The sequence below is a fragment of the Mycolicibacter longobardus genome (assembly GCF_002102265.1).
GTDB classification, from domain to species: Bacteria; Actinomycetota; Actinomycetes; order Mycobacteriales; family Mycobacteriaceae; genus Mycobacterium; species Mycobacterium longobardum.
Window position 1 is genome coordinate 1 of record NZ_LQPG01000035.1, and the last position, 54,091, is coordinate 54,091.

The 54,091-nt window shown below is 65.1% G+C and carries 71 protein-coding genes and 1 pseudogene (1 of these 72 cut by a window edge); 13 read left to right on the top strand and 59 right to left on the bottom strand.

Features of this window, described 5'->3' with window-relative positions:
- Window positions 1-1,344: 1,344 nt before the first annotated feature.
- A complete protein-coding gene (locus AWC16_RS25650; protein WP_165759255.1) occupies window positions 1,345-4,557 on the top strand; it encodes a PE family protein in 3,213 nt (1,070 codons plus the stop codon).
- 203 nt (window positions 4,558-4,760) lie between these two features.
- Here AWC16_RS25650 and AWC16_RS17810 read toward each other — a convergent pair whose 3' ends face one another.
- The 11 genes from AWC16_RS17810 to AWC16_RS17865 all read right to left on the bottom strand — a co-directional run bounded on the left by AWC16_RS17810 (window position 4,761) and on the right by AWC16_RS17865 (window position 13,124).
- Window positions 4,761-5,786 carry a hypothetical protein gene (locus AWC16_RS17810; RefSeq protein WP_085266079.1) on the bottom strand — a complete coding sequence of 342 codons (1,026 nt, stop codon included), beginning with the start codon at window positions 5,784-5,786 and terminating at the stop codon, window positions 4,761-4,763.
- Between the two features lie 286 nt (window positions 5,787-6,072).
- On the bottom strand, window positions 6,073-6,270 hold the full coding sequence (locus tag AWC16_RS17815) for a hypothetical protein (RefSeq protein WP_085266080.1): 198 nt from the start codon (window positions 6,268-6,270) through the stop codon (window positions 6,073-6,075).
- Between the two features lie 39 nt (window positions 6,271-6,309).
- Complete coding sequence (locus tag AWC16_RS17820; RefSeq protein ID WP_112683171.1) at window positions 6,310-6,606, bottom strand: hypothetical protein; 297 nt, start codon at window positions 6,604-6,606, stop codon at window positions 6,310-6,312.
- A 1,744-nt stretch (window positions 6,607-8,350) separates the two neighbouring features.
- Window positions 8,351-9,724 (bottom strand): hypothetical protein, encoded by a 1,374-nt coding sequence (locus tag AWC16_RS17830; protein ID WP_234812332.1) that lies wholly within the window; start codon window positions 9,722-9,724, stop codon window positions 8,351-8,353.
- A gap of 484 nt (window positions 9,725-10,208) precedes the next feature.
- Window positions 10,209-10,634 carry a hypothetical protein gene (locus AWC16_RS17835; protein ID WP_085266084.1) on the bottom strand — a complete coding sequence of 142 codons (426 nt, stop codon included), beginning with the start codon at window positions 10,632-10,634 and terminating at the stop codon, window positions 10,209-10,211.
- Window positions 10,635-10,988: 354 nt separating this feature from the next.
- Entirely contained in the window at window positions 10,989-11,246 is a 258-nt protein-coding gene (locus AWC16_RS17840) for a hypothetical protein (protein WP_085266085.1), read from the bottom strand.
- Window positions 11,247-11,305: 59 nt separating this feature from the next.
- Window positions 11,306-11,473: a hypothetical protein gene (locus AWC16_RS24460; protein WP_165759256.1), complete on the bottom strand. Its 168-nt coding sequence runs from the start codon at window positions 11,471-11,473 to the stop codon at window positions 11,306-11,308.
- 58 nt (window positions 11,474-11,531) lie between these two features.
- Entirely contained in the window at window positions 11,532-11,852 is a 321-nt protein-coding gene (locus AWC16_RS17850) for a hypothetical protein (protein WP_133055964.1), read from the bottom strand.
- Between the two features lie 80 nt (window positions 11,853-11,932).
- On the bottom strand, window positions 11,933-12,289 hold the full coding sequence (locus AWC16_RS17855) for a hypothetical protein (RefSeq protein ID WP_085266088.1): 357 nt from the start codon (window positions 12,287-12,289) through the stop codon (window positions 11,933-11,935).
- Between the two features lie 172 nt (window positions 12,290-12,461).
- Window positions 12,462-12,833, bottom strand: coding sequence for a hypothetical protein (locus tag AWC16_RS17860; protein WP_085266089.1), 372 nt, complete (start codon window positions 12,831-12,833; stop codon window positions 12,462-12,464).
- 84 nt (window positions 12,834-12,917) lie between these two features.
- Window positions 12,918-13,124 (bottom strand): hypothetical protein, encoded by a 207-nt coding sequence (locus AWC16_RS17865; protein WP_085266090.1) that lies wholly within the window; start codon window positions 13,122-13,124, stop codon window positions 12,918-12,920.
- Between the two features lie 573 nt (window positions 13,125-13,697).
- On the opposite strand from AWC16_RS17865, the gene AWC16_RS25655 reads away from it, so the two are divergent.
- The gene (locus tag AWC16_RS25655) at window positions 13,698-15,593 is read left to right on the top strand and encodes a serine/threonine-protein kinase (RefSeq protein WP_085266092.1); all 1,896 of its coding nucleotides are present in this window, start codon (window positions 13,698-13,700) and stop codon (window positions 15,591-15,593) included.
- Between the two features lie 203 nt (window positions 15,594-15,796).
- Window positions 15,797-17,713: a serine/threonine-protein kinase gene (locus AWC16_RS25660; RefSeq protein WP_085266093.1), complete on the top strand. Its 1,917-nt coding sequence runs from the start codon at window positions 15,797-15,799 to the stop codon at window positions 17,711-17,713.
- A 128-nt stretch (window positions 17,714-17,841) separates the two neighbouring features.
- Here AWC16_RS25660 and AWC16_RS17885 read toward each other — a convergent pair whose 3' ends face one another.
- The 18 genes from AWC16_RS17885 to AWC16_RS17975 form a co-directional block, all read right to left on the bottom strand.
- A complete protein-coding gene (locus AWC16_RS17885; RefSeq protein WP_165759257.1) occupies window positions 17,842-18,219 on the bottom strand; it encodes a hypothetical protein in 378 nt (125 codons plus the stop codon).
- The gene (locus tag AWC16_RS17890) at window positions 18,216-18,503 is read right to left on the bottom strand and encodes a hypothetical protein (protein WP_085266095.1); all 288 of its coding nucleotides are present in this window, start codon (window positions 18,501-18,503) and stop codon (window positions 18,216-18,218) included. The genes AWC16_RS17885 and AWC16_RS17890 overlap by 4 nt, the downstream gene beginning before the upstream one ends.
- The gene (locus tag AWC16_RS24465; protein ID WP_165759258.1) at window positions 18,500-18,646 is read right to left on the bottom strand and encodes a hypothetical protein; all 147 of its coding nucleotides are present in this window, start codon (window positions 18,644-18,646) and stop codon (window positions 18,500-18,502) included. Before AWC16_RS24465 ends, AWC16_RS17890 begins: the two co-directional genes overlap by 4 nt.
- A gap of 67 nt (window positions 18,647-18,713) precedes the next feature.
- Window positions 18,714-19,112 (bottom strand): hypothetical protein, encoded by a 399-nt coding sequence (locus AWC16_RS17900; protein ID WP_085266097.1) that lies wholly within the window; start codon window positions 19,110-19,112, stop codon window positions 18,714-18,716.
- Between the two features lie 84 nt (window positions 19,113-19,196).
- A complete protein-coding gene (locus tag AWC16_RS17905; protein ID WP_085266098.1) occupies window positions 19,197-19,559 on the bottom strand; it encodes a hypothetical protein in 363 nt (120 codons plus the stop codon).
- A 597-nt stretch (window positions 19,560-20,156) separates the two neighbouring features.
- Window positions 20,157-20,408, bottom strand: a complete 252-nt coding sequence (locus AWC16_RS17910; RefSeq protein ID WP_085266099.1) for a hypothetical protein — start codon at window positions 20,406-20,408, stop codon at window positions 20,157-20,159.
- 74 nt (window positions 20,409-20,482) lie between these two features.
- On the bottom strand, window positions 20,483-20,770 hold the full coding sequence (locus AWC16_RS17915) for a hypothetical protein (RefSeq protein ID WP_085266100.1): 288 nt from the start codon (window positions 20,768-20,770) through the stop codon (window positions 20,483-20,485).
- A gap of 316 nt (window positions 20,771-21,086) precedes the next feature.
- Window positions 21,087-21,518 (bottom strand): hypothetical protein, encoded by a 432-nt coding sequence (locus AWC16_RS17920; RefSeq protein ID WP_085266101.1) that lies wholly within the window; start codon window positions 21,516-21,518, stop codon window positions 21,087-21,089.
- Window positions 21,519-21,702: 184 nt separating this feature from the next.
- Window positions 21,703-22,401: a DUF6884 domain-containing protein gene (locus AWC16_RS17925; protein WP_085266102.1), complete on the bottom strand. Its 699-nt coding sequence runs from the start codon at window positions 22,399-22,401 to the stop codon at window positions 21,703-21,705.
- 163 nt (window positions 22,402-22,564) lie between these two features.
- Window positions 22,565-22,789: a hypothetical protein gene (locus tag AWC16_RS17930; RefSeq protein ID WP_085266103.1), complete on the bottom strand. Its 225-nt coding sequence runs from the start codon at window positions 22,787-22,789 to the stop codon at window positions 22,565-22,567.
- A complete protein-coding gene (locus AWC16_RS17935; RefSeq protein WP_085266104.1) occupies window positions 22,789-23,052 on the bottom strand; it encodes a hypothetical protein in 264 nt (87 codons plus the stop codon). The genes AWC16_RS17930 and AWC16_RS17935 overlap by 1 nt, the downstream gene beginning before the upstream one ends.
- Window positions 23,049-23,243 carry a hypothetical protein gene (locus AWC16_RS17940; protein ID WP_085266105.1) on the bottom strand — a complete coding sequence of 65 codons (195 nt, stop codon included), beginning with the start codon at window positions 23,241-23,243 and terminating at the stop codon, window positions 23,049-23,051. The genes AWC16_RS17935 and AWC16_RS17940 overlap by 4 nt, the downstream gene beginning before the upstream one ends.
- A gap of 82 nt (window positions 23,244-23,325) precedes the next feature.
- Window positions 23,326-23,544, bottom strand: a complete 219-nt coding sequence (locus tag AWC16_RS17945; protein WP_085266106.1) for a hypothetical protein — start codon at window positions 23,542-23,544, stop codon at window positions 23,326-23,328.
- 83 nt (window positions 23,545-23,627) lie between these two features.
- On the bottom strand, window positions 23,628-23,756 hold the full coding sequence (locus AWC16_RS25665; protein ID WP_272937819.1) for a hypothetical protein: 129 nt from the start codon (window positions 23,754-23,756) through the stop codon (window positions 23,628-23,630).
- A 472-nt stretch (window positions 23,757-24,228) separates the two neighbouring features.
- Window positions 24,229-24,609 (bottom strand): hypothetical protein, encoded by a 381-nt coding sequence (locus tag AWC16_RS17960; protein ID WP_112683169.1) that lies wholly within the window; start codon window positions 24,607-24,609, stop codon window positions 24,229-24,231.
- 146 nt (window positions 24,610-24,755) lie between these two features.
- Window positions 24,756-24,965, bottom strand: coding sequence for a hypothetical protein (locus AWC16_RS17965; protein WP_085266110.1), 210 nt, complete (start codon window positions 24,963-24,965; stop codon window positions 24,756-24,758).
- Between the two features lie 448 nt (window positions 24,966-25,413).
- Window positions 25,414-25,629: a hypothetical protein gene (locus AWC16_RS23985; RefSeq protein ID WP_133055965.1), complete on the bottom strand. Its 216-nt coding sequence runs from the start codon at window positions 25,627-25,629 to the stop codon at window positions 25,414-25,416.
- Window positions 25,626-25,910, bottom strand: coding sequence for a hypothetical protein (locus AWC16_RS17975; protein WP_085266112.1), 285 nt, complete (start codon window positions 25,908-25,910; stop codon window positions 25,626-25,628). The genes AWC16_RS23985 and AWC16_RS17975 overlap by 4 nt, the downstream gene beginning before the upstream one ends.
- Before the next feature lie 255 nt (window positions 25,911-26,165).
- On the opposite strand from AWC16_RS17975, the gene AWC16_RS17980 reads away from it, so the two are divergent.
- The 4 genes from AWC16_RS17980 (at window position 26,166) to AWC16_RS23990 (ending at window position 29,120) form a co-directional block, all read left to right on the top strand.
- A complete protein-coding gene (locus AWC16_RS17980) occupies window positions 26,166-26,396 on the top strand; it encodes a hypothetical protein (RefSeq protein ID WP_133055966.1) in 231 nt (76 codons plus the stop codon).
- A gap of 59 nt (window positions 26,397-26,455) precedes the next feature.
- On the top strand, window positions 26,456-26,683 hold the full coding sequence (locus AWC16_RS17985) for a hypothetical protein (RefSeq protein ID WP_085266114.1): 228 nt from the start codon (window positions 26,456-26,458) through the stop codon (window positions 26,681-26,683).
- A 193-nt stretch (window positions 26,684-26,876) separates the two neighbouring features.
- Window positions 26,877-28,589 carry a serine/threonine-protein kinase PknH/PknJ gene (locus AWC16_RS17990; RefSeq protein WP_109561489.1) on the top strand — a complete coding sequence of 571 codons (1,713 nt, stop codon included), beginning with the start codon at window positions 26,877-26,879 and terminating at the stop codon, window positions 28,587-28,589.
- 51 nt (window positions 28,590-28,640) lie between these two features.
- A complete protein-coding gene (locus AWC16_RS23990) occupies window positions 28,641-29,120 on the top strand; it encodes a nuclear transport factor 2 family protein (RefSeq protein WP_133055967.1) in 480 nt (159 codons plus the stop codon).
- A gap of 115 nt (window positions 29,121-29,235) precedes the next feature.
- Here AWC16_RS23990 and dprA read toward each other — a convergent pair.
- Window positions 29,236-30,138 (bottom strand): annotated as a pseudogene (gene dprA, locus AWC16_RS18000) (DNA-processing protein DprA); the annotation flags it as partial.
- Window positions 30,139-30,526: 388 nt separating this feature from the next.
- Here dprA and AWC16_RS18005 point away from each other — a divergent pair.
- The gene (locus AWC16_RS18005; RefSeq protein WP_085266117.1) at window positions 30,527-30,802 is read left to right on the top strand and encodes a hypothetical protein; all 276 of its coding nucleotides are present in this window, start codon (window positions 30,527-30,529) and stop codon (window positions 30,800-30,802) included.
- A 96-nt stretch (window positions 30,803-30,898) separates the two neighbouring features.
- Here the strand turns inward: AWC16_RS18005 and AWC16_RS18010 are convergent, their stop codons facing one another.
- The 11 genes from AWC16_RS18010 to AWC16_RS18065 all read right to left on the bottom strand — a co-directional run bounded on the left by AWC16_RS18010 (window position 30,899) and on the right by AWC16_RS18065 (window position 37,253).
- The gene (locus tag AWC16_RS18010) at window positions 30,899-31,222 is read right to left on the bottom strand and encodes a hypothetical protein (RefSeq protein WP_085266118.1); all 324 of its coding nucleotides are present in this window, start codon (window positions 31,220-31,222) and stop codon (window positions 30,899-30,901) included.
- A gap of 396 nt (window positions 31,223-31,618) precedes the next feature.
- Window positions 31,619-32,872, bottom strand: a complete 1,254-nt coding sequence (locus AWC16_RS18015; RefSeq protein ID WP_085266119.1) for an RNA-guided endonuclease InsQ/TnpB family protein — start codon at window positions 32,870-32,872, stop codon at window positions 31,619-31,621.
- 7 nt (window positions 32,873-32,879) lie between these two features.
- Entirely contained in the window at window positions 32,880-33,278 is a 399-nt protein-coding gene (gene tnpA / locus AWC16_RS18020; protein WP_085266199.1) for an IS200/IS605 family transposase, read from the bottom strand.
- A 91-nt stretch (window positions 33,279-33,369) separates the two neighbouring features.
- A complete protein-coding gene (locus AWC16_RS18025) occupies window positions 33,370-33,768 on the bottom strand; it encodes a hypothetical protein (RefSeq protein ID WP_085266120.1) in 399 nt (132 codons plus the stop codon).
- Between the two features lie 124 nt (window positions 33,769-33,892).
- On the bottom strand, window positions 33,893-34,180 hold the full coding sequence (locus AWC16_RS18030) for a helix-turn-helix domain-containing protein (protein WP_133055968.1): 288 nt from the start codon (window positions 34,178-34,180) through the stop codon (window positions 33,893-33,895).
- Window positions 34,181-34,383: 203 nt separating this feature from the next.
- Window positions 34,384-34,593: a hypothetical protein gene (locus AWC16_RS18035; RefSeq protein ID WP_085266122.1), complete on the bottom strand. Its 210-nt coding sequence runs from the start codon at window positions 34,591-34,593 to the stop codon at window positions 34,384-34,386.
- Complete coding sequence (locus tag AWC16_RS18040) at window positions 34,590-34,787, bottom strand: hypothetical protein (protein ID WP_085266123.1); 198 nt, start codon at window positions 34,785-34,787, stop codon at window positions 34,590-34,592. Before AWC16_RS18040 ends, AWC16_RS18035 begins: the two co-directional genes overlap by 4 nt.
- A 457-nt stretch (window positions 34,788-35,244) precedes the next feature.
- Window positions 35,245-36,069 carry a DNA adenine methylase gene (locus tag AWC16_RS18050; protein WP_234812333.1) on the bottom strand — a complete coding sequence of 275 codons (825 nt, stop codon included), beginning with the start codon at window positions 36,067-36,069 and terminating at the stop codon, window positions 35,245-35,247.
- 40 nt (window positions 36,070-36,109) lie between these two features.
- Window positions 36,110-36,337 (bottom strand): hypothetical protein, encoded by a 228-nt coding sequence (locus AWC16_RS18055; RefSeq protein WP_085266125.1) that lies wholly within the window; start codon window positions 36,335-36,337, stop codon window positions 36,110-36,112.
- A gap of 11 nt (window positions 36,338-36,348) precedes the next feature.
- Window positions 36,349-36,591 (bottom strand): hypothetical protein, encoded by a 243-nt coding sequence (locus AWC16_RS18060; protein ID WP_085266126.1) that lies wholly within the window; start codon window positions 36,589-36,591, stop codon window positions 36,349-36,351.
- A gap of 92 nt (window positions 36,592-36,683) precedes the next feature.
- A complete protein-coding gene (locus tag AWC16_RS18065; protein ID WP_085266127.1) occupies window positions 36,684-37,253 on the bottom strand; it encodes a hypothetical protein in 570 nt (189 codons plus the stop codon).
- A gap of 260 nt (window positions 37,254-37,513) precedes the next feature.
- On the opposite strand from AWC16_RS18065, the gene AWC16_RS18070 reads away from it, so the two are divergent.
- Window positions 37,514-38,452 (top strand): hypothetical protein, encoded by a 939-nt coding sequence (locus AWC16_RS18070; RefSeq protein WP_085266128.1) that lies wholly within the window; start codon window positions 37,514-37,516, stop codon window positions 38,450-38,452.
- On the opposite strand, the gene AWC16_RS18075 is transcribed toward AWC16_RS18070, so the two are convergent.
- The 9 genes from AWC16_RS18075 to AWC16_RS18105 all read right to left on the bottom strand — a co-directional run bounded on the left by AWC16_RS18075 (window position 38,425) and on the right by AWC16_RS18105 (window position 43,716).
- Complete coding sequence (locus AWC16_RS18075) at window positions 38,425-38,997, bottom strand: hypothetical protein (RefSeq protein WP_133055970.1); 573 nt, start codon at window positions 38,995-38,997, stop codon at window positions 38,425-38,427. The two genes, AWC16_RS18070 and AWC16_RS18075, sit on opposite strands and share 28 nt — an antisense overlap.
- A 2-nt stretch (window positions 38,998-38,999) precedes the next feature.
- Window positions 39,000-39,320, bottom strand: coding sequence for a hypothetical protein (locus AWC16_RS23995; RefSeq protein ID WP_133055971.1), 321 nt, complete (start codon window positions 39,318-39,320; stop codon window positions 39,000-39,002).
- Complete coding sequence (locus tag AWC16_RS18080) at window positions 39,320-39,559, bottom strand: hypothetical protein (RefSeq protein WP_085266130.1); 240 nt, start codon at window positions 39,557-39,559, stop codon at window positions 39,320-39,322. Before AWC16_RS18080 ends, AWC16_RS23995 begins: the two co-directional genes overlap by 1 nt.
- 66 nt (window positions 39,560-39,625) lie before the next feature.
- Window positions 39,626-39,805 (bottom strand): hypothetical protein, encoded by a 180-nt coding sequence (locus tag AWC16_RS24000; RefSeq protein WP_112683167.1) that lies wholly within the window; start codon window positions 39,803-39,805, stop codon window positions 39,626-39,628.
- Window positions 39,802-40,077: a hypothetical protein gene (locus AWC16_RS18085; RefSeq protein ID WP_085266131.1), complete on the bottom strand. Its 276-nt coding sequence runs from the start codon at window positions 40,075-40,077 to the stop codon at window positions 39,802-39,804. The genes AWC16_RS24000 and AWC16_RS18085 overlap by 4 nt, the downstream gene beginning before the upstream one ends.
- Before the next feature lie 48 nt (window positions 40,078-40,125).
- Entirely contained in the window at window positions 40,126-40,410 is a 285-nt protein-coding gene (locus AWC16_RS18090; RefSeq protein ID WP_085266132.1) for a hypothetical protein, read from the bottom strand.
- The gene (locus tag AWC16_RS18095; RefSeq protein WP_133055972.1) at window positions 40,407-42,188 is read right to left on the bottom strand and encodes a type IV secretory system conjugative DNA transfer family protein; all 1,782 of its coding nucleotides are present in this window, start codon (window positions 42,186-42,188) and stop codon (window positions 40,407-40,409) included. Before AWC16_RS18095 ends, AWC16_RS18090 begins: the two co-directional genes overlap by 4 nt.
- A 49-nt stretch (window positions 42,189-42,237) precedes the next feature.
- On the bottom strand, window positions 42,238-42,735 hold the full coding sequence (locus AWC16_RS18100; protein ID WP_133055973.1) for a hypothetical protein: 498 nt from the start codon (window positions 42,733-42,735) through the stop codon (window positions 42,238-42,240).
- Window positions 42,736-43,044: 309 nt separating this feature from the next.
- Window positions 43,045-43,716 carry a trypsin-like serine protease gene (locus AWC16_RS18105; protein WP_085266135.1) on the bottom strand — a complete coding sequence of 224 codons (672 nt, stop codon included), beginning with the start codon at window positions 43,714-43,716 and terminating at the stop codon, window positions 43,045-43,047.
- A 449-nt stretch (window positions 43,717-44,165) separates the two neighbouring features.
- Here AWC16_RS18105 and AWC16_RS18115 point away from each other — a divergent pair, with 449 nt between their 5' ends.
- The 3 genes from AWC16_RS18115 (at window position 44,166) to AWC16_RS18125 (ending at window position 45,641) form a co-directional block, all read left to right on the top strand.
- Window positions 44,166-44,762, top strand: a complete 597-nt coding sequence (locus AWC16_RS18115; RefSeq protein ID WP_085266137.1) for an ArsR family transcriptional regulator — start codon at window positions 44,166-44,168, stop codon at window positions 44,760-44,762.
- Complete coding sequence (locus AWC16_RS18120) at window positions 44,759-45,220, top strand: hypothetical protein (RefSeq protein ID WP_085266138.1); 462 nt, start codon at window positions 44,759-44,761, stop codon at window positions 45,218-45,220. The genes AWC16_RS18115 and AWC16_RS18120 overlap by 4 nt, the downstream gene beginning before the upstream one ends.
- Window positions 45,221-45,332: 112 nt before the next feature.
- Window positions 45,333-45,641, top strand: a complete 309-nt coding sequence (locus AWC16_RS18125; protein ID WP_085266139.1) for a PB1 domain-containing protein — start codon at window positions 45,333-45,335, stop codon at window positions 45,639-45,641.
- Window positions 45,642-45,691: 50 nt separating this feature from the next.
- Here the strand turns inward: AWC16_RS18125 and AWC16_RS18130 are convergent, their stop codons facing one another.
- The 7 genes from AWC16_RS18130 to AWC16_RS18160 form a co-directional block, all read right to left on the bottom strand.
- The gene (locus tag AWC16_RS18130) at window positions 45,692-46,324 is read right to left on the bottom strand and encodes a hypothetical protein (RefSeq protein ID WP_133055974.1); all 633 of its coding nucleotides are present in this window, start codon (window positions 46,322-46,324) and stop codon (window positions 45,692-45,694) included.
- An 11-nt stretch (window positions 46,325-46,335) separates the two neighbouring features.
- Entirely contained in the window at window positions 46,336-47,334 is a 999-nt protein-coding gene (locus AWC16_RS18135; protein WP_085266141.1) for a C40 family peptidase, read from the bottom strand.
- A 41-nt stretch (window positions 47,335-47,375) separates the two neighbouring features.
- Window positions 47,376-47,720: a hypothetical protein gene (locus AWC16_RS18140; RefSeq protein ID WP_085266142.1), complete on the bottom strand. Its 345-nt coding sequence runs from the start codon at window positions 47,718-47,720 to the stop codon at window positions 47,376-47,378.
- 50 nt (window positions 47,721-47,770) lie between these two features.
- A complete protein-coding gene (locus AWC16_RS25300) occupies window positions 47,771-48,094 on the bottom strand; it encodes a hypothetical protein (protein ID WP_085266143.1) in 324 nt (107 codons plus the stop codon).
- 88 nt (window positions 48,095-48,182) lie between these two features.
- A complete protein-coding gene (locus tag AWC16_RS18150; protein ID WP_085266144.1) occupies window positions 48,183-49,439 on the bottom strand; it encodes a PPE domain-containing protein in 1,257 nt (418 codons plus the stop codon).
- Window positions 49,440-49,578: 139 nt separating this feature from the next.
- Window positions 49,579-49,884 carry a hypothetical protein gene (locus AWC16_RS18155; protein ID WP_085266145.1) on the bottom strand — a complete coding sequence of 102 codons (306 nt, stop codon included), beginning with the start codon at window positions 49,882-49,884 and terminating at the stop codon, window positions 49,579-49,581.
- Window positions 49,885-49,988: 104 nt separating this feature from the next.
- Window positions 49,989-50,930, bottom strand: a complete 942-nt coding sequence (locus AWC16_RS18160) for an ESX secretion-associated protein EspG (protein ID WP_234812334.1) — start codon at window positions 50,928-50,930, stop codon at window positions 49,989-49,991.
- Between the two features lie 189 nt (window positions 50,931-51,119).
- Between AWC16_RS18160 and AWC16_RS18165 the strand changes: the two genes are divergently transcribed.
- Window positions 51,120-51,755 (top strand): hypothetical protein, encoded by a 636-nt coding sequence (locus AWC16_RS18165; protein WP_133055975.1) that lies wholly within the window; start codon window positions 51,120-51,122, stop codon window positions 51,753-51,755.
- Window positions 51,756-51,858: 103 nt separating this feature from the next.
- On the opposite strand, the gene AWC16_RS18170 is transcribed toward AWC16_RS18165, so the two are convergent.
- On the bottom strand, window positions 51,859-53,472 hold the full coding sequence (locus AWC16_RS18170) for a type VII secretion protein EccE (RefSeq protein WP_085266147.1): 1,614 nt from the start codon (window positions 53,470-53,472) through the stop codon (window positions 51,859-51,861).
- Window positions 53,469-54,091, bottom strand: the 3' end of a protein-coding gene (mycP, locus tag AWC16_RS18175) for a type VII secretion-associated serine protease mycosin (RefSeq protein WP_085266148.1). It continues 769 nt past the right edge of the window; 623 of the gene's 1,392 nt are visible here — the last part of the coding sequence; its start codon lies off the right edge, out of view; its stop codon occupies window positions 53,469-53,471. The genes AWC16_RS18170 and mycP overlap by 4 nt, the downstream gene beginning before the upstream one ends.

Below are 54,091 nucleotides of genomic sequence, written 5' to 3' on the forward strand. Positions count from 1 at the left end.
TACAAACCGGAGAACACCTGCCGCACAACACAACCCCTCGCCCGACACCACCCACACTACAAACACCCACCGACAACACACCCCCTCATACAATCCACACGACGAAGCGGGCGCAGTACCAAGATGAACCCCCTCGGAGCCAGCCAGCCAAATCAGGCGATAAGGCGGCCGTACCGATAGCCGCCCCTGCCACCAGCTCGTCCAGTTCTCCGGTTCTAGCCCCCACCGCCGGCGTCCTCCTGCCGCCCCACTCCCTCAGCGACAGGAAAGCAACGCGCAGACGGCGTACAGGCACGATCTCCCAAAATCCGCGCGGTGATCGTGTCGCAGCGCCGGCCGACCGTCGTGGGCGTGGCATCGTTCAGCTACGAATACCAGCCGAGACGCGGCTGAGCCCGTATGTGCGGCCCGACGCTGCGATGCGAGGAAGAGGGGCAAAAACAGATGGCCTACAAAGCATTTCCAACATCTGGCAGCCAAGAATCCATCTTCATCGTCGGGCACGTCGAATCGTTTCCGAGGCATCCAGAGCCTGGAACCCGGGTTGCCCCCTTCCCTGGTGAGGTAGCGCCGCCAGATCACCCCGAACTGCTCTACGCCCTGGTGTCGGTGCGGTGGGCGCAGCAATGGACGTCCGTGGACATCGACACCGGTGAAAGCAGCACCGAATACAGGCGTGGCGGGACGCTAGGAACACCGGCAGGTACCACCTGGTACTTGGCGCCCGTCGCCTTCGACGGGAGCGCATACCAGCTAGCAGGCCGCACGGCCCGGGGATTCCGCGACGTACAGCTGCCCGCGATCCCAGGGCTGGACCCTCCCGCAGTCGTCCCGATCCACGACCACCCGCTGTAACCGGACGATTAGGCCACCAACAACACCACGCCGGCCCCGCGGAGATGGCACGCCCCAGGTGCCGCTGCGCCTCGCCAATCACCGTTAGCGTGGCCCTCAGCTCATCGAACGAGCAGAGAGTTCCGTCGCGAACACAGCCAGCAGACCTGCCGCCAGCAGACGCGCACCCCGAGCTGCGGCTCGGTATCGAGCGCCGCCTCGAGGGCGATGCCGGCCACGGGCCGCCGGTTCCCTACCGGACATGTGAACTAGCGTTCCGAAAACTCGGCGACTTACCCGATTAGGGAACCGTCAGGTACGTTTAATAAACTTGTGAGCCGAGGTTGAGAGTCTTCTTGATCCGTCTCCCAATCATTCGCAGGCCAGTGGCCTAGTTGGAAGTCCCAAGTTGAGGAGCGCATCTGCATGACCGGTCGCCGTAACGCCGAACAACGTCGTTCGTCCCGTCGGTACGGGGGCCCGGGCCGGGCCCTTGGGGCAGGAAGCGCAGTGAGTGTCTTCCTGGCGTTCGGGATGACGCCACTGACCGCGCCCGCGGCGATGGCCGATGTCGACGACGTGATCATCGATACGGCGGCGTCGTTGTTTGAGTCCTCGACTTGGGCCGACCCCGACGCGCTCAACGAGGCTTGGGATGCCCTGATCCTGCAGTACAACTGGAACGCACTGCTTCTGAACCTCGACGATCCCACCTTCGGGGCGGCCTTGTTCAACGAGTACTTCTACACTCCGCTGCACGTTTCCCTCGATACTTGGCTCGACAGCTCCGACGGCCAAGCGTTCGCTCATTTTGTCAACGCGGTGTCGGGGCAATATCTGATCGGCGACGGCGCTGACGGAACTATCGATGATCCCAATGGGGGAAATGCCGGACTGTTGTTCGGTGACGGCGGCAGCGGATATGGCTACTACGGCAGCGGCGGCAACGCCGGGTGGCTCTTCGGCGACGGCGGCAACGCTGGCTCGGCCGCCGCGGGCGGCACCCATGCACCGGTCACCACATTCGCGGCCGAAGATTCCGGTCCGATCAACGGTGCGCCCGGTGTTGGCGGCAACGCCGCATTCCTGTTCGGCAATGGCGGCAACGGCACCGACGGTGGTAACGGCCAATTCGGCGGTAACGGCGGAGCTGGTGGCGCAGGTGGTAGCGGTGGCTACTTCTTCGGAAACGGCGGTAATGGCGGCGACGGCGGCGCGGGCGGTGACGGCACCGCACTGCACCTCGACGGCGGCATGGGAGGCGCTGGAGGTGCTGGTGGCACCGGTGGACTTTGGTTTAGCAGCGGCGGCACCGGTGGAGCCGGAGGACGAGGTGGTGCCGGATTCATCGGCGATACCGGTGCTGCGGGCGCAGACGGCGGTGTTGGTGGCAACGGTGGCGCTGGCGGCACCGGAGGCGCCGGTGGGCAAGGCGGGACATTCTTCGGTAGCGGTGGCTCAGGCGGCCAAGGAGGAATCGGTGGCGCCGGCGGGACAGGCGGCACCGGCGGCGTAGGCGCGGTCGGAACCTTCGCCGGTAACGGGAATGGAAATGGCGGCAACGCTGGCGACGGTGGTGTCGGCGGCGTCGGTGGCCGAGGCGGGGCCGGTGGCGACGCTGGTCAAGGCGGTCTCTTCGGAAGCGCGGGCAGCAACGGCAACGGTGGTGCGGGCGGCTTAGGTGGAAATGCCGGAGTCGGTGGAACCGGTGGCGCGGGTGCTGCTGGCGTGGCCGGGCACCTGGCCGGCGGCAACGGCGGGAACGGCGGCGAGGGAGGTAATGCCGGTACTGGTGGTGCCGGCGGTAGCTCCGGTGGTAGCTCCGGTGGTGGCGTCTTCGCGGCGGCGGGTGCCAATGGTTCAGCAGGCCAGGGCGGCAACGGCGGTAACGGTGGGAAGGGTTATGACGCCTCCAGCGATGTAACTGCTGCGGCCGGTACCGCCGGTGGCGATGGTGGTGTTGGCGGTAACGCCGGTCGCGGTGGTCTCGAAGTTGGTGGCGGCGGAGCCGCTGACGGAACCGCGGGGATTGGCGGCGACGGCGGCCACGGCGCTGACGGTGCAGCCGGGGATAACGGCACGGCAGCCGATCCCGATGGTGGTGCTGGTAAGGCCGGCGGCACTGGTGGCGACGGCGGCTTAGGTGGCCTGCAGGCCGATGGTGTTACCCGTGCTGCCCAAGGTAATGGCGGCAATGGTGGTAACGGTGGCCAGGGGGGTGCCGGGTATATGGGTCTGAGTGGAGCGGCCCCCGGTGCCGACGGTCAAAACGGCGGTAATGGTGGTGCTGGCGGGAACGGTGGCGTCGGCGGCAATGGCGCTGCCGCGGGCGCCGGTGGCACCGGAGGAGTCGGAGGTTCCGGCGGCGACGGCGGCAGTGGGACCAGCGGTGCTCGCGGCACAAATGCGGCGGCTGATAGTGGCGACAACGGCGGAAACGGCGGAAACGGTGGTGCCGGTGGCAACGGCGGCGCTGGTGGCAAAGGCGGCAATGGTGGAGCCGGTGGCGTGGCAGACGATGGCGGTGTCGGAAGACATGGGGATGGTGGCCGAGGCGGAGACGGCGGCAGTGCCGGCAACGCCGGAGATGGTGGCGACGGAGGTTTTGGTGCGGGCGGCATCCAGAACCCGACTGCGGGCAGCGGCGGAAACGGCGGAAACGGCGGCACTCGGGGTGTCGCAGGCAGTGGCGGTGAAGGCGGATTAGGCGAGAGTGGTGCTGCATCAAATGGGCACACAGGGACTGCGGGCAGCGGCGGAAACGGCGGAAACGGCGGAAACGGCGGCGCTGGACGCGATTACGTAGTCAATAGCATTCCTCGCCCGGAGGCGCAGGTTGGAGGAACAGGCGGGAATGGTGGAACCGGCAATGGCGATGGCAGCAGGGGTGGCATAGGCGGAAACGGCGGCGACGGTGGGGATGGGTTTGGCTGGGGTGCAAACCCAGGGGCAGATGGCGGACGCGGCGGCGACGGCGGCAACGGGGTTGACGGTGCTGATGCAAACCACGGCGGCCGAGGAGGATTTGGTGGCGCTCAAGGTGGAGCGGGGGGCGACGGGGGTGACGGCGGGGCCAGCGACGGCGGTATCGGAGGCCAAGGTGGACATGGCGGCGCTGGCGAAGTCCGGACTGGTTTCCGTAGCGGCCCCGGTGGCGGTGGAGGCGCCGGCTCAGGCGGCACCGGTGGTAACGGAGGAGACGGCGGCGAGGCGACGGAAAACGGACTTGCTGGCTCTATAGAGCACGCCGGTGCCGGCGGTTACGGTGGCGCAGCCAACGGCGGCAATGGCGGCAATGGCGGAAACGGTGGAGATACCGGCAACAGGGTGGCATACAACTCGGTCGGCAACGGTGGAGATGGCGGAAACGGCGGGGACGGCAACGGCGGCAACGGCGGCGCAGGTGGTGATGGAGGCGCCGGCGGGAGCGGTTTCAGCTCTCACGGTGGTCGTGGTGGCGACGGTGGGAGTGGCGACGTTGACCGCACTGGCGGCGCCGGCGGGAATGGGGGCAACGGAGGCGGAGGCGGCAACGGCGGCCGCGGCGGCGCCGGCGGAAACGGCGGGCAAGTCGGCGCCAATGGGGACGGCTCGGGAGGCGACGGTGGAAACGGCGGGGACGGGGTCAATGGCCAGCTTGGCGGTCGAGGGGGGGCCGGTACGAATGGCGCTTTAGATGGCACCCCTGGCGCTTCAGGTACTCCCGGGGAGGATCGCGGTTAACCCGGTTGTGCCGAAAGACCCAGAATAATGGCCCCTGGGTCACTCATCGGGAACGCTCGGGTTCAGACCACTGATCAGAGCCCTCGGCTCTAGCTCGATGCCGTGAGAAGGTCGAGATTGGCGGGCCGGACAGCATCCCTGTTCGAACTCGCATTGCAAGAATCGCCGCGCCATGCTCACGTCCCGACAGGCAAGACGCTAAATCACCGCGGCGCTCTCATCACCGGAATGACCGGTTGCGGTGGCGGTCCGCTGGCTGCTTCACCGTTGAGTATGGAAAATTGCCCGCCGCAACCGTTCGGTATGTAGTACGTGACCGTCGGGTTCGTGTAGGACAAGGTTGCGATCTGCTGCGGTGTGATCGGCTGCCAGGGGCCAATTTTGGGTGGGATCGCTAGCCCACTGAGGCCACCTGTCGTCACCCCACCCAACTTGCCTTGGGCTTGGTCGGGCCCGGTTTGCGCCCAGGCGTCTCCACCAAGATTAACCGAGGTGAACTTCTGCGATTCGTAGGTATACGCGACCCACTGCTGCAACTGCGGGGCGCCACCATCGGTTGTCACAGTGCGGGTGTAACTGGTTGCATCGGTTCCCGAAACGCGAAAATGGTAATTCTCGGACACCGAGACATACGGTGCGGTGTCGTCGGTAAGCCACGTGCGCCCCGGCGTGTAGAAGCCGGTGGGTCCCGCCGGCCTCGCTGCCGCCCCGTCGAGTGAGTGATGCTCGACCGTGGGAGGCGGTGGGGTGTCGCCCGTGTACGGCGGGGGCGTGTAGTTCGTCCAGTACCCGAATCTCTCATCGCCGATGAACGGGTTATCCGGGTCAATCATTGGTCTCGGGCCAGGGCTTTCCGGCAACGGCCCGCCAGTCACATAGTCCACGGCCATGACGGTCGGGTCCTTGCCTGACGTCCGCGCATCCGAGCCGCCTTGTCCGGCCTTCCGGTCGAGATCTGTACCGATCCCCCCGACCCTGTCCCCGTTCCTCTTGTCCTGCTCACCGAGCGCTTGCGCAGCAACGCCCGCCTTGTCCGATGTCCTCGCTGCATCGTTGATCAGTTCCCGACTGGTCGCCACTTGCCCCTCGACGGCAGCAGCAACCCGCGAGTCAATTCCCACCCCGACTGACGTGGAGGCTTGGGTCTTCGCGCTATCGAACTCACCGCCGATAGACCGCATCCGCCCCACCGCCTCGGCCGGCGTCAGCCTGATCTGTGGATTCGGCACCCCAGCCCCCTTCCTGTACCGAATCTCCGCAGCTCACAGTCCTAAACTACGGGCGATCAACTGTACCGCGATCTACCTCGATCTGGCCGGGCTCCACCACAAACACCCCGACAGCGGACCCCCCTTCAACACCAAACCGGTACCTCGGGGCAGCCCGCTACCCCCTCATATTCTTCTTGATGCCCGGCCTGGCGATTAGCCGCCGGCAGCCCGTTCCAGCCCCTGCAGGGGTCACTAGAGGCCGCGCGAGCGGCGCGGTAACTGCAGCCCCAGGCATGCCCGGATGTCACCAGTCGGTAGACCAGACGTGCTCGCGGGAGATGAGTTCCCATTCGTCATCGCTGTTGTCCCGCGTGTAGATCTCAGCGTAGGTGTCGCCTCCCCCGACGAACTCCTCCAGCACAAACTTGGAGTCCTCCAAAGTGGCGTGCGTCGCCACCCCTCCGTTGCGCGCAACGGTGCGGTATTCAGTCTTCTGTTCCATTCCCCTTGCCCCCAGTCTGGCTGGTGCTTCTGAGCTGAATCAGACTTGCCGCGCGAGACTGATGGCCTTGGCCAATTCCCTCTCACACTGTTCGATGTCATCGGGTCGGCCGTCTAGATAAAGGCTTTCCTCCAACGCTCCCCGGTAGATGATCGCAGCAACCGCGGGCGTGGCCTGCACGATGTCGTGCGCCCGCGATTCGAGCCAATCATTCCAGCTATAACCAGCACCCGGATCGATGCTGAACTCGGTGAACGACACCTCTACCCCGTCGACGAATAGCCGCATACTGCATTCGTAGTCAGGATGCCGGTCGTGGAACATTTCGACTTGCACGCCGCGTCTCCCCTTCGATGATTCTTCGCTACTTAAGCTGACACCATTAGCGCAGCCCTCCGGAGCTGCGACACGTCAACGCCCTGGGTTCTAACCCTGTGCTGTTCGGGTCAGCAGCCGCGGTGGCGCGCCTCCTACCGGACTGGCCTTAACCCGCACACTCCGCACCTCTCAACGGCGACCGGCACCCCCATACTCTTCATACGGTGCGACCACATGCCACCCTGATCAGCGGCGGCGGCCGCCCGGGCCGGAGGTGCTTGGCCTGGCAGTACCCGCAGCTGGGTCCACAGCAGCTCGTACCCGGCAGTTCCGGCCTCCGCTGGCCGCTAAGCGGCTAAGCCTCTTGCGGTGCCCGAGATCGGACAATCACCGGCCAGCGCTCAGCACCTGGCCGCCGAGGCAAACCCGGCCCCGCGCAACGAATCTGGGACGGGGCCCGGATCCGTGCCGTTTGCTGTTCGTCCGCCTGGGCATCCTCGACAATCCGCGTGATCTTGGTCGTGAACACGGATCGTGCGAGCCCCAGGCCCCCGGATCAGCTCATTTCACCGATCCCGGCATGTCACCCAGGCTCATTACTTTGCAGGCTCATGACGAAGACCCAACTAGGCCCACGGCCTCCAGAATGCAACCTGCCAGTTCCACTCCGTCATGCCTGCGCAACGGTTCGACGAGCTCACAGATCAGTGGAATACCACCCACATTGACGAACGTGCCGGCGGAGGTCGTAACTCTGCGGGCTAACTCCAGCCCCGCTAGCGGGCCCACGTTGGCTGCCGGCCTCGTCGATGTGCACAGCCTCAACAGTCTGGCGAGGTAGTCGTCATGCCAGGCGCTGAATGCTGCCAGGACTGACCCATTGATGATCGTGGCGGCGTGAGGGGCGGCTAGCTGGCAGAGCCGATCGCTGATTTGCAGATCCACTAGCCGGCGCTCCCGGACAGTCGCGGCGACCTGGGAGTGCCGCAGCATCGATCCGTTGCTTACTTCAAAACCCCTGTAGTCGAAGCGGCCCACAGCACCGTGCAACGCTTCAACTTGGGCCTCAAGACTCGCTGACTCCTCCGCGGCGGACGTCCGTAGAAGGATCTGCCCTAGCCGTCGACTAATCACGGACCTTCGGAACACGATCTTGTGTCGCGCCGCGTGGGCGAGAACTTCAGAATCAGTCGGGTCATACTTACAGCTGTTGTTGCATCGCCGGCACATCGCCCTGACGTTCCCCTGCCGGTGCCTGCCGCCCCAACGGCCCGGTATCGGGTAGCGATCGAGCGTGACATCTTCGAACCGAAGCCCCGATCCACACCCACGGCAGGCCACCATGCGGCCATCTCCAGCGGTGTCAATCACCCATTGGCGCAGGTTGGCATTCTTGCCGCGCCGCGACGCGACCTGTTCGTTCACCCCCACACCCCCGTGAGCCACGTTCGTTAGGTCTCAAGTCTGGCCGGAAGGCAACTGACATCTGCGCTGCGAAACCCGCGCCCGCGAGTTTCGTGAGCCCCTCGTTTTCATCCACCCGCAGCCATGTGCCACCGGGCACCGGCTGCCCCCTCGAACACCCGGCGGGAGGCAACAGGCAACGTCCACGCAGTGGCGACCTGGCCGTCGTGCGGCCGACAGACCACCCGGCGACGTCGCGGCGGCGGCCTCCAGGCGTCCACGCTGGGCTACGCACAGCCGAGGGCCACCAACGGGCACCAGTAACCAGTAACCCAAACAGGCTCTCGTGACTTACCGATCAGCCCTCGGCGTCGGGTTCGGCCATCAACGCACCGAGTTCGGCGGCCGAGATCGACAGGGGTGCAGCGTGGGTGCGGATCAGTTGTGACAGCTTGGACGGCACGGCGGCAGCGGACCGATCTGCGAGGTCGACCCCGGCGCTGTGATACAGCCGGGCCACGGTCACGGCCAGCTCGTCTGGCCCAGTCCCGCGGTAGCCCGCGTTGTAGTAGCCACCGAACGCGGTAACCGGCATGGGCCAAACGGTCCCACGGCTGTCGCGGAAGAACGCGCTACGGCAGTCCGCGGCCAGCTCGAACTCGACCAGCCGCCCAGCCTCGGGCAGCTGGCTGCCGACCGTGACGTGGTACACGCCATCGACGGTCTCAACGATCCAGCAGTGGACGTTCTCAGGGTCCCGCCACCAGGTGCGCGGCTGCTCGTCGTCGTTGTCGACCAAGTCCGACTCGGCGAAACTCGCACCCAGCGTCTGCGGGTCATCGCAACACATCAGACGGTCGATCCATTCGCCAGCCAGCTTCCCGCTGTCGCGGGTAACTCGGATCGTCTCACTGACGACGGACTCGATCTCTCCTCGGCGGCGTAGCAACCGCTGCGCGGGCACTCTGGCTGCTCGGCTCGGCACCTTCAGGTTGAGCAGGCCCAGCACGTCGTACAGCGTGGGGGGAGCTGGGGTCTCTGGGATCAGGTAGTCGGGCCGCGCAGCCAGTATCAGGCCGGGACGCTCCGTGTCGCCCGGTACGTCGACGCCGGTCACCGAAGGCCGGTAGATCTCGCCTTCAATGCGCCGGTTTAGCCGATCTACGATGCCGCGGCACTGGTTGGCGTTCGCCGAGCCGGCCCCGTCGAGTAGCCCATGTAGTACCGCGGCGTCGTACCAGTCGGGGGCATATGGCCGGATGGCCTGCAGGGCCGCGCCGGGGCGCCACGCCGCCACCGCGTCAGGTCGGCGCAGTTCCGGCGGCCACCATGGCAAGTCCTGACGTAACAGCGCAGCCAGCTGGAACCAGCCCCGCCTCTCGGCCGTGACCTCCTCGGCGCCGTCCTGCCAATGCCGTTCTGCCACAGCCAATTCCGGCTGGAATCTGTACCCGTCCTCCCCTGGCGGTGTCGGCAGGTAGCACACTTCCGGCGTCACGACGGCAACCGCACTGACCTCCGGCGCTCGCGCCAGCAGCCGCCGGGCGCATGTCATCGTGTCGCTGGTGTGCAGCGCCGCGTAGACCACCGCGACGGTGCCGCGGTCGTCTGTCGGCTGCCAGAGATGAACGGCGCACTCTATGGGGCGGCCGCGCACCTGTACCAAGGCGCTTTCCGCGGCGACGAACTTGGCCGGCGATAGACCGTGTCCGTCGTGGAAAATACGCGGCACGATGCTGTGCAGGCTGGGGCGCGCCGCCCTGATCCACAGGTATGCCTGAGCTAGCGCCCACCGAGCACCGAGCGCACTGGCCGCCGGCTCAGGGAACGTCTTATCTCGCGAACGGTACTGCCGTACGGCAGCAGCAGAGACGCCCAGGAGAGCGCCGAAGGCCTCACTCCCCAGGCTCGGTTCCCACCAGCCTGCGACCGTGCGCCAATACTGGTCGTCGCTGTCGGGCAGTGGGTGCTTCGCAGCTTGAGATTGCCCCATCCAGCCACCCTAGCCCCATGACCCCCATCCTGTCACGCTTTCGCGTGACAGTTACTTGTCCACCTTGTCTATTGTCACGTTACGGCGCGGCCGGGTGAATTTACGGGGCCTCATCTATCGGTGAACAGCCGCGCGGCGCATCGCGTGGCCGGTGCCCAGCAGGCCCCTGTCACTTACTGATTCCATGCCCCGGACCCGTCCTACAGCGGGAGCCCGCACTCCATCAGAAGGGGGCATTCGCTGCGGTCGCCCACATCAACACTTGCGCCGTGACAGCCACGCCTCGGTGGGCTGACATCAGATCGTGGTGGAAGATCCAGGTGTCGACCGTCGCCGTTTTGCCCGTCGGGGAAAGGGATTCGGCGGGGATCGCGGTGTACAGGCTTCCACTGAAGCTCATGTCGCCCGTGTTGCTCCAGTACCAGCTTCCGCCACGGGACGTTTGAATGCTGGCGGCTGCGCCGTCAGCCCCTGGCCATACATGGCTGATGCGCAGCTGTTCACCGGTAGGAAACTCAACAACGTCGCCGCAGAGGGGATTGAACCCATCGTGCTCGGCGGCCAGGGTGTCGCGATTCCGTTGCCGCTCGGCGAGCAAGGCGAGATCTTTCTCATCGGCGGGTCCGTGGTATTCCCCGTAGAGGTTCAATTAACTCTCCAATCGTCGAGTGTGGCGAGGCCTGCGACCAGACGCCAAATGCGGTCGGCGCAGTGTGTTGAGTGCCCCCACGATGCCGCCGTTTCGGCCCCACGCATTAGATGCCTTACCGGCAGCGCCTACTCGCACCTGTCGTCCCAGTTCGCTTCCTAGCCGGACTGATTCAATTTCAATAGAGTTCAGTCTTGCCGACGTCAGCCACGCATTCGCGCGGCGACACTCGGCCGGCTAGACCTCCACTTCCAGGCCGTCTCGCGTCCCTGCTGACACCATGGCATGTGAATCCCACTGCACGTTTCGCAGTTGGCCGCTACCTGATTGCCGCGACCTGGCCCCGCCTCGCAATTAGGCTGCGAACACCTCGCTGTGAGTGAAGGAACCGTCGATGGCCGTCACCGTGACATACGTCTGATCCCCGGGGGCGGTTAGTCCGGAGAACATCTGCGCGGCAACTTGAGCCGCGGTTTGCGGGTCAGCCCAGATACCGCCAAACTGGGCGTTGCTGCGCAGTTCAAAGATTGGAGTGTCGACCAGGGTCCTGTCCCAGCCGTCTCGGCAGCCGACGACCCGTACCTGAACTCGCCAGTCGTAGCTATCGGCCATTCTTCCCACCTAAACCCTTCCAGCATCCAGCCCTCGTCGTCATGTTCTCCGGGCTCCTTTCAGTGTTCGAGCATCTGGTGGGCGACCCACTCCCAGTAACCGAGCCGGGTATCGCCGCAGGCAACTTCGTACTGCCAGTCACTGACTGGCCGGTCAGGGTGCTCACCCCACATTCCGTGGCGCTGAATCAATGCATCAGCCTCGGCGTGCAGTTGTAATGCGCTCATGTGAGCGAAGCCCTTCCCCATAGCAGGTTGTTGACGTCAATTTCGAGCCCGTCGAAACTCAGTAGTCGTAATCGCGCACGACCTCATGTGCAACGCAGATTCCACGCCAATACCAGACCCGCCCGATGCCCAAACTGTCGCCGGCTGGATTCGACAGCTGAGCGATCCAGCCCTGAATGTCGTTCTGCGTCGCATCGGCGTTGTCGCGGCTGGCAAGAATGGCGGCCAGCGTGTACGTGAACGAGGCGAGGGCGTTGCCGGTGTAGGCGATGCACCTGTCGCCGAACATTCCGCGGCCGGAGTAGCTGAGGTCAACGTCTTCCACGGCAACGTCTTTGAGCATCGTGTCGATCTCATCTCGGGTGAGCGTGATGGTCATGGCTGTGTCCTCTCCCATTGGTTGTTCAGGTCTGTGCATCGGCGCCGAAGGTCCTTGCTCGGGTACGTGACCGGCCCGGATCAGGGCACGGCATTCTCGGGTGGGTGCTGCCAGAGCGCGATCGTCCGCACATGCCGGGTACGTCGGCCCATGAAGCTCGTGCACATGCCGGGAACGCCGAGTCGTGTGGTGAATAGCCGCCCGTGGCAGTCCGGGCACAAGGTCTGCAGTTCAACCACTCCGGGGTGGCCGGGTGTCGCGTGTGTCCAGGTGTTCCAGGCGTCCTGCCATGAGTCGAAGTTCTGCCCGGCACCGGCGGTCCAGGCGGCAAAGGCGCGTCGGAGTTCCTGGTGGGCATCGAAGGGCCTCAGCTGTGGCAGTGCATCGGCCAGGACGCGGTGCGGGATTTGATGGATCTGCCAACTGATGCTGTTCATGGTCGTATCCGTCACGGCTTACGTGTCTCGGCCGCCGACGGTCCAGCCGATGGCGTCGCGCCCGGTCGGGCCGATACTGGTGACGGCCCGGCTGCGCAGAGACCGGATCTGGCGAGGATGCCGCGCTCGACGACGCGCCGCGCCGGCGGAACAGCGGGATGCTGGCCGGTGCTTAGGCGGCATCGTCAGCGTCCCAGAAGTCGCTCACGCCGGCGGCGAATGCAACTCGGTAGTCCTCGGCATCGAACCCACTGAACCGGTCCGGAACGTCGCAGACCACTTCAGTCTCGCGGGTGGCGCCTTGGTAGGCGTTGGCGTAGTTGGCACAGTCCCAGCCGCGGGAGTGCCCGAGTTCGCAGGCCTCCGCGCTCGCCCAGACTACGTTCTGCGAGTAGGGGTCCGAACCGGCGCCGGCGGTGTCGGTGTGCACGACGGATGCGTTCTGGCCGGTGTCGCGCAGTTGCTGCGCGATTTTCAGGCAGTGGTGCGGATCGTAGGCGAATGAGCTGACCGTGCCGTTGCTCTGGACCGCATACAGCCTCATCGAATGTCCCCCTTGATTGTTGTGCGTTGCCTTGTTGGTCGATTAGGTTGCACAGCCGGCCTTTTCGCCCATACCCAGCTGGGTCTAAAACTCCTGCTGACCGTCTGGTGGGTAGACGCGCTCGAGGATCTCCGCCACCTGTCCCGGTTCCTCATAGTGAGCTTCGGAATTGCCCTGCCACACAAACATCTGGTGTCCGGCATCCCAGCGGGCGTAGCGGTGGGTGCGTGGATGCTTCAGCAGAATCGAATAGTGCGCACCGTCTTTGCAGTCGGCGATCGTGATGGTCATTTGCTCCCCCAACTCTTTTCGGTTGCGTTGATGCCCCCGGGGGCCCAGGTGGGTATGGCCGCCATCGCTGTTGTCTTCAACGACGCGTTCACCGTGTTCTCGGCAGATCGCGTCCACATGAATCGGTGGCTACTACTTGAGCGGGGCGAGCAACTCGCCCGGGGCGCTTGCCAATCGCGCTGACTGTGGTGGTGTCGGCAGTTCCGTCGGCCCACATGCCTACGTTGGGGGAAATTGCGTGCTTCGGCCAGGGCGGTGGTCACGGCTCCCCCCTCGTGCGGTCCGTGTCATTTGCACGGCCTTCACTCGATGATGTCTGAGCCGATCCGTGCATTTCGGGCCGCGACACGCACCTGCTGCTACTTCTCGCTCGCCTCACGGTCGATGTCGTACATGCCGTTCCAATCCCACGGCAAGCTGCCCGAATCGTCGAGCAGCGGAGTGACGTCCATAACGTCGCCGGGCGTTAGCCCGGCCAGGCCAGGGCACGGCTCACTCATGCCGCTGATCCGCGTCGCTCTAGCGGCTCTATGGCTTTATGATCCGTTCGAGTCGTAATTGAGGTGGTGATCGGTGGCGTCGGCGGGGTCGCGGGTCGGTTCACGGATCGGGCCGTACAGGCTGACCCGACTACTGGGCAGCGGCGGGTTCGGCGAGGTCTACGCCGCTCACGACACCGACAAAGACCGCATGGTCGCCCTGAAACTCATGACCGCCGCCTACTCCGCCGACCCGGTCTTTCGCCAACGCCTGTTCCGCGAAGCCAGCACTGCCGGACGCCTCAACGAACCCCACGTCGTACCCATCCACTCCTACGGCGAAATCGACGGCCAGCTCTACATCGACATGCGCCTCGTCGACGGCACCGACCTGCAAAAGGTCCTCGCCCACACCGGCCCCCTCGACCCCAACCGGGCCGTGCGGATCATCCGCCAAATCGCCTCAGCACTCGACGCCGCCCACGCCGCCACCCTGGTGCACCGCGACGTCAAACCTGCCAACATCCTGCTCACCGGCGACGACTTCGCCTACCTCGCCGACTTCGGCCTGGCCAACGCCGCTACCGACACCAAACTCACCAACACCGGCACCACCATCGGCACCATGGCCTACCTCGCTCCCGAACGCTTCACCCACCTCAGCAACCCCGACCATCGAGCCGACATCTACGCCCTGACCTGCGTGCTCTACGAATGCCTCACCGGCACACCTCCCTACCAAGCCACCGACCTACCCGGCCTCATGGGAGCACACCTAAGCGCCCCCATCCCCCAACCCAGCAAACACCGACCCGGCATACCCGCAGCCCTCGATGGCGTCATTTCCATCGGCATGGCCAAAGAACCCATCAACCGCTACCCCACCGCCGGCGCACTGGCCACCGCCGCCCGTTACGCACTGGCCGCACCCAACCTCAACCCCCACCAGGCCAACACACAAGCCGCCCCACTGCACGGCGACCTCCACCAGGCCACCACCCACGCCGTGCCATCCGACGGCAGCATCCAGACCTATTGGCCCACACCACCACCAACCCGACGCCCCAGCCGGCGCGCCCTCATCACCACCGCCATCACCGCCATCACCGCCATCACAGCCATCACCGCAACCGTCACACTGACCCACCGACCCGCCCACACCAAAAACGCGACACACACCCAAACCCATGCCTCGCAGCAAAAGCCGCTAGATCGGGAGACCACACTTCCGTTCAGCTTCACCAATCTGTACGGCATCGCGGTAGACCGTGACAACAACATCTATGCGGTCGGCAACGCGACCGGCATGTCGGGGAGGAACCCCGCGGTGATGAAGCTGACCCCTGGGGCAGACACTCCCACCAAGCTGCCGTTCTCCGATCTCAATTGGCCGACAGCTCTGGCGGTCGACGGCTCCAGTAACGTCTACGTCCTCGATCTCGGCGATCACGGGACCAAGGTGCGCAAGCTCGCGGCCGGATCCAACTCCTCGGTCGAATTGCCGTTCCCTGCCGCCGACTTCACCCCTGCGGGTATAGCGGCAGATTCAGCGGGCAACGTCTACGTCTGCGACGGCGTCACCAACGGCACCGACAGGCTGTGGAAGCTCCCTGCCGGGTCAGATTCTCCGGTTACGCTGCCGTTTCCAGGCCCCCTCAGCTCCAACATCGCGGTCGCCGATACGGGCGACATCTACATCGCAGCGATGTCCAAGGTGGTGAAATGGTCGCCGAATTCCGGCCAGGTGACCGAACAGCCCTATCCACTGACGGTGATACCGGGAGGTGTTGCGGTCGACAAGACGGGCAACGCCTATGTCACTGACGGCAGTGGTAACGAAGTGTTGATGCTTCCTGCCGGCACAACCCAGCAGATCACGATGCCATTCAAAGGCCTGAAATGGCCCCAGGGTGTGACGGTAGATGCGGACGGCAATGTCTATGTCGCCAATCAAGGAAACAATCGCGTCTTGAAGCTCGCAGCTCAATAGTCCCTACCGGGGCGTCTGCAACGGCTCCGGACTTCGGTAGCGGTCTCGCGATCTGGTTGGCCACAGACGACTCCTGGCCGGCAAGCCCGCCGAGGCCGCCTCGACGAGCAGCTTCGTTGGTACGGCGACGACAAGCACATCGTCCGCAGATCCCGTCGGCGCTGCTTTATGATCCGTTCGAGTCGTAATTGAGGTGGTGATCGGTGGCGTCGGCGGGGTCGCGGGTCGGTTCACGGATCGGGCCGTACAGGCTGACCCGACTACTGGGCAGCGGCGGGTTCGGCGAGGTCTACGCCGCTCACGACACCGACAAAGACCGCATGGTCGCCCTGAAACTCATGACCGCCGCCTACTCCGCCGACCCGGTCTTTCGCCAACGCCTGTTCCGCGAAGCCAGCACTGCCGGACGCCTCAACGAACCCCACGTCGTACCCATCCACTCCTACGGCGAAATCGACGGCCAGCTCTACATCGACATGCGCCTCGTCGACGGCACCGACCTGCAAAAGGTCCTCGCCCACACCGGCCCCCTCGACCCCAACCGGGCCGTGCGGATCATCCGCCAAATCGCCTCAGCACTCGACGCCGCCCACGCCGCCACCCTGGTGCACCGCGACGTCAAACCTGCCAACATCCTGCTCACCGGCGACGACTTCGCCTACCTCGCCGACTTCGGCCTGGCCAACGCCGCTACCGACACCAAACTCACCAACACCGGCACCACCATCGGCACCATGGCCTACCTCGCTCCCGAACGCTTCACCCACCTCAGCAACCCCGACCATCGAGCCGACATCTACGCCCTGACCTGCGTGCTCTACGAATGCCTCACCGGCACACCTCCCTACCAAGCCACCGACCTACCCGGCCTCATGGGAGCACACCTAAGCGCCCCCATCCCCCAACCCAGCAAACACCGACCCGGCATACCCGCAGCCCTCGATGGCGTCATTTCCATCGGCATGGCCAAAGAACCCATCAACCGCTACCCCACCGCCGGCGCACTGGCCACCGCCGCCCGTTACGCACTGGCCGCACCCAACCTCAACCCCCACCAGGCCAACACACAAGCCGCCCCACTGCACGGCGACCTCCACCAGGCCACCACCCACGCCGTGCCATCCGACGGCAGCATCCAGACCTATTGGCCCACACCACCACCAACCCGACGCCCCAGCCGGCGCGCCCTCATCACCACCGCCATCACCGCCATCACCGCCATCACCGCCATCACCGCAACCGTCACACTGACCCACCGACCCGCCCACACCAAAAACGCGACACACACCCAAACCCAGCAATCCAGCCCCCACCAGCCGGCGACAACAGCGCAACCAACACAGCTGCCATTCACGTTCCTCACCCTGCTCGGCTTGACTGCGGACGAGGACGGCAACGTCTACACCGTCGGCAGCCCCTGGAACACCATCACGGTGATGAAACTGGCGGCCGGGTCCACCACACCCACCGAACTACCGTTTCCAGACCTTGGGAGCGCCTCAGACATCACGGTCGATACGTCCGGCTCCGTTTACGTCACCGATTTCAAAAACAAACGGGTGCGTAAGCTCTCTGCGGGGTCGAACTCTCCTATCGACCTGCCATTCTCCGATCTGGTGAGTCCGCAGGGTGTGGCGGTAGACGCAGCGGGCAACGTATACGTCAGCGACCAGGTCGAGTATGGCAACAACAGCATCTGGAGACTCGCTGCCGGATCGGATTCTCCCACCCGGCTGCCGTACTCCGTGCACTACGGTTCCGCGCACTTAGCGACGGACTCAGCGGGCAATCTATATATATGTGAGACGGGCCGGGTTACGCGGTTGGCGCCGGATTCCGGCAAGGAAACCCGACTGCCGTTCACTGATCTCAAGCGACCGGAAAGCGTCGCTATCGACAGTGCCGACAACATTTACGTGGCGGACGCGGGCGACAACAGCGTAGTGATGTTGCCGGTCGGCTCCACGAGACCGGTTGAGGTACCGGTCACCGGCCTCAAGTCCCCATCGAAAATTGCGGTCGATGCGGCAGCCAACATCTACGTCGCCGACAATGGCCAGGTTCGCAACAGCGATGGCTACGAGGGCATCGGCCGTGTCCTGAAACTCGCCGCGCAGTAACCCGTCCAACGATAGGAGCCGACCACCAGCGTTAGACGGGAAGTGGCAACGACCTCAAGGGAACCGGTGGATGCCCTCTCGCTGGGTCTGGCGACCGAGGGTGTACGTGCCGCCGGCGAGTCTCCCGATCACCGCCCGTGGGATCTGCCCCGATTGTGGAGTGGCACAGCGCTATTCGGCGGCGCCGAGATCCGGGTGATCGTGTAGCCGGATGGCAGTGTGAAGTTCATCTGTGTGGTTCCGAACTCGACCCGGCCGGCGTGCGATGTGCTCGGCTTTGCTGGGCCATTGACATGCGCGTGTTCGACTGCAGCGGCGCGCCGGGCGGCCTCAAGGTCGATGTCGTACATGCCGTTCCAATCCCACGGCAAGCTGTCCGGATCGTCGAGCAGCGGAGTGATGTCGATGACGTCGCCGGCACGGAGTTGTTCGACGGGTACTTGTTCCATGCTGAGCTCCGATCTCTGGTGCGGTTGACGGGAAAGCGAGGAAGCGGGCACGTTCATTGTTTCACCGGTTCGATGATGTGTGGCGCCATGTGATACCAGTGCCCATCATCGCCGCGGCAGTACAGTTCGTCCGGGTCGATCCGCCAGCTTTCCTGCTCATATGCGGTCAGCAGCTCCTCGCGGCGCTCCTGGTAGGGCGGATAGGGTTCGGCGGTCCCGTAGTGCCACCGGATCGTCCCATCGAGGTTGGTGGCCGGGCTGAGAATCCCGCCGGGAGTCTGGTGGTAGCGCACCCGATCGCCGCGTTGTACGGCGCTGCCGTCTGTGTAGTGGGCGATCATCCGCGGATCGCTTCGTTGACGATGGTGTCGATGGCATCTGGGATGCTGGAGAAGGGAATCGCCTCGGCGAGCCGTTCGTATTCCTCGTCGGTCAGCGGTGTGCCACCGGACCATTCACTGGCTTGTTCGCGCGAGATCAGCATGGCGGTGTTCCTTCCTTGTGGTGCAGTCGGCACCGACGGTTTCGGATCGGCGTAGGACGGTTGGCGGTTAGTACCGGTCTCGGTAGTTGATATTCATGAAGTGCACGACTCGGACCCCGTCGGGGTCCTGGGTGATCTTGGCCGGGGTCCGCTCAGCGTTGTCCGTGACCTCGGTGACCAGAATGGGCTCCACCGCCTCGAACCGGTCCCGGTCGCGATCCATCACGGTCCGATATCGTCCGGTCACCGGAATCCAGCCGCCTGCACCCTGTTCGGGAAGTGGAGACTCCAGCTCCAGCCCCCGCTCTGATAACCATCGGTAGAGCTCATCGGCTGTCCTGAACGCGGTGTGGGCCGTCTCTCGCGCCCGAAGCGTGTACCAGTAGCCGCAGGTGCGTTCGTGCGTGTCAGGCGTAAGCGACACAACATACATGCGGTCGAACTCCTGGACATACGCGTTTTCCATAGACGGTTCCCCTCCTTGCGATTGCCTCTACGTTCTTGTGCGGCAGCGTCAGTCCGACTCTTGACACTCGCACGGTCGGGCCGGTCAGCCAGCCTTCGTCTGGATTCCCAAGACCCAGTGCTCGTCGACAGCTGCGACACCGACGATCACCGTGTTCACGCGGCCGGCGGCCAGGTCGTCGAGGTGGCCGGCGAAGTTCCCGTGCTGCGGCCGGACATACGCCGCGTGGTAGCGGTACGCCGTCCAGGGCCCGGCAGTGAAGCTGTCCATGCCATGTTCGCCGACATGGCCGGGCACTTCGAAACTCGATCCGATGTCGGAGACGTAGAGACCCTCGGAGCTGGTATTGATGTCGAATCCGTCTGCGTTGCGGGTGATTTCGATATCCATATCGTCGAGGTGCATATCGCAGATGCGGTCGACGACCTGTTGGTAGCTCAGGGTCATGGCGTACCGCCCCGGCTGCCGGGTGCGGGGCGAACAGCACCTCGGGGCCGGCGCCCACCAAAGCGTAGGCCGCCTCGACCTGAGCGCGAACGATCGTCCGCCGTTTGCCCGCGCCGGCCGGCCCATGGCTCGCGGCCAGCGCCCATGATCACACCAGCTGGACCCCTCGGTGGGTCAACCACGGCCGGAGCATCCGTGCGGGCATCGCCGCGCGTTCTGCCGAAGTCCCCTCCCGGCCGGTATCCTACTGACCGCGGCGCGATCCAGTCTCGTTTCGCAGTTCGCTTCTGCTGCCCAGCTATTCGCATGCAGGTTCCCCTCCCCCGTGGAGCGCTCAGTCACCATCGTTGCACCCACGCACTGCGCAACTGAGCAGCAAAACCGCCCAACCCCTACTGATTCAGTGGCGGCCTTTATCGGTGTGGGTCCGGCGAGGCGACGGCCAGATGTATCGGTCGGTCACGCCCGACTGTCGATGTGGGCGCGCACCTCCCAAGCAAGGCGATCGCCGCGGCCCTGAGGCGCCTATCGGCGGGGCTGCATTCGCCTGCGGCCGCCAATGTTTGCGCAGACGGAGCGACCGCAGGGCCGCTCTGTTTAGCCGTCGCCGACGTGGCTACTCTCGTAGCCCTCCATGTCACCGACTTCGTCGTCGTAGTTGGACGGGTTGTCGCGCCAGTCGTCGCGCAGCCGCTGGCCGAGGGCGTTGTACTGCGCGTCGCACTTCGTGCATGAGACGTCACCCTGGCCGGGATAGTGTTGGACCTCGGCACCGCAGCGTGAACAGTCCCAGGCATAGACACGGCGCCCGTAGCCGTATTCATCGGCAATTTCACGGATTTCGGGCATATTTCAGTTCCTTCCACTGCTCGTGGGCCAGCAGCCCGGGGCACGCTGGGGGTTTACTTCGCCCAACGTCGTGGTCAGGGGTAAAACGGGTCTGCGTACTCACCGATGAGCCTTTCGAGAGGAAAGCCGTCATATGCGACGTAGAGCGTGCCGGCGACGATCTGCCACTCACCTCCCAGGTATTCATCCAGGATGATGTTGCGGGAGGCGTCCAGTGCATCGCTGGGCTGCGCCGGCGAGATACCGCGGTCACTCGCGCCAGCGGCCATCGCCTTCTGCACTCGTGCCAGGTAGTCGACGGTGCTGTCCGCCCCGGCTGCGATGATCTTGCCGAACCCCCACACGTCATAGACGGTCGCCACAGTTACTCCCCCCGAATCGACGATCCCGAATTCTGTCGATCGCATTCACGCGATCGGACACCCCGCAGCCCACCGCTCGACCCGGCTCCCCTCTCGGCCGGCACGCCGAGAGGGTGGCCTGGCGCGAGTCCGCGTATCCGCGCTCGATTGCGCACCTTCTCGCCACGCGCCCGCGTAGATCGCCACATCCCCCTCGTGCTGCCGATCAGCAATCGCTGGTGCATTCATGCCAACCATCACATCGCAGGGCACCTACGAGAATCGTTTTGCGACACGCCAACCCCCCTCCTTTCAAAGAGGTCGACCTGCGGTATCGCTAGCAGCTGTCAATTCCGGTGGTAATCGTGTGCACACCTGCAGCGTCATAGTTGTGATGCTCGTTGCCACCCAGTGCGGCAAGCGCCTGTGCGACCAGCTGGGGCAGCATTGTTGCCGATGCCGTCTGATGCCTAACGCTGGCCAGGATCGTCTGTCCATCGACCCAATCTGGGTGCGCTGGATCGCTCGGATACAGGCTGACGTTGTAGCCGATGGCGATACCCTCGGATTCAAGTTGCCGCCGACGCTCAAGACCCATCAACCCGGCATCCCAGTCTGTGATCCACAGCCACACACCACCTTCGAGACGTGCCTCAGCAATCAGGCATCCGCCACCGGAGTCGAACACCTCGAACTTGATCCCGTATGACCTGGCAATGCTCGCGAGCAGGTCGGCGTATCCGAGGTTGTACGGGTCACGCACTGTCATGTTCTTTTCCTCTAACTCCGCCGGCTTCCAGCCCTATTCACTTGCCAACGCTATGTGCCGGCCGCAACCAATTCCGGCTGCAACATTCGGCCGGCGTCATTCGTCGGTGAGTCACGCCCTGGTTGGCGCTCCCTCTGCCCCGCTCCGAAGAGGACTAGCTCTCGCTGAAGCGTGGCCTGGTCTTTCAGCTCGCCAGCAGCGACGACAGCACCGCCCGTTGGTATCCGATGCCCGCCGCCCCGCGGTAGAGGTCGACCAGCTCGATCCCCAGGCCCTGCAGCCCCAGCAGCTCGACGGCGCTGCGCATGGCCGCCAAGTACCGGCTGGGCAGCAGCGCCTCGACCGTCCGCACATGTTGCACTGCTAGTTGCGAGGCCAGCCATGCCGCATCGATTGCACCAGCTTGGCCCATCGCAACGTCATAGGGGCTGATCACCCGGTTGAGGTTCAACAGCCCATATTTGGCAGACAGAATCATGACGCGCCCGCCCACGATGCGCGCCCGGGCTTCAGCCGCGCGCAGAGTGAGGCGGAAGTGGTCACTGTCGTAAATCGTGCGTGCTCGTTCACTTCTGGCTAGCTTGCGGGCCGCGCAGGGCACGAGGACCAGCGTCGCAGGCAGCGGGTCGTGATCCGCCGGGCCGCTGATCCAGCCCAGCACAGTGGCGAGCTTGTCACCTCCACTGCCGCCTACGGTTTCGCAGGGGGTGGGGTCATCGATATATCCGGTCCCGAAACCCAGTGGGTAGAACAGCGCGCACTGGACGGTCTTGCCGGCGCCGCTGTAACCGATGATCAGTCGTTCATCACCCCGACCGAGGACGTTGTCGTGGATCTTGTGGGCGACTGGGCTCCATCCGTGGAGACGGGCCGCATCGTTCACTGCGATCACTGCCGAGCAAGTACCCATCAGGAATTCCCCTTCCCGGGCTCGTGCGCCCGGCTGCGGACCGGGGCGGTAGTTGACGTTACGGACACTAGACGCCGGTACCGACAACATCGGCCATCGCCAGGCGGCAGGCCCGGATCCCTCCCCTTGCTCCGCTTCAGATTCCGGGGCCCGCGGGCCCTGGGCAGTCGCTGTAGCTGTCGAGGGGGTCGGTCGGCAGCAGCTGGCACACCGAGCACGTCGTGGTGCCGGTGAACCAACCTTGTTGCCAGGTGTGCGGGCGCGTTTGGGTCGCCTTGGCCGCCTCGATCTCCATGCACCACTGGCAACTGGTCCCGCCATCGATGGCACGGTTGCCACATTCGCAGTTCACCGCCGACATCAGACCGGCTCCTCAATCCACTCTCGGGCCTTAACAAGCCCCAGGGGCCCGTGGGCGATCACCTGATCCTCATTGCCGTAGTTCTTTGCGATGTACTTCGCGGTGTTCTCCGCCGTCCAGATGATGATCACCTGCGCGCCGAAGCGCTCGAAGGTTACGAGCGTCTCGCCACCCGGGCCGTGAACACCGTGCTCGGGCACGCTCACGCTCCACCCGTTTCTGGCTGCCACCTCGGCCATCACGGCGCGTCCGTTGTAGCTCACGTTCGTACTCCCCTCTCGGCCTGATCAGCGGCCTGTCGAAGCCCAACGGCGATAACTGGATGGCCGTCGGCGTCCAGGCCGCTGGCGGCAGAGCGCGCCTGCTGCGGGGTCAGGCACACGTCGACGCTGGTCCCGAGGATTGCGTCGGGACCACGAATGATGACCTCGCCCACGCCGATGTCGATGATCACCGCAGCGCCTCACGATCAACGTCGTTCAGTGACGTTGTCCGCCGGCGCCGTCCGGCCCCCCGGCCGCGGGGATCGTCGCTGATCATTGACCGACGAGATCCGGCAGGCCAAATTGCTTGCGCACGGCCGGGTCTGTGATGTCGTCGGTGGTCGCCCAGGTGCCGTCGAGGTATCGGTGCGTCGCGTTGGCCGGGGCGCCGTCTTCGCGGGCCTGCTCGATCTGGTCGTCGATGTAATACTGGAATGACCCCATCCGTTGTCCCCACAGTCGGATGTACGGGTAGTCGTCTGTGCCGCTCATGGCGTTCCCCCTCGGTTTGTCGGACATGAACCGCGTTCTGTTCCAGTTGCTTTGGTGCTGCTGCGCTGATGATCGCCTGCTTGTCAGAGCATGCCGGCGATGCGCATGTTGTTTCGGATGACCCGCAACAACGGCATGTGGTAACCCTCGCAGTCGATCAGAAGTTCCCCGCCACACGCCCACGTGTGCTCGGCCACTTGCTGTTCGGTCATCTCCGACCTCAGGAGGCCGCATTCGGGTGATTGCCCGACGGTGGCGACAGCACGTGTCGCAGCGTCCTCCCACTCGCTGATCGGGTGGTGCAACGCGTGGTCGAGAACCCTGTCGAGGTCCTGAGCCGCTACCGGCGGAAGCCCAATGCTGTCGCCATCACCTCGACTGCAGGTCTCGGCCACATCGATGGGGTACATCGATCGCCACGTGACTTTTCTCATCGAAGGCCCCGCGTCATATTGACTGCGCCACCCCTGAGGCGTTCCGGGATAACCCCAAGTATCGGCTCGTCGGGGAATGCGTCCAGGTGTTGCTCCCGGGCGTGTTCTTCGTCGTCGGCCATCCATCCGCGCGTTCCCAGATCCGATGTGACCAAATAGTTCTCGAACATGCGCTTCCTCATCTCTCGGGGGCCGCGATCCTCTTTGTCGTCACGAATGCCAAGGCGCTGTGAACTGACCACTCTGGGTTTCACGCCGACGTCCGGACAGCGGCGCCACCATCCCAAAAGTCCCTGACACCGGCAGCAAACGCCGAGCGGTAGTCCTGAGCGTCGAGGCCACCGAACCGATCCGGTACGTCACAGGCGATTTCGGTTTCGCGTGTGGCCTGCTGGTAGGCATGGAAGTAGAGCGCGCTCTCAAATCCACGCGAGTGACCCAGCTCGTAGGCCTCCGAACTGATCCACATGGTGTCTGCGGTGATGTCGGCCACGGTGGCTGCGGTATCGGTGTGTACGACTTCGGCATTGCCGCCGGCGAAGCGCAATTGATCGGCCACCTTCACGCAGTGATGCGGATCGTTGGTGATCGAGCCGATCCCGCCAGATGCCCGTACCGCGTATGTCCTCATGACTTCCCCCCATATTCCGGCTCGGCGTAGTGGCCCCGGTCGCTGCGATCTGGCGCCCCCTCGTCTAGGTGGACGAACCCGCCGTACTCGGGGTCCTCGCCAACAGGTGCTCCGCATTTCCGGCAAAACTCTTGCATGCCAACGCCCTACCTCAGCGACGCCAGCAACTCGGCCGTCGCGTTGGCCAGCGCCCCGGCAGCATGGGTATCGGCAGCACCGTTGGCCCACATGCCCGCGTTGAGGGCGTTGAGGGCGTCGGTGAGATTTCGCACCTGATGCGGCTCAACGCTCCAGAACTGCGCGTGCGGTTGCCATGCCTGGGACTTGCTGATCTGCTCAGCGGTGAAGATCGGCACACCATCCCCCTGACTCGCCAGGCAACCAGTTTCAGCGGCCTGATTCGATCATGGCCCAGCACGCCCGCCCGTTTTGGGCCACGACACGCACACCCCTCTACTTCCGGGGAAGCCACACCCAGCCTTGGGGAATCGGTCGGTCAGCAACTAGCCCTGGCGGGGCGCAGTGGCCCTAACGCGGACGTGGGAGAAGCGGTGGGGCGCTCACGATGCCGACTCCGCCGTGGTACCCGAGACGATGAACTCGGCCGGGCCGTCGATGTCGGCGATATACGCGCGCCGCTCGTCCTGGTCCTGCAGCCACTCATTGAATCAGGTTGGCGATCAGGTTCACGTCCATTGCTTCCTCCGTTGGGTGGTGAGGCTGAAGGTTCAGATGATGCTGGAGACGACAGGCTCCATGCCCTTGTCGAGCGGCGAGCTCCGACTCCGAACGCACGCAGCTCGATCAGGATCCGTGGTACTGCGCGGCCTGCCCGCACGCCTGGCACGATTCGCCACCGGAGACGAGTTGCGGTACGGCCTGTTCGTGGATCGTGCACGGCCCGTCGGCGAGATGCGCACGCAGTCGCTCCTCGAAACGCTCAACCGTGGCGCCATCTGTTGTAGGTGCACCGCCCCGGTGCATACCGCAGTCGTAATGCAACAAATCACCTGATGTCATCGCCGCGCCCCCATTTCGGCACGCTCATCAGTGGGGTCTTCCTCCGACACGATCAAGGCGGCCACTGGGGCACCTTCGGCGTTGAACACGTTCCAGATGTGGTTACCGTCATCGCCGTCACTCGGCAGTTCAGCGGAGTGGATGCGGTCTTTAGGCCGAACGAAGTGGATGCGGTCTTCGCCGGCCTTGTAGGCGTCCTCGACACCGAGGTGCCCGAACGACTCCCACAACGGGGGATCATCCGACTGTGGGAACGCGATGATCGTGGCCGAATAGCTCACCGGCCTTCACCACCATTCCCCTTGCTCCTGACCATGTTTCCCCCAAAGCACTCCGCCCCACTGCAACCCAGTGGCTAATTCGACAGTAAGACGCTTGCTGGTTCATTACCTGTCTGCAACACGCACCTAGGCAAGTTCTGGGCCCGTTCGAGTGGCGATGTCCGGAATCGGCGTACCGGCCCAGAACAATCGCCACTGTGACGACATTCGCCGCGAGACACACCGATCAGGAAGGAGCGGCCCGTGAGGATGACCGTGGAATTCACTAGCGTCTACCCCGACGGCGAGCACGTGCGCACCGCGGTGCTCGACGTCGAGAACCCCGGCGTGACCGAAGACGAGCTGTACGACTGGGCTGGTGACAATCTGCAACCGCACACCGGCGACGGGAAGCACACCAGCGGTGACGCGGGGTACTTCGCCGAGATTCGCGACTGCGCCGATCGCCCCGATCTGGTTGGCCGCGAGTTCAGTTGGGGAGTGTGACCCGTGTCCACGACGTTCATCCCTGGCCTGTTGACTGCCTGCCTGATTGGAGAGTTCTGATGGCGCGTCAGCGGACACGCTTCGAGTTGTGCGATGTACACCGCGGGTGGGACAGCGACGGCCGCTACCGGCTTGCCGAGATCTTCTGCGAGGGCGGCCCCGCCTCCGGCCCACCGTGCTCGCCGCAACCTTGCCGCGCGTTCCCTGGAACCGACTTCTTCAACTCCTCCGTCACCGACGACGACGCCGCCGAGTGGGTTCGCAACTGGGCCGTGAACACCCGGTAGCACCCCCCCAGCACCGCGCGCCGGCTACCTACTCAGGCCGCACCGACTCACGGTCGTGGCAACCCGAGTCCCGCCGAGTTCTCGGGGCGCATCCGCCCACCATGGCTCAACTACCTCGGGATCTTCCGGATCTCCTGGCATCGACTGGGTAGCCTTTTCCCTGCAATGCGGCGTATGCGTGCAGGCAGCGCCCATGACCGACAAGGTAGCGATGTTCAACCCTGGCCAAATCGTCGCCGGCTACCGCATTGAGCGCCTACTCGGCGCCGGCGGCATGGGAACCGTATACCTTGCAGCCAACCCCACACTGCCCCGCCGCGACGCACTGAAAGTCCTTTCCGCCGAGCTGTCACGCAACCCCGACTTCAGAGCCCGCTTCACTCGCGAAGCCGAAGTCGCCGCAAGCCTGGATCACCCCAACATCGTCTCGGTCTACAACCGCGGGCAGACCACAGACGGCCAGCTGTGGATCGCCATGCAATTCGTCAACGGCACCGACGCTGAGGCCGCCCAGCAACACGGCACGATGACACCGCAACGCGCCGTGCACATCATCACCGACGTCGCCAAAGCCCTCGACTACGCCCACGCCCGCGGCGTCATACATCGCGACATCAAACCGGCCAACTTCCTGCTTTCAGGCACGAACGGCCCAGACGAGCGCGCCCTCCTGGCCGACTTCGGCATCGCAAGAGCCCTCGACGACGTCGGCCTCACCGCGACCGGGTCGGTCTTAGCGACTGTCGCCTACGCCGCCCCAGAAGTCCTATCCGGCGCACAACTCGACGGCCGTGCAGACCTCTACTCATTGGGCTGCGCCCTGTTCGCTTTGCTGACTGGCCGGCCACCGTTCTCGTCGGCCAACGGAATGGCCGCGGTGATGATGGCCCACCTCAATCAGCCCCCACCCAGAGTCACTGATTACGTGCCCCACCTGCCGCCGGCGCTCGACGCTGTCATCGCCACCGCCATGGCCAAGGATCCCGGCGGACGCTTCAGCTCAGCGAGCGCGCTGGCTCAGGCCGCACACGCGGCTCTTGCTTCCAACCAGTCGCCTGCCGGCCGGCACTATGACCTTCCCCGGCCCGCGTTGCACCCACCGCCTGCGCAGCTACCCGACACGAAACGACGCCCTCCGCGGCGGACGTGGCTGCTGGCCGCCAGCGCAGCCACAGTCGTACTGTTGGCGGGTTCGATCACCGCGGTCACCGTGACCGGCCGCGACCACCGCACCGCGCCAACCGCCGCCATCTCATCGCAGATACCGGCACAATCCACGATTTCTTCGCGAGACGAAGCTCCCGCCGCCCCACTGGGGCCACCGTCGAACGACGTGCAGCCAGCCGCGTTGCGAGAGATCTTGCTGACCGCCGATCAACTCAACCGCATCACCGCGCACGAGGTGGTACTGGAACAAGAGTTCGGGACCTTCCTTGACGACTCCACCATCGCCGAGCCAGCTAGCTGCCTCGGCACCTGGGCTCCCGCCCAACAGCGCGGCTATGCCGGCTATGGGACGACCGGCGTTGCCGTGCAGTTCCTTCGCGCCATGAACCGCAGGATCACCGAAGATGGCGTGGTCCAGGCGGTTGTGTCGTTCCCCGATCACATGGCCGCGGTGGAGTCACTCCAGCAGCAGGAGCGCCAGTGGCATGCCTGCGCTAACCGGTCAATCACCTTCTCTGCCTCCGCCGGCGGCCCTCAGACCTGGGAATTCGACCAAGCCCAGGTTCTCGACGACACCGTGACCTCCGCCGCCAGACTCAGTGATGGCACCGCCGTCTGCCAGCACGGCATCAACGTGCGCGGCAACGTCCTCATCGATATCCGCCAATGCCTGCCCCCAGGCGGCAACGACATATCCGCGCTGGTTACAGCCACAGGTGACCGCGTACCCCGTCAGTAGCACAGCCAGTCGTAGCATGAACTGCTACCACCACCAGGAGGTCCACTCGAGATGACCATCCGCCGGCACATCAGTATCGGGCCTCTTGTGGTCACAGCCATGCTGATCACGTCCTGCAGCCCGTCGGTGACGGCTGGACATCCAGTCACCGAACACACTTCTACCCCGGCACCAATTGCCGCACCACCGGCGCCGCCACCGGCCCCCGGACCGCCGCCCCCACCGTCTGACGAGGATCAGATCCGGCAAACCGTGCAGGCGTTCCAGGACGCCTACAACACGCAGAACTGGGACCTCTACAAGCAGCAGATGTGCCCAGCGATGCGCAATCAGTTCACCGACGGACCGGTCATGGACATACTGAAGAAGACCCGCGCCGACAGTGGAATGACCAGAGCCAAAGTGGGCGCGGTGCAGATCGACGGAGACACCGCGACGGTGATCCTGGAGTCGCAGAACGAGGCAGCAGGCAATCTTGCCCCAACCCTCCCCTTGCAGCGCACCGACGGCTGGAAAATCTGCGTCCAGTAACCGCCCGCACACAGCCAGCACCAACCCGACCCTCAACGGGCCGCGACCCCCGCCGACATTGAGCCGGCGAGGGCCACAATCCGCAACGCAGCTACCCGGACGTCGGGCCGCCCGGCCCCAAGAGGTCCAGGACGTCACGCGGTCCAGCAGCCAACAAGACCCCGTCGCGCAGCAGCGCATGGCAGCCCGCCGAGGCCGCACTGGTGACCGGCCCGGGAACCGCCGCCACCGGCCGCCCCAACTGACGGGCCCAGCATGCCGTGTTCAGGGCGCCACTGCGAGCTCCGGCCTCCACTACCACCGTTGCGGACGACAGCGCCGCCACCAGCCGACCGCGGGCCGCAAACCGATAGCGCGTTGGCCGAACGCCGGGAGCAAACTCGGTCACCAGCAGGCCCCGATCACCGATTCGGTTCAGCAGCGCTGCATGGCCGGCGGGATACGCCACGTCGACACCGCCGGCCAGCACCGCTACCGCGGTCCCGTCGGCCGCCAGCGCTGCCCGGTGCGCCGCACCGTCGATACCGTAGGCCCCGCCGGCCACCACGGCCACGCCGGCGCCGGTCAGGCCACCGGCCATATCCGCGGCAAGATGCTCGCCATAGCTTGTCGCAGCGCGAGTTCCGACAACCGCGACTGCCCGGCGGGTGATCTCATCGACGCGGGCGGGCCCGATCGCCCACAACGCCAGCGGTGGGACCCACTGCACACCAGTCTCACCCGGCTCCCCGTCGAGCACCGCGAACGCCTGCGACGGCCATTCGTCGTCATCCCTGACGATCAGTCGGCCACCGCAACGCTCGAGTGCCGCCAAATCTTCGGCTGCGTGATCGGTATGCCGCCGCGCATCAGTTGCGGCGGCCAGGCCCTCGGTGATCTCACCCTTGCGGACTCGCTCGGCTGCTTCCACCGGACCCACGCGACGCGCCAATTCCACCAGCTCCGAGCACGGACCGTCGCTCACCCGAGACAGATATGCCCAGGCCCGCAACACAATATCGTCAATACTCACTTCCATCGCCCCTTCCCGGGCTCACACCTCGGCTACCGACCGAGGTGACCATTTTCTTCAGTGTGCCGGACCTGCCCAAAAGGGGCCTTGTCCGACACCACAGAACCTACAACCGCCCACTGACAACCCCCACCCTGGCGCAACCCACGGCTGTTCGGCAAGCCCGCCAAACACTGGCGCTATCACGCGCCCGGCCCCCGATAGTTGCGGCCTCACCGCCGACACGGCCCCGCAACCCCGGCGCCGATAGCGGTGCTGCCCTTGGCGTTTTCCTGCCACCAACTACTCACCTGGCGTGTTGTCCTGAATACAGCCCGACCAGACGCTCGGGCAGATTCGCAACCAGCCCAATCTATTTGGGTTGGCTCGCCACGATAGGAACAGAGACCACACGATGCCCCGCGCCGACGCCGCAAGTGATCACGCCGAAACCAGCCCCACCGAAGCAGACTTCCAACACCCGAACGAAACCCTGATCTCATTCCAAGACAGCCACACCGACGAATTTGGGCAGCGGCGCTTCTTCGCCTTCTGGATCGCCCACAACATCGGACCCCACCTCAACGAGCACGGTGTGCGGGGGCAGGTGTTCTTCACCAACATCGACACCTTCATCGCCCGCGCATCCCAGGAGGGCCCCGTGCGGATCTTCGCCGACCCCGCTACCTAGGCTTGACCACCATTGCGCCTTTGGGTGAGCGCTTCATGTGCGCACGTCCGGGCCAACGGTGAGCGGTGCCTGGCCCGCTAGCCGTGCGCCGGCGAGTTACTGGACTCCCAGTCCGGCCGCGTCGATGCGGCGACGGATCTCGCCCAAGTTGACGCTGTCTTCGCCCAGCATCGCCCACGTCTGCCATCCGTCCAGCGCCGCCTCGACGGCGTCGAACTGCACCTCGGGCCTGCTGATGGCCAGCTTGCTGCCGTTATCTACCCGTCCTGCCGAGGCAACGACAGCGACAAGCTGGCCGGTGCCGTCGAAGGGCTGGTGAGCCCCCGGTGCGGACCAGTTGCGTTCGAACCGCAGTTGGCGAGGTATGCCATCTGCGGGGTCGATGAAGTCGTAGGCAAGCCCAAAGTCGATATCGGCCATAGTGAAAGTCCTCCCATCCAAGTCTCAACCGTGTGGGCGCGCCGCCCCTGGACCCGAACCGCTCTCGCGGCCAAGCAGGGTTCGGGGCAGCCGGCGGCCCGTCTGCTAACATCGCCGATCCAGTCCGCCAGCGTGTTGATGTTGTCGCGAAGGCGAAGAACCGCAGCGAACCATGGTCCCACGACACGACCAGCGGCGATCGCGTTTGGTTGCGCTTCGATCGTCTCGGCCAGATCCCGCACTTGCCCTTCCTACCTGTGTGACGCCGCAGCGGCGGCTTCGTAGAGGACGTGGGCGACCCCTGCCGGTGCGCGGTCAGCGTGCCACTCCGCCCAGTACCGAAGCTCCACGGCTTGACGTCCTCCCCACGGCTGAAGCCGGGGGATTCCAACCTGGTCATGCTGCAGGTGCAGCATTTCGGGGTTGGAGCAGTAATTCCTCGCGGTTTCCTGCTGGTTCCTGCTTCAACGGCCCCACCACGCCCGCGGGTGTGGTGGGTTCTCGGCAGGCGGTGACCGCAAGCCCTGCGGCCAGGATGTTGACGGCGGCGTTGACGTCCGCGTGCACCGGCCCGTAGTGGCAGCTGGTGCACCGGAATACCGCTTGGCTCTCACGGGATTTCGGGTCCACCTGCCCACAGGCTGAGCAGCGTTGCGACGTATACGCCGCCGGCACTTTCACCACCAGCGTCCCGGTATACCGGGACGCTGATTGCAGTGCCAGGCTGAACTGATGCCACCCCTTGCCGAGGATGGCACGGTTGAGCCCGGACTTGGCCGCCACATTGCGTCCGGGCTGATTGAGGGTTCCTTTCGCCGATCTCGTCATCTGCTTCGTTTTGAGGTCTTCCACGGCCACCAGCGCATTGCCGACGGTCAGCCGGTGCGCACTCTGGGCGCAGAAATCCGTGCGGCGGTGACGCTCCCGCGCCCGCAACCCCGTCAGCGCGGCGCGGGCCTTGTCCCGGTTACGACCCCGCTTAGCGCTGCGAGACAGGCGCCGCTGCAGCACCAGCGCCCGGCGGCGTTCCCCGGCGGTAACGAATTCCCGGTCCAACAGCTGCCCGTCGCTAGTTGCTACTGCCACCACCACCCCGCGGTCCACGCCCACCGCAGTCCCCGGCACCGAGTGCGCAGACGGGGCCTGGCGGCCGTCATCCACCAGGAACGACACAAACCAGGCCCCACCGTCCCGGCTGATGGTTGCCGACCGGATCACCTCACCGTCCAGGAAGCGGGACATGCGGAACTTCACCCACCCCAGCTTCGGCAACTTCACCCGCCCATGCCGACGGTTCAGCTTCTCGACGACCATCTTGGAGCCCTCAGGGAATCGGAACGCCGGCGACCACCAGCGCCCCGAACGCCACCGCACCTTCCAAGTGCCGTGTGTACGGCACGCCTTGTCCAAATCCATCAACGTCTGCTGCAGACAATGCCCCGGAACGTCTTTGAGCCACGGATGCTCGGTCTTGGCCTCGGCAAGCTCGCGGGCCTGCGGCCCGTAATTCATCCACGCCCCACCGCGTCGGTATTCACGACGTTGCTCCAAGCCGGTGTTCCACACCGCCCGACACACCGACCCGATCCGTTCAGCGAACATCTCCTGCTCGCCGGTGAACTCGACTCGAAACCGCCTACCCGTCAACATGGCCGGCTCACCGGTCCTTCTGCGACTCGACGTAGCGCTTGATCACCGACAACGGCGCACCACCGACCGTTGCCACGAAATACGAGTTCGTCCACAACGACGGCAGCCGCGACTTCAACCACGGAAACTCCTCGCGCAGCACCCGCGATGAACGACCCTTGATGGCCTTCACCAGCTTGTGCACCCCGAACTGCGGATCCACCTCCACCAACAGATGCACGTGATCTGGCATGGTCTCGCACTCGATCAACCACGCCCCCTTCTCGGTGATCACCTCGCCGATGATCTCTTTGAGCCGGGTCTCCATTCGCCCGCCGATCACCTTCCGCCGGTACTTCGGGCACCACACCACGTGATACGCGCACTGGAACGCGATATTCGCATTCGTCCGCAACGTAACACCCACACCCGACAACACTAGACAGCTCGCAGCTATCTACTATGCTCAACACGCCGAACAACCCGAGCCGTGCCACCACAAACTCGACCTGACGCGCTCACCCCCACCAGCTAAAGCCGGGGGTCCGCCGCGCTACGTTCCTTCCGATCGCCGCGGCGGCCTCCGGCCACGCCGTCCATGCGGAGGAGACGTTCAGCACGGCGGGCGATTGCCTCAGGTGCGCAACGATCTCCATGGCGGCGTCGATGGCCTGGTCACTGTCGACACCGGTGGTAGCGGTGACGACAAGTACCAGCTGTTGGTCGCTGTGACCGAACGTGTCCATCAACAGCCGACTTGCCCGCGACGACTCCGAGGCCGGGTCGTAGAAGCCGCCCGCTGAAAGGCTCTCGGCCACCGGCAGCCCAAGGAGCGTCGCACCTATCACGAACAGCACCGCGATCCCGATGATCCGCCGAGGCGCAGCCAGAGCCAGCATCGCTAGCTTTTGCAGCACGCTGTTGGTCCTTTCAGAGGGGTGCTTGCGAGGCCTGCCTGGCCGCCGTCACGGTCGACGTTTCGCAGGGTGGGGATTCGGCGGCAGCTTGCAATGGCTTTGCTCCGCAAGCGATTCCAATCGGTCATGCGGGTATCGCTCCGACGCCCGGGAGCCGGGAGGGGGTGGGTGCGGCATCGATCGCCTGCCAGAATCGTCGCACTCGTCCAGCGAAGGTGTCCTTCGAGACGCCGAGCAGCGCGCCGGCCTGGCGGTAGGTGAGGCTGCGATGGTCGCGGCGCACCTCGGCCGCGGCCCGCAGGGGCTGAGCTACTCCGTAGGCCGTCAAGTCGCCGAGGGCCGCAATCCTTTCGGCCTCGCGGTCGGCGGCCCGTTGCGCCCGTGACTCATTCTGCGCAACCAGGCTCGCCAACGAATTGCGTTGGCCTGCACCGGTCTCTACGACAGCATTCGACAACGGCGTCATCCCCTTTAACCCCTCATCAATCAGCTCAGCACACCGGAATCCGTAACTTTGTCTGCAAAACGCGCGACCACGGCCGAATCGGTCGAGCCGAGACTGATATCGGTAAACACCACCGCGCGGGGTCCGGTGTGCGCGGGAACGCGACTGGCCTATCCGCGGTTCTTGTCGCCGCACTGGTCGCAGGAGCCCGCGGTCACGTAGTGCAGCCCGTCTCGGCTCTGCGGGCAAGGCCAGTCCGCACCCGCCAGGTAGCCCTCCCACACATGGATGAAGTGGCCGACGTCATCACCCTCGTATGCCTCATAGGCTTCGACGAACTGGTAGAGAGTGACCTTGTTGTCGCCTTGACCGGCCGTCATTGCGGCACCACCACATCGGCGATCTGCCCGTCGTTGAGATGCACCGTGATCCGGGTTCCGGCCGGTGCGTCGATCTCGACGTTGATGCCGGCGTGACAGCTGCCGTGGTGCGCGTACACCTGGACCTCGTCGACGAGATCCGCGCGCCCTTCCTCGCTTGGATCCGGTGGTAGCGCGTTGCCATTCCAGCCCATACCCGTCCCCCTTCGTCTGTGACTCGTGTTCGACGCTAGGGCGCGCGGCCAATCACGATCGGCGGCGACACGAAGGATCCCGGACTACTGCGCTGGATCAGCGGGCGAACAACAGGTTCCCCCGAGTCTTGCCAACCTCGAAGACCCGCCCTCATGCCGGGAGTTCCAGCTGCACGACTCCTTCGTTGCGGGTTGTCACCTGCGCGGTCGGCCGTTCTTTTGCACGGGCGGTTCTGCGGCTTCCACGGGTGCGGGGCAGTCCGGGTGGTGCCCTTGGGTTTCTGGGTGCCAACCGCAGTCCGGGCACCGATGGATGGCGATGAGGTGGCGGCGTGGATAGGGCAGCCACAGCTTCGTCGCCCCCGTCGAGCGTGCGCTGTGAGTCGGGGTGCGCCGGCTCGCTGTTGTGGGCGTCATCGTCACCTGCTCCTCTGGTCGTAGGCATCGACGCGGGGCGTCATGAGACGCCGCCGGCTAGATCGAAAAGGCTTGGCTCACTGATCGCCCGGTTGGACCAGATGACTTCCGTCCGGACTCGCTGCGTCCCGCTTTGTCCGGTGGCCGACTGAAATTCGATCCGGTCCCAGTCGGCCAACGCGCGGTCGTACAGGTCGCTGGCGTAGCCGCTGAGCACCACTGCCGCGCGGGCCGCACGCAATGCGTCCAGCAGTTCCGCGTGTTGCGCTGCAGAACCCATCTCCACGCTGTAGTTGCGAGTACGGGTGCTTCCGAGGTAAGGCGGGTCCACGTACAGGCATGCAGTTTCCACGGCTCCGTACATGTGGACCACCTCGATGCCGGGCCGGCACTCCAGGCTGACGTGGTGCAGTCGCTCAGCGGCGGCTGCCATCCGGTCGACGTAGGCGTCCAGGTAGTCCGGCATCGACATCGATGTACCGGCTGGGGCGATGTAGTAGCGCCAGCCGGTCTTGCGCAGCGTGCCGGTGCGGCCCTGGCTGATTCGTACCCAGGTGCAGCGCGCACGCTCGAGGTCATTGGGTCCCGGGCCCTCGTAGGCGTGGTCGTGTTCTAGTCGCGAGTGTGGGGTCAGGGCGCAGATGCGCACGAGTTCTTCTGGGCGCTCGCGCAGCATCCGCCAGAAGTTCATCAGGTCGCCATCGAGGTCGTTGACGGTCTCTAAGCGGCTGGGGCGCTTGGCAAGCAGAACCGACATGGAGCCGGTGAACGGCTCGACGTAGTGCTGGTGGGCGGGCAGCAGGGCGACGATCCGGTCGGCCAGTCGTGTCTTGCCGCCGTAGTAGGCCATCGGTGGGGCGGTCATGTTGCCTCACTGAGGTGATCGCCGGCGATGAGTGGGTGCGTCATGCGCCGAGCTTCGAGAGGATCTCGGTGGCGATGCGCACCAGCTGGTCACGTTCACCGACGAGGACGCTTTCGGGGCCATTGATTCCAATGCCGATGACGTGGCGGCCGCCGACGCCGATGACCCCGTAGCCGAGGGTGTCCTCGGTGTAGTCCGGATCATCGGGGGTGATGACACTGACGAAGGTGGAGTCGGTGACATCAACCTGTGTTGGGCAGTGAGCCATGGCGTCGTCTTCTAGCTGAGGGCGCCGAGTAGGTCACCGGCCGCGGCGGCCAGACTGGCGTTGATGCCGTCGCCGGGTTGCTCGTCCTGGCGAGAGATGTTGCGGTCGTGCAGCGCAGCGGCGAGGCGTTCCACTTTGTCGCGGTCCACATGCCAAAAGTGGGCGCCGACGGGCCATCCGGTCCCGTCGACAATCTGCGCTCGGCTGTACAGACCCATCGCCAATCCCCCGGTTTCGAACGTGGTGTTCTCCACGTCGATGGTGTCTTAGCCGGTTCCCCCGCTCATGGCTGCGACACGCCAGGTGGGGTACTTCCGCCCGGAAATGGGCACCGGGCGTGGTGGGTTCAGCGTTTGACGTCGGGACGGCGGCCCTGCTTGGCGGCCTCGATCACCCGCAGGCGGGACTCTTCGGGGACCTCGGTGTCTCGTCGCTGCGCAATGAGTTCCGGTGACAGGCCGAGTGCGCCCAGCAGTCCGAGGAGCTGCTGCTGGGTCAGGACGCCTTCGTTGAATTCGTCGATGGCGATGGCAAGCGCTTCGATCGTCGCGCGCGCACCGGGCGGGTAGTCGGCGTACTCGTTGCCGGCCCACGACAGTGGTTCCTTGATCTCGCGGTGGACGCGGTTGATCGCGCCTTCGACGTCGCGGGAAAAGAAGGTGATGGTCCGGCGGTCGTCGTCATCGAGACCGGTCGCCTCCAGGGCCTCCAACGCCTCGTCGAGCCAGGTCTGCAAGAGCGCCAGCACACGGGAGCGCTGCCGGCGGTCGAGGAATGCCACCGACCGCCACAGTGCCCGAAACTGGGCGGTGTAGCGGCGATCGTTTTGCCGGGCCGGCACCAGGTGCGCCCGCAGGATCGCGGCCAGAGCCGCTGGAGACCGTCCGAACTGCTCGGCGACCCACTCGGGTGTCACTCGGGCAGGAAGCCGGCTCTCTGCCTCCGATACGGGGTCCCACGGGTACACCGCAGCCACACTACGGGCCGCCGTAAGCGCAGCACTAGTCATGCCACCATTGTGCGTGATCAACGACCCCGTTTCAGGGCGGCGACACCGCGGTCACCGCAGATGCGGACCCAAGTTCGGTCCAGACACGCGAGACAGTGCCCCGATTGCAGACCGGGGTGTGCCCTACCGTTAACTTGCATCAAGCGAAGTTTAGAGAAGGGGTCAAAGTGCAGTTCGTCATTCGTGAACTCGCCGACGGGCCAGCAGATCTGCGGGACCAGCTCCCAGTCACCCTGAGCGCGCTGAACCCACTGTCGTCCTCGACCAGCCGCCAGCAGTTCTGGTGCGCCCAGCTCGAGCACCCGGTGAAGTATCGCTTCTCCGCGCAGAACCGGCCCGATGGCATGGATCCGGAGTTCGTCGACGAGGACCATGCGGGCACGTTCCTCTGGGTCTATGTCCTGGTACTCACCAATCAGAGCTCAGCGGACCTGCAGGCGGGGATGCGCGCGATCACCGCCGACGTCGGCTACGTCACCGATCTCTCGCTGGGCTCCGACACCTCGTTTGACGGCGACAAGGTCCGCTGGGTCGCCGAGGCACAGGTTGACGTCGAGGCCGGCCCCGACTCGGCGCCGGCCCCGCCAACGGACACCACGGGTTCGGGGGCCACCGGAACCCTCGGGACCTATGTCGACAGCCACGTGCAGCTCTACCTCACCCAGCTCGCCGCCCTCGCGGGTACGCAGTTCAGCGATGACATCCCGCGGGCGGTCCAGATCTCCGAGGGGCAAGATCCGCCGGCAGGTCGGCCGGCGTACGTCGTCGCCGGAACCCAGCTGCGCTATCACACGCTTTCAGCCACGACCAACAGTTGGGGCTGGCGAACAACCGACGACCCCGATCGGCTCGTGTACTGGATCCTCGACGACATCGTGCGTTCCTTGGCGTACCGGTGGGCGACCACCGCGCCGGCGGCGACGCTGCTGGACGAGCAGGGCATCAACACTCTGCTGTGGATTCCGTATTGGCTCACTCTGCTCGCAGCACTGAACCCCCAGTGGCGTAGTACCACTGAAGCCGCGATCAGCGAATGGTCGCGCCTACCGCAACTCATAGCCGGGCACGCGCCTGTAGCTCAGGTGACCGGTGAGAGCGGGCCGTAGACCTTCATCTGCTCCGGCGCAGAGGGCACGGTGGCCGCTGCAATCCCCGCAGCGATCGTCGCGTGGCTGGCGTCGAACGCAGCCCTGATCTCCCTAATGCGCGCTTGGGCGAGTTGGACCAGCGCGGTCTTTACCCCTGCCAGCTGCTGCTGCGTCCAGGTCTCCTCAGCGGCGCATCGCTCTGAGTCGGCGTAGGCGCGGTGGTAGTCGGTCGTGGTGGTGTTCATCGCGTTCTTGGCTTCCACGATGTTGATGCTGCCCAGCTCCAGCCAGCCGGCGATGTTGGTGTGGCGCGTCTCGTCGTCGGTGTGGGCCCGGTGCCTATCGACCAGCACAGCCCCCAAGGCGCTGCCGGCTTCACCGCGGAATTCCGGGTGCGTGTAGGACGCCGCCGTGTGGGTGTGGTCGGCGGCCGCGCACATGGCGTGCGCGCAGGACCTTTGGGTAGCGGCCTCGCGTGCGTACGCGGTCTCATCGGGCTGGGGCCAGTGGTCTCCGATGATCAATGCTGTCTCCGGCAAATCGACCGGTTCGAGTGCTCCCACGGTCATCTCCTCGGTGGTGAATCGTTCAACGACTCCAGTTTATGGCTGGCTGTTGGGGATTGAGCTTCTTCGGGCTCGTTGTCGCCTGGACTCCAGAGCACCAAGGCGGGGAAGGCTTCTGGTGGAAACCAGGTGCTGGGAACCGATTCCGTGCTGCCGGGGCTGAACCACTGCTCGTCGAGTTGCCACACAAGGCGGTCGTTTCCTCGCAGAGCTTCCCCGCGGAACTGCACGGCGGTCAGGTTCGGCACGCAGGCCAACTCGGCGGCGGTGTTGATCCGCCGCTCAGGGCGCCCACCGGCAACGTCAGCGTCGTGGTCCATCAGTTCGCTGCAGCACCGAGCCGCATCGACGACATCACGATGTCGTTGACGTCCTCGGCGCTTAGTCCTGCAGCGGTGTTGGCCGCTTCGGACATCGCCTGCAGCACAGACAAGTCGGTGTGGCGAAAGCCGGGGTGGTAGCCCGGCTGGTCTTCGGTGATCAGCGCCTGGTGATACACCAGCACTCCGTCGACATCTTCCGCGAACGATTCGTTGACGTAGTAGGCCTTGCGTGCCATGTGTTTTCCTTCCAATTGGTGTACTGCGGCTGTGTGCGGCGGCCCGCACTGCGGTCGGGGTCGGTGTTATAGGAACCACCGCTGTTCGATGGCGCGGCATGCCCGACACAGAACGTCGGGGTCGCCCTGGTTGGGGTCGTCAAGGAACGTGCAGTTGCTGGCCGTTACCGTGTGGCCGGCCTCGGGTGGTTGATCGCCATAGATCGACCAGCGCGTGGATGTCGAGTCCATGGTGTTGCGGCTCATGATGAGCTCCCCGCCGCGCAGCGCTCGCAGCTGGCGAGATATCGCTGGGTCGCCTCGTCGAAGTGCGCGCTGTCGGCGGTGGCTGCGCAGTGCGCGGCGTGGCAGAGGGCGGCAAGCTGGTTGGCGCTGATGTGGCTGTTCTGCGCGTGCCACAGTTCGGTGATGGCTTGTTCGGCGCCGCGACGCGCGGTGGGCGGTGAAGCATCCAGTCGCGCGGACGCGGCGACCAAGGCGGTGTCGAGGTGGTAGAAGTCTCGTGTTTGGTTGACCATGCCCTGTTCTCCCCCTTGGTTTGCCGATTCGCCTTGGTGTTGATTCGGTCAGTGCGTGCCGAGATGGTGGTGCAGTGCGGCGGCCGCGGCGACTGCGGTCGGCCCGTGGCAGCAGTGCTGCAGGGTGCCGTCGCTGAGTTCGAGTTCGGCTTTCCATCCCGTCAGGGCGGGCTCGTCGGCCAGAGTGGTGTCGCGCAGTACGGCTACCCCGGCGGGGAAGGCGGTTCCCAGTGCCTTGCCGGGGCCGATAGAGATGATCGCTGCGTCACCGTAGGTGTGGGCCAGCTCAGCGAGATCCGATGCGTAGAGGTCCGCCAGTTCGTCGTGGTTCATGAGTAGTCGTCTTCCTCGTCGCTGTCGATGCACAGTGCCGGATCGTCGTTGGCGGCCGGCTCCAGGAGTTCCGCTTCGGCTGCCGCTTGCGCTGAGAGGGCATTGGGATCGAGTTCGAGCAGCGCTCCTTCGTAATCTGCGCTGTCGCAAAGGCCGTTGTAGCTATCGTGCGTCTTGTCGTACTGGAACATCTGCGGGTTGGGTGTGCCGTCCCGATTGTCGAGGTTGATCATCTTCAGCGAGTTGAGCTCGCAGATCGGCTTGTCGAGGTCTTCGGGCTCCTTGACGGCGAACCATTGTCGGCTGTAGAGGGGGCGGATCCGATTGGAGACGTTGTCGCGGTAGGACGTCCAGGATTCGCGCAGGCTGGCGGGGGCCTTGGGATCGTTCACGTTCATGCCCGGGGTGTAGCCGTAGTAGCCCTGGAACTCCACGACGGTGGCGGCTTCGGGGTCGGCGACAAGGCCGCGTCCTGCCGCGGAAATCCGTTGCCCGAGTCGGCGTGCCCTGTCCTGCAGTTCACGGGGGAAGGCTTTGTCCAGAGTCATCTTCTCGGGGGGGCCGAGGGAGATGATGAGCTTGATGTTGCCGCGGGCGTCGCCGGGGATCGTCTTGGAGTAGAGGTCCTGGGTGAGGATGGCGACGTGGACTCGGAATTCGCGGCCTTTGCGTAGGACGTAGAGGAAGTCGGCGATGTACTCACTGTCCCTGTCGGGGTTTCCCGCGTAGAGGCCCTCGATGTCGCGGCGTACCGAGGCGAACTCGTCGAGGATTACCAGCCAGGGGACGAAGGCGAACGGTTCTGGGTGGCCGGCGATCTTGCGTTTCTGGGCGATCACCGCGCGGCGGTTGATCTCTTCGACGATGGCGTGCATCAGTCGAACGTGCTCGGCGGTATCAGCGGAGATCATCACGACGTTGGCGATCGAGCCGAGGCTGGCGTAGTCGGTCTTTTTTCCGTCGCAGATGAAGATGCCCCAGCCGGCGGCCCGGTACGGTTCAAGCACGCTGCGTACGAAGACGCTCTTGCCGGCACCGGTGCCGCCGATGGCCATCCAGTGCGGATATTCCGCCGGGGAGTATTCGAGCGGCTCGTTGAGTTCGTTCACGCCGAGCCGGAACTTGAACTTGTGGTATCCGGCGATGGCGTCGGCTGCGCTGGCGGCGATCGTCTGAGGTTCGGGTGGGGCAATGAACTTTGGGAAGCTGGTTTTCCGTGTGGCGGTGACGGTGTCGCGCTTGGGATCGACGTCGAAGTCCCAGTCTCCGTCGATGGTTTCGAGCTTGTTGATCAGGATGGTTGCCTGGCGTTTGTCGCCGAAGTACCCCGGTTTCTCGGCGACCAGCTTGAACCCCTGCAGGGTTCGGTCTTCGTCGAAGGTGACCGACCCTTCTTGTAGTCGCAGGGGGAGGTTGTGGGAGGTGACGACCTGCACGATGCGGTCCAGGTCGCGGTTGCCCAATGTCGTTGGTGTGGCCGTCGGCATGGCCGCTGCCGGCAGCGGCGGCAGCGGCGCGGGCGTCGTCGTGGGCGGCGCGGCCACGGTGGGCGGCTTCTCCAGCAGCAGGGCTAATCCCGCTGCGAAGGCGGGGACTCCGGCGAGCCACAGCACTGAGGCCGAGTCCCAGATTTCTGGGTGCCCCAGTCGTCCCCACAGGTAGAGCAGCAGGCCAAATCCGATCAGCAGGAGGCAGCCGCCTGTCATGCTGCGACTGGGCATCTGCCAGTACGCCTTTGAGTGGTCGACAGAGGCAGTGTCGTATGTCGGCTGGCTCATGCTCTACCGCGCTCCTCAGTCGCCGGTTGGCGGCGCGCTTGTACGTTCATCAGGTCACCGGACCTACGGGCAGGCACACCTGGTCGAACCAGCGCTGCGCCCAGCGCGCGTCCCCTAGTGCGGTGTGACGGTCGGCGCCGGGAACGGGGACTCCGCATTGTGCCGATGCCTGTTCAACGTCGTGGGCTGGCATGTGGCCCTGCCGCAGTAGGAACGAGTTGGCCAGGTCGACGACGTCTTGGGGTTCGTAGAACCATGCGGGGCGTAGGCCATGGTCCTCAAGCATCCGTTCCAGGCAGTCCGTGTCGAACCCGATGTGGATGCCGTAAACGGCTGCCTCTGCGGTCCATTCGTGGACCAGCTGCGCGGCAACTGCTTCGCGGACGTGGTATTGCCCTGGGTGCAGCGCTGCGCCGAAATGGGGATGGCGGGTGTAGAAGCCGGAGATATGCAGTGATCTTGGGTTTGCGGTCTCGATGTTGAGGTCGTCGATGTCGACGAAGATGGTGATCTCGCGCTGCCCACCGTGGCTATCGCGGCGGATCATAGCGATCTCCCATGCCTGTTTTCCGCAACCCTCACTGTCCGTTTCGGTGTCGAGAAACACCACCGCCGACATACCTTGACCCCCGGTCCCCCACGCGCTGCACACCCCAGTCACGGAGGTGCCGTGTTCATTGTCGGCACAGGCGTCCTGCGTTTTGGCGGCTCGACGCGCCCGGGTACCGGTTTTCAGCCCAGGTTGGGTGCACTGGGGCGGCAGACAGTTGTTCGACGTCGGCTCAGCGTGGGCACCTTCACCCCGACACAGCACGGCCGCACTGTCGTTAGCTGGGCAAAAATGGGCCGAGCGGCGTTATCCGACGGTGAGATTCCAGCGGCCCAGCCAGGGGCCGATCAGTTCGGCGATCAGCAATCTTTGCCTGGCCATTCGAATGATGATTCCGACTGCGGCAGCAGTCCCATCCTTTCTCATGACGAACACCGGGCCGCCCGAGTCGCCTCGCTGGATCGAGGCCGCGAACTTCACTTTGGATGCGCTCACTTCGACGACCGGCCCACAGTCAAGGCCACTGACCGCGCCCAATTTGCAGACAGTGTCTCCCTCTGAGACCGTCGACACCCATCCAGAGACCGGGATCCGGCCATCGATTTTCCCGGTTGCAGCAACACCGTTCGCCAACTTCAAGACCGCGATATCGGTGGCCTCGCCCTCGGCTCCCTCGAACTCGCTAACGACGAACTCCGCCACTGGCACTTCTCCCCCAGCATCTGCGTGCATGGTGAGCCGGCTCCCGTCACCGTGCGCGCAGTGCCCAGCGCTGAACAGCACGGGATGGCCGCGGCGATTTCTCGCGAGAAATCCCGCCGTGCAGTCGCCTTTGCCGACACCGCCGGCGGTCCTGGAAGTCACCTTCGCGCCCGGCCTGAGCACGACGCCGGCGGTGTCCGCAATTGCGGTGGGAGCCAAGGTCAACAACGTCGTGGCTATGGTGGCCGTGAACGTCGTCGCGGCGACTCGACGCATTCGTTGCCCCCTGGTCTCGGCGTGTCTTTACCGCACTGTATCTGCGACCGTGCGCGGTGAGCGGCTGTTCAAGCAGCCGCGCGAACCCGCAGCGAAGCCAAATTCGGTGAAAAAACGGGGGTTCCGGGACGGCGCGCCCGCCAGATGGCCTACCGCGACCATAAACTATTCCGTATGAGTTCATCTTCGTCGGACGTGACAGCGGCACCGGCCGCGAGGCCGGAGATGGTCGGCGCATCGATGTTGGCACCCCCGGTGAGCGCGGGTCCGATCACGGCATCATGCCTGGGCGGAGTGCCTTTCATCGGCATCCAGGGGCCTGTCGATCACTTCAGCGGCAAGAGGCTGGCACAGTGCGTGCGCACAGCTTTGACGGAGCTTGGCCTGACGATCGACCCTCCCGAATAAAACACTCGACACTTGCGTTAAACGGGTGATATATTCCAATTATGCGTAGTGATGCTCCGTCCTTGATGCCGATCTTCCGCTCGCGCCACCAAGCCGAATTCCTGGCGCACCTGCTCCAACACCCCGACGTCGAATACACCCTGTCCGAACTGGCCCGCATCATCGACGTGCCCCTTTCCACCCTGCAACGCGAAGCCGACCGACTCGCCGACGCCGGCCTGATCCGCGACCGAAAGCAAGGCCGCAACCGCCTCGTTGCCGCCAACAGCGCCAACCCGGCCACCGCACCCCTGACTCAACTGCTGAGCCTGACCTTCAGCCCCCTGCCCGTCATCGCCGAGGAGTTCAGCATCGTCGCCGGCACCGAGGCCGTCATCATCTTCGGGTCCTGGGCCGCGCGATACGCCGGCATCCCCGGCCCTCCTCCCAACGACATCGACGTCCTGGTCATCGGCACCCCCTCACAACTCGACCTCTTCACCGCCGCAGACCGCGCCCAGGCCCGCATCGGCATCGAGGTCAACCCCGTGCACTGCACCCCCGAACGCTGGGCCACACCCGGTGACGACCCACTGATCATCCAGATCCACCAGTCACCGCACACCACCGCCTACAGCGCGAACGGACAGCAGCCATGACCAGCTGGGCCCTCGGCCACGAACAGATCGCTCAACTCATCGCACGCGGCGACCTCGACCAGATCAGCGGAGACGCCGCCAACGGCGCATACCTGCTCGCCCAGGCCACCCAGCGCCTCTCCAGCGCCCGCACCGTGCTCGTCGACGACCCCATCGGGGCCTTCGAACTCGCCTACGACAGCGTGCGCAACACTGCCGTCGGGCTACTCAATCAGCAGGGTCTGCGCGTCAAGAGCAGCGGCGGCCACGCCGCCGCTTGCGATGCCGTCCGCGCGCAGTTCGGCCGCGAGTTCGACTTCTTCAACGCCATGCGCCGCGTACGCAACAAGCTGGAGTACCCCCGCGACCCTAACGATCTGCAGATCACCGCCGAGGAAGTCCAACAGGCGATCGACTACGCCCACAACACGCTCGTGGCCGCCGAGCAGCTACTCCCGCAGCTCGGGATCTGGTCCTGACGCCGCATACCAGGACAGAATCAACATTCACTACAGGGCGATGCACAGAATCTCACGCCACCGACGCATAGCTACCTCACGAGACCGGCGCCCGTCGTATAAACTCCTGTTTATGGCCTACGCCAAACAGCCCACGCCGGAGCAAATTCCGGTACTCGAAGAGCTCCATGAGGCGTCTGTGCTGCGCAACCTGGCCTACCGCTTCTACCTCCGGGTCTTCACCCGCGCGCTACGCGCCGGCGTGGGTCCCAGTGTCATCGCCCGCTACGCGCGGATCAGCCCGCAGGCCGCTAACAGCACCCGCAACCGACTCAAGGCGCTTCCCCCGGATGACGACGCCCCGGGCTCTGTCGACGAGGTCCTAGAGCGGATGAAGCGAGACCTTCCTCCACGCTCTAAGCAGCCGCCGAAAAGCAAATAGTCGGCAGGCGACGAACCCCGGCCCTTCCACTCCAGCCGGCGGCCGGGCTCTCACCAGCAGGTCAGTCCAGCATCGATCAGCCGGTTGGCATCGTTGACGTAGGCCGCCCGCACATCCGAGGGCTGACGCATCCATTCCCGACCGTGCCGATGCGCCAGCACCGCGGCGATCGCCGTAGCGAACCGATGACGCCGGACCCCATCGACTGCCGGCGGGCAACTGACAGCGACAGCCGGAGCGGGCGGCGACGGCGCCGGCGCCGGAACGCCGTGCAGCTGCTCGAACTGCCGCATGTACAGGCGCCGGGCCTGATCGGAAACGCTCACCGCGATCGACACCCACGCATCCCAGTCCTCAGGATCGAGGTTCTCCATCTCCGGCGAGACAGCAACCCCGCCAGCGTGCCCCCAGCCAGGATGGCGAGCCGAGACGAAGTCGATCCACCACTGCATGGCCCGATCGAACTCCGCGGCCTCGACCTCCAGTTCCAGCGAGGGGAACGGGCCCGGGTCGCGGTCCTCCCACAGGGCCGTCATCCCTTGATCGATCAGCGCCGCAGCATCCCGCAGATAGTCCGCTCGCCCGTTGTCGGACAAGGAATCCCAGTGCCGGCCATGCCCGGAGGCCAGCCGCGTGGCAATCGCCGATTGGAGCACGCGGCGCTGCCCTGTGGCCGGACTCATGCTGTCGATGATCACGCGACCATCCGGCGGAACTCGCCCGGCCGCAACGGGCTGATCTTCACGGTCTGGCCTGACGACGGCGCTTCAACAACCTGGTTGTTGCCGATGTAGACCTGGACATGGCCCGGCGGCCGACCAGCCGAATTGGGGAAGAACAGGTCCCCGGGCCGCGCCTGCGCAGCACTGACGGGCACGCCGGCGGCATATTGAGCCTCAGAGGTGCGCGGGATTTCGTGGCCTGTCGACTGGTAGGTGAGGTAGCGGGACAAGCCGCTGCAGTCGAAGCCGATCTTCTTGTAGTCGCCGGCTCGATCCGCGGGCCCACCACCATCGCTGATGCCCTGCGAGGGCCCGTCGAGCGCCCCTCCGCCCCACGCGTAGGGAGTGCCCAGGGTCCCGCGAACCAGCTCTTGCAGCTGGCCGCCCTTCCCTGTCAGCGCCGCGCCCATGGGCTGCGACGCGGGCCCGCCGGTGGCCATCAGCTTGCCGAGCAGCGGCGAGAGCGCCCCGGCTGGTCCCAGCATGGACTGGATCGGCGCGGAAGCTCCCGACATGGGCATGGCGGGTATGGACGGCATAGACGGCGAACTGGGCGCGGTCTGCATGGTCGGCATGGGCGACTGGTACTGGCCGGCGCCGGTCAGCTTCGCCAGATCCGAGGCGCTCAGACGCGGAGCGTCCACCCGGCTGGGCCGACCGAGGCCATCTCCGCGACCGGCACCCGCACGATCCTTGAGGTCCGTGTCCACCTTGCCGGCCCTGTTGCTGTTGGCCCTGTCTTGGTCACCCAGCGCTTCAGCACCGGCCTTACCGTTGCGCGACGTCTCCCCGGCACCGTTGAGAGCCTGTTGGGAATTGTTGACCTGACCGTCGACTGCCGCAGCGACGCTGGGGTCCAACCCGGACGGGCTCAGCGGCAGGGAGCCGCCGGCGGCGGCGAACTGGCCACCGAGCTTCGCCAGCGTGCCAGCGGCTTCTGCGGGGTTGACCCGAATCTCCGGAGATGTCATCTGTGCACCGTGCCCTCGAACTTCACCGTCGCCACGGTGGCTCAGATGTTGGCGATCTTGGCGGCGTTGGACTGTTCCTGGTGCTCAATCCCGTCAGCGATCTTGATCAGGACCTCGGCGTCACGAGCGACGTTGGCCTTGAGCAGCTCGATGTTCTTGACCACGTTGCCGTTGGCTGTCCCCAGCGCCTCCAGCAGCGGCGAGAAATACGGCGCCGGACTCTGATCGATCGTGCCGAGGGCGGCTTCGCGCTCCGTGGTCTCATGCACGCTCTTGGCGTCGAGCAGCACGGAGTCGATCTCATCCACCAGGCCTTGCAAGGTTGCCGCGGTGGTACGCAGCGTGTCGGGGTGCGCCTTGATTTCCAAGGCATTCGGCTCGCTCATGCGTATTCCCCCCTATTAGGTCTCGTACGAAATCAAGATTATCTGACCGGTCATTCCGTTTGAGTGCGTGGCGCGACAGGCGCCCTCATTGTTTGGGGCGTTCCCGCGGCGGCAACCGCCATTGGTGCAAAACCGGGATTTGCCTTGGACAGGTAGGTGATCCAGCGGATTGTCCCGCCGATGACGAATAGCAGGCCCAGCAGTGACACCAGGGTGTGCGCGTCAACACCGACAGCGGGATAGGCCAGCGGGAACGCGACGATGTTCGGCTGGCCGGCCGGCGTTGCGATGTTGAGCAAAACCCACACGCTGGAGATGGCTGGGACGTAAGCACCCAGTGCCCAAACGATCAGAGCAAGAACAATCGCAGCCATCCACCACGGTCGGCCAGTCCCACCGGTACCCATGGTTAGTCAGCCTACGCCGCCAATACCGCCATTCCTGACTGCAAAATCCCGCTGTTTAGGCGTCTTTGAACAATTCGTTGGCCTCGCGCTCCTCAGCGGAAAGCGTCGCCGTCACGGGCTGTGCCGCCATAATTCCATCGCCGGACTTGCGGGCACCCCCACCAGCCTGCGCCCCCGCGGCATGCGGCGCCATGCCGCCTCCGCCGTAGAGCCCTCCGTTGCCGCCGGCCGCGGGCGTTACAGCCAACTCAGATCCCTTGGCGGCCACACCGGAGAACACGGGCTGGCTCCGCGCCGCTGGACCGGAGGCACCCATGTAGGCGCTGTGGCCCATCATGGACCCGCCCAGGCCGCCACCGAAGCCTCCAGGCGCGAAACCGCCCGCCGCCCCACTGCTGGAAACGAGACTGCCTTCAAATCCGGACGCTACTGGCCCACCCATGCCGAACGCGCTCGCATCGGTGGGGTTCATCCCGCCGCCGAGACTGGAAATCAGCGACTGGAACGGAGACATCAGCGACTGCGCGGGCCCGCCGAGCTGCCCGCCGAGGCTGCTGACCTGGCCCAGTGCTTGCCCGGGCATAGACATGAACTGCCCTGCACTGCCCATCAGGCTCGACATCTGCGACGACATCGGCCCTTCGGCGGCCGAGCCGGCCTGCGTGGCTGCTCCCACCGATTGGCTGAGGCCTTGCATCGACCCCTGGCTTGCCGCGCCGATCGCGCCCTTGGCTGCCGCGCGGGCAGCGGCGTCGCCCAGCCCGGCGGCCGAGGAGGCCAGGGAAGCCAGCGGTGGCGGCGGGCGGGTCGGTTTGGGCAGCGTCGCAGTGGTGACTTCGCCGTCGTAGGTCATCATCGTCGAGGCGTTCTGGCCCCAGAATTCGGCGTATTCGGCATTCAGTGCGGCGATGAGTCCGGAGTTGCAGCCCATGAAGTTCGTGGCTTCTGCGACCATCTCCGAGATCCGGTTCTGGTTGACCTCGGGCAGCGGGATCATGGAGGCTTCGCCGGCGGCATACGCAGTGGCGACCGCGGTGCAGGCTGCGGCGTTGAGGGCCGCGATCATCTCCATTTCGACGAGCCATTCGCCGAATGCCATGGCTGAGGCGGCCATGGCGGTTGGCGCCTCACCCAGCCAGTTGATGCCCATGGTGGCGACCTGCGCGGCGAACACGCCCATGGCAGATCCGACCATCGCACCGAACGACATCCACATTTCGGCGGAGGCCATCCAGGTAGCGGGCCCGGTTCCAGCTTCGTAGCGGCCAGCGTTGATCTCCGGGATATAGCCGCCCCAGGGTTCAGTCGGCACTCACTTGCCCCCTTCGTGCTGAATCACGCCAGACCCACACGTCGCCCTGCCCCTCAGGCCAGAGACTTCGTGTTTGCCCACTTCAATCGTGGGAACCGCACACCAACCCTCGGCGACAGTGCCCCTGTTGCGAAGCGGCCTAGATCAGGCTCATCGCCGCGTTGCCAGCATCGGTGATCTCCGTGCCAGCGCTGGAGGCGAGGATCGCGCCGTTGAGTTCCATCATCTGCTCAATGCCAGCGAGGAAGTTCGTCGCATACGTTGCTGAACCGGCCTGCTGCTGCCCCATCGCCAGCGCGGATGCACTCTCGGCGCCGGGCGGCATGATGGCCATCGCGGTGGCCTGGTTGGCGGCGCAGAAGGCCCCCAGCGCGCCCTGGATCCCTTGCAGGACCCCGACTGATCCGGCGACACCCGCGAAACTGGTCATCCCGACGACACCCATTGGTTTCCCCTTCCCCGAAAACGAACTGGGCTCTAAGTACGTTCACCACAATAACGCACCGTGGTCCCAGAACAATGGGTTCCTGTTGCAGGTCGCCCTGCTTTTTAGCGGGTGACTATATCGTCGGGATCTGCCATATCGATGCCGCTTCGAAGTGCCTCGATCGCCGAAGACACATTCTCAGGTGTGGCCGGCTCGTAGTTGACCCATTGCCGGCCATCAAGACCACGGACGGGATAGCTGACCACAGCCCCTGTCTTCGTCCCGCCGAAGAACATCACACCGGCCGCGTTGGACTTGGCGGTTTCAAGACCCGTCGAGGATCGTCTACTGGCGGTGAGCTGGGCCAACGCGACGTTGTCCTGGCTGAGCAGATCCCCCAACGCTGCCGCCGCTGACGGGGCCGCGCCCGCGGCCTGCAACGTTGCCACCGCTTCCGAGGTCTCTTTCTTACGAGTCTTCGGGTCGGCGTTGCGCCGGCCGATGGAGTCGGCATCCGGGGCCGGGATCGACACCCTGGCCATGGGGTATGGCGGCCAGCGGCAGCCGGGATCGAGAATGGCCAGCACGATCTTGCCCACCTGCAGATGCAACTCCGCGTCACGCTGGCTGGAAGTGGGATCGGAGTAGATGTTCATCTCCCCGCCAGCGAGAACGGTCGTGGTCACCGTGTGGCCACTGACCCCGACCAGGAACGGCACTCGGGGGATGTCGCGTACGGCATATTGCACCCCGTACTGCAGAAATTCCTCGGGCAGATCCGCAGTGACAGGCCGCCGCTCGTTGTAGAGCAGAAGCAGGCCCCAGATCGCCCAGTCGTAGCGGGTGACACCGGCGAAGAGCTCTTGCGCCTCAGGGACGAGTTGGCTGGTGCGGCCATCGACAACGCCCCACCTGATGAGGTCATCCCACAGGTGTGGCCCCTGGTCGAACACGGGCATCGGCCCCAACTCGACAGGCAATCGATCAAGCAACCCCCGTCGGTAGAGCTCGATGAAATGCCGCTGGTCGAACCGGTCCCGACCTGGACCGCCGCCGTCGCTCACCGTTGTCGCCTTCCTGCCGCGTCATTGCACCACGAACCCTAAACTGAAGTTTAGCCTTGGCGTATGGGGGTTTCGCTGCTGCTACACCGGGTTCGGGCCGGAATGTCGACGACCGGACCAGTTTTCAACATCGCGCTGCGCATTTTGGTCAGGCAACGCACCCACCTACAGCGACGTCTGGTCATGGTCATGGCCGCCGCGGCCACCATGGTGATGGCGGCGGTCATCGTCGTCTTTCAAGCACCGGTGATGATTGCCAATATCGCTGTAGCCACAGTGTTCGGCGATTCCGACATCCCTGGCTTCGCGGCTGGCGTGCCCGCCTCCGACCAGTGCGTCGCCGCCCCCACAGCCACCGCGGCGGTATCCGCTCCCCCGCCCGCCGGCGAAGTCTCCGATGACGCCCCGCCTGCCGCCAGCCCTGGTGAACAGTCACCGGCAGCCGAGACCACACCCGCAGCGAGCGCCTCGGAGCTCATCGGCCAGATCCCCGTCGGCGCCGACGTCGATGTCGCTACCGCATGGTTGCTGTTTCGCCTCGCGCACCCGGCCGAGCCCGCTGTCTCCGACTACCGCGACTTCGCCGCCGCCTACGCGATCACCCGGCAGTCAATGTCGTTGCACGCCACCGCGGTTGATGTTGCTGCCACGATGGACCCCGGCGCTGACTACTCGCCATACCTACTGTTGGCCCAGGCCGCCGTGTACCGGCTGTTGAGGCACGGTTCTGTGACGGCAACCGACCAGCAGTCCGCGGATCTCGTCCGCGGTTTGGCCGCGACCTGTGCGGGCCCCGAACGCTGGCCCCTTACTTCACGTTCTTGATCCCACTCACTGGCCCACATTGTCGACTCGTCACGCCAGTGAGCCGCGCGCCGATATGCGCAGACCGTCTGTGAAGCAGCTACCGCCCGGCGGCCGCAACACTTCAGCGGCCAGGTGCTGTCGCATGGCTCGGCGCGGCGTGACGGCCCTTAGGCTCCCGCGCGCGCACCGTGAAGATGGCTTCCTCCGCGTTCGACACCAGCCACCGGTACCGGGTTTGTCCAGCGGGCGTGGTCAACAGACACTCATCGGGGCCGGCCACGATGCCGTACTCAAGCCGCCGGGGCTGGGAGGTCATCCAGACCAGCCGCACCTGAGTGGGCCGGGACTGACGGGCCAGGCCTTCCTGCGTGCTCAACACGATGTCAGCTTCGGGGCGTTGCCCGTAGCTGGCGCCGATGCTGCGGGCGAACGCTTTCCATTCATCCCCGGGGATATCGATGTTGATGCTCAGGCCACTGGTGGACAAACGCAACAGCAGCTGTTGGCACAGTGCGCCCGGGGCAATCAGGTAGAAGGGGTCGCTGCCGACCGAGAAGTTGACGAACACCTGTGCGCGGGTCTTGGTCAGCCCAACGAAGGTTCCCACTCCCCCGGCCTGCAGCGGAACCGGGAACTCCTCGTCACGGGAAAACGACTTGCCGGGAACCGCGGAGGTCGGTGCGGTGCGCAGCCCCGGGATGGCCGCGGTCAAGATGGCGGCCTGCTGGCCATACTCACGACGCAGCCCGGTGGCTCGCACGGTTTTGAGGGCAGCAGGATCATTGTTGAGGTAGCCGAGGTAGAGCTCGGCGTGGTCGCTGCCGTCGCGCTGGCGGGTCAGACGCAGGACCTCGAGGTGGCGATGGGTGTTCAGCTTGAGCCACTCAGAGTAGTTTCCCGATGTCCACGCTGAACTGGCCGGGGTGAACACCGATGCTTGCATGGCGGAGGCACCGCAGGAGCCCCAGTGCTCGTTGTCCACCTGCTCGATCAGTTCCGCACCGACCTTCTCTTGGAAGGCTTCCAGCTCGGCCCGACTGAGCAGCAGGGCATTCCAGCCCAGCTTCTGCAGCCGCCGGCGGATGCGATCGGCCGCAACGGTTACGGTCCGGCTGAGGCCTACGGCAACACCGTTGGTGCTCTGCCGCGCATACACACTGTCCAAGGACCCGTCCAGCGCCACACTGACTTCCAGCACTGTGCTGCCGTAGAGCATGGCACCGATCGGGCCCACCGCGGTGTGGGCAATGGTCGCCGCCTGGGAGGTGTCGACGTACTTGTGCGCGAACGTCAACACACTGACGTGGTCGCAGGCGATGTCGAACTGGGTGAGTTCTTCACGGATCGCGTCGATCGGGATCGAGCGGATGGTCGACTCGTCCTCGGATCCAATGACGGTGACCTCGTATGGCTGCGGACGCAACGCGATGTACACACTGGCCTGACGCCCATCCCAGGTGTGCCCCACGTCCGACGTCGAGTACACACTGATGGGCTCATGTGCGCCACGCCTATAGGTGAACCGACGCCCCAGCCAGCCCAACAGGGTTCGTGACCGGTAGGCGATAACCCCGGTCAGCACCGCGACGCCTGCAGTCGCGCCCCCGACTTCTACGATCTGCTGGTCGTCGAGCTTCAGCAGTGCAGCGACCATCACTGCGATCAGCACGGCAGTGGCCAGGAACCACACGTTGGCGGTACCGAACTGAATGCCCCAGCGGCGATCTCGTCTCATGCGTTGTCCGATCTGCGTAGAGCGAATACGACCAGTGCGATGACGGTAAGGATCGCCGCGGCTGCCAGGAAAGTCCCCAGGGCGACGTCGCGGGCGGTGTTGTCCGGCGGCGGCGGTGGTGTCGGCTCCGGTGCTGCGACACTGGGCACCCCGGCTGCCACGGTGTCCCCCTTCGGCACGTCAGCCGTCAGCGCGGCCACCGCGTCGATGGGTCCGGCGCCGAGGGTGTTGGTCAGCCCTTCGGCCGGCGTGTGGGCGGTGGACAAGATCCGGTTGATCACCTGCCGCGCCGACAGGTGCGGATACTTCTCCCGGATCAGCGCCGCCAACCCCGCCACATAGGCGGTGCCATAGGAGGTGCCGTTCAACGGTATCGGGGCACCTTTGACCAGAGCCGCGTTGGCCAGAGCGCCCGGCCTGGGCTCGGTGGGATCCAGGGACACGATGTTCATGGCTGGCGCGGCCGCCCCGACCCAGGGGCCGGGCATCGAGTTCACATAGGGGTCGCCGGTCAAGGTGGTGCCGCCGACCGACAACAGCAGGTTCGAGTAATAACTGGGCAATGAGACCGACCTGACGCCATCCCAGTTGCGTCGATCCGAAGGATTGGCCGGGTCGT

Bases quoted from the DNA above. Each gene is read 5' to 3' on its own strand.
- AWC16_RS18095 (WP_133055972.1), bottom strand. From the start codon at position 42,188: ATGAGCCAGCCGACATACGACACTGCCTCTGTCGACCACTCAAAGGCG.
- AWC16_RS18015 (WP_085266119.1), bottom strand. From the start codon at position 32,872: ATGTTGACGGGTAGGCGGTTTCGAGTCGAGTTCACCGGCGAGCAGGAG.
- AWC16_RS18170 (WP_085266147.1), bottom strand. From the start codon at position 53,472: ATGAGACGAGATCGCCGCTGGGGCATTCAGTTCGGTACCGCCAACGTG.
- AWC16_RS17945 (WP_085266106.1), bottom strand. From the start codon at position 23,544: ATGAGCGGCACAGACGACTACCCGTACATCCGACTGTGGGGACAACGG.
- AWC16_RS18035 (WP_085266122.1), bottom strand. From the start codon at position 34,593: ATGACGGCCGGTCAAGGCGACAACAAGGTCACTCTCTACCAGTTCGTC.
- AWC16_RS17920 (WP_085266101.1), bottom strand. From the start codon at position 21,518: ATGACAGTGCGTGACCCGTACAACCTCGGATACGCCGACCTGCTCGCG.
- AWC16_RS17860 (WP_085266089.1), bottom strand. From the start codon at position 12,833: ATGAGGCTGTATGCGGTCCAGAGCAACGGCACGGTCAGCTCATTCGCC.
- AWC16_RS24465 (WP_165759258.1), bottom strand. From the start codon at position 18,646: ATGCTGATCTCGCGCGAACAAGCCAGTGAATGGTCCGGTGGCACACCG.
- AWC16_RS18100 (WP_133055973.1), bottom strand. From the start codon at position 42,735: ATGATCCGCCGCGATAGCCACGGTGGGCAGCGCGAGATCACCATCTTC.
- AWC16_RS18125 (WP_085266139.1), top strand. From the start codon at position 45,333: ATGGCCTACGCCAAACAGCCCACGCCGGAGCAAATTCCGGTACTCGAA.
- AWC16_RS17890 (WP_085266095.1), bottom strand. From the start codon at position 18,503: ATGATCGCCCACTACACAGACGGCAGCGCCGTACAACGCGGCGATCGG.
- AWC16_RS17990 (WP_109561489.1), top strand. From the start codon at position 26,877: ATGACCGACAAGGTAGCGATGTTCAACCCTGGCCAAATCGTCGCCGGC.
- AWC16_RS18090 (WP_085266132.1), bottom strand. From the start codon at position 40,410: ATGAACCACGACGAACTGGCGGACCTCTACGCATCGGATCTCGCTGAG.
- AWC16_RS18040 (WP_085266123.1), bottom strand. From the start codon at position 34,787: ATGGGCTGGAATGGCAACGCGCTACCACCGGATCCAAGCGAGGAAGGG.
- AWC16_RS23985 (WP_133055965.1), bottom strand. From the start codon at position 25,629: ATGACATCAGGTGATTTGTTGCATTACGACTGCGGTATGCACCGGGGC.
- AWC16_RS18010 (WP_085266118.1), bottom strand. From the start codon at position 31,222: ATGGCCGATATCGACTTTGGGCTTGCCTACGACTTCATCGACCCCGCA.
- AWC16_RS23990 (WP_133055967.1), top strand. From the start codon at position 28,641: ATGACCATCCGCCGGCACATCAGTATCGGGCCTCTTGTGGTCACAGCC.
- AWC16_RS18115 (WP_085266137.1), top strand. From the start codon at position 44,166: ATGCGTAGTGATGCTCCGTCCTTGATGCCGATCTTCCGCTCGCGCCAC.
- AWC16_RS18005 (WP_085266117.1), top strand. From the start codon at position 30,527: ATGCCCCGCGCCGACGCCGCAAGTGATCACGCCGAAACCAGCCCCACC.
- AWC16_RS18050 (WP_234812333.1), bottom strand. From the start codon at position 36,069: ATGACCGCCCCACCGATGGCCTACTACGGCGGCAAGACACGACTGGCC.
- AWC16_RS24460 (WP_165759256.1), bottom strand. From the start codon at position 11,473: ATGAGCGCATTACAACTGCACGCCGAGGCTGATGCATTGATTCAGCGC.
- AWC16_RS17985 (WP_085266114.1), top strand. From the start codon at position 26,456: ATGGCGCGTCAGCGGACACGCTTCGAGTTGTGCGATGTACACCGCGGG.
- AWC16_RS23995 (WP_133055971.1), bottom strand. From the start codon at position 39,320: ATGGACCACGACGCTGACGTTGCCGGTGGGCGCCCTGAGCGGCGGATC.
- AWC16_RS17900 (WP_085266097.1), bottom strand. From the start codon at position 19,112: ATGGAAAACGCGTATGTCCAGGAGTTCGACCGCATGTATGTTGTGTCG.
- AWC16_RS17865 (WP_085266090.1), bottom strand. From the start codon at position 13,124: ATGACCATCACGATCGCCGACTGCAAAGACGGTGCGCACTATTCGATT.
- AWC16_RS18130 (WP_133055974.1), bottom strand. From the start codon at position 46,324: ATGAGTCCGGCCACAGGGCAGCGCCGCGTGCTCCAATCGGCGATTGCC.
- AWC16_RS25665 (WP_272937819.1), bottom strand. From the start codon at position 23,756: ATGACCGAACAGCAAGTGGCCGAGCACACGTGGGCGTGTGGCGGGGAA.
- AWC16_RS17815 (WP_085266080.1), bottom strand. From the start codon at position 6,270: ATGGAACAGAAGACTGAATACCGCACCGTTGCGCGCAACGGAGGGGTG.
- AWC16_RS18055 (WP_085266125.1), bottom strand. From the start codon at position 36,337: ATGGCTCACTGCCCAACACAGGTTGATGTCACCGACTCCACCTTCGTC.
- AWC16_RS18155 (WP_085266145.1), bottom strand. From the start codon at position 49,884: ATGGGTGTCGTCGGGATGACCAGTTTCGCGGGTGTCGCCGGATCAGTC.
- AWC16_RS17960 (WP_112683169.1), bottom strand. From the start codon at position 24,609: ATGAGGACATACGCGGTACGGGCATCTGGCGGGATCGGCTCGATCACC.
- AWC16_RS18135 (WP_085266141.1), bottom strand. From the start codon at position 47,334: ATGACATCTCCGGAGATTCGGGTCAACCCCGCAGAAGCCGCTGGCACG.
- AWC16_RS18140 (WP_085266142.1), bottom strand. From the start codon at position 47,720: ATGAGCGAGCCGAATGCCTTGGAAATCAAGGCGCACCCCGACACGCTG.
- AWC16_RS18165 (WP_133055975.1), top strand. From the start codon at position 51,120: ATGGCCGCCGCGGCCACCATGGTGATGGCGGCGGTCATCGTCGTCTTT.
- AWC16_RS17850 (WP_133055964.1), bottom strand. From the start codon at position 11,852: ATGACCATCACGCTCACCCGAGATGAGATCGACACGATGCTCAAAGAC.
- AWC16_RS25300 (WP_085266143.1), bottom strand. From the start codon at position 48,094: ATGGCTGCGATTGTTCTTGCTCTGATCGTTTGGGCACTGGGTGCTTAC.
- AWC16_RS18105 (WP_085266135.1), bottom strand. From the start codon at position 43,716: ATGCGTCGAGTCGCCGCGACGACGTTCACGGCCACCATAGCCACGACG.
- AWC16_RS17930 (WP_085266103.1), bottom strand. From the start codon at position 22,789: ATGTCGGCGGTGAACTGCGAATGTGGCAACCGTGCCATCGATGGCGGG.
- AWC16_RS18120 (WP_085266138.1), top strand. From the start codon at position 44,759: ATGACCAGCTGGGCCCTCGGCCACGAACAGATCGCTCAACTCATCGCA.
- AWC16_RS17885 (WP_165759257.1), bottom strand. From the start codon at position 18,219: ATGAACGTGCCCGCTTCCTCGCTTTCCCGTCAACCGCACCAGAGATCG.
- AWC16_RS24000 (WP_112683167.1), bottom strand. From the start codon at position 39,805: ATGAGCCGCAACACCATGGACTCGACATCCACGCGCTGGTCGATCTAT.
- AWC16_RS18085 (WP_085266131.1), bottom strand. From the start codon at position 40,077: ATGGTCAACCAAACACGAGACTTCTACCACCTCGACACCGCCTTGGTC.
- AWC16_RS18080 (WP_085266130.1), bottom strand. From the start codon at position 39,559: ATGGCACGCAAGGCCTACTACGTCAACGAATCGTTCGCGGAAGATGTC.
- AWC16_RS17910 (WP_085266099.1), bottom strand. From the start codon at position 20,408: ATGCCCGAAATCCGTGAAATTGCCGATGAATACGGCTACGGGCGCCGT.
- AWC16_RS17855 (WP_085266088.1), bottom strand. From the start codon at position 12,289: ATGAACAGCATCAGTTGGCAGATCCATCAAATCCCGCACCGCGTCCTG.
- AWC16_RS17905 (WP_085266098.1), bottom strand. From the start codon at position 19,559: ATGACCCTGAGCTACCAACAGGTCGTCGACCGCATCTGCGATATGCAC.
- AWC16_RS17840 (WP_085266085.1), bottom strand. From the start codon at position 11,246: ATGGCCGATAGCTACGACTGGCGAGTTCAGGTACGGGTCGTCGGCTGC.